This is a genomic window from Pseudomonadota bacterium (assembly GCA_027620075.1).
Taxonomy (GTDB): Bacteria; Pseudomonadota; Alphaproteobacteria; order Rickettsiales; family UBA6187; genus 1-14-0-20-39-49.
The window spans coordinates 1-42582 of record JAQCEY010000013.1 but is presented as its reverse complement, the minus strand read 5'-3'; the positions used below and the strand labels follow the sequence as shown (position 1 = coordinate 42582).

Genomic DNA, 42582 nt, shown 5'->3' with positions numbered 1-42582 from the left:
CAAAGGCAATTATAGGGTAATCTCATGAGATCGCCCTATAATTTGTTTCACAAATTCAGGCGATGACGTATTATGCAGAGGTATTTTTTATAACTTTCCTCTTTGCGATTTATAATCCGAAATTTATTATAGAACCCTCTGCAAAAGTCAAAAACTACTCTCCCCTTGCCGGAGAGTTAAAAACACGAAGTGTTTTTGTGAGGGGTGTGGGGTCGGTAAGTGCTTGTTATACCTATATGTTTTGTCCCTCTCTAGCCCTCCGCCATAAGCGGGAGAGGGGTGTGTTTTAACAGAAACAGTATCTTGCAATTACAGCATATTGTTGAAAAAATCCCTCACCCCAACCCTCTCCCTAAGGGAGAGGGAGCTTTACAGAGCTTCCTATAGCTGCTTGAGTTCGCACGTAAAATAAGTTTGAATTTAATTTACGCACCCTGTCATCCTATGAAAAAAATTTAGTAAAATTTTTTATCACGGGATCCAATTCGAAAAGTTTAGGAAAACTTTTCGATATTAAAAAAGTTTCCTAACTTTTTTAATAGTGGATTCCACTATAATTTGTTTTACTAAACAAATTCGTGGAATGACATATATGCGTAAATTAAATTCAAATTTACTATAAAAATAGGCGAATTATAAATTAAGAATTTTTTAAGCTTGTTTAAACTGCACGTCCCGATCTGTTTAAGCTTTCTATTTCGGCTAATCTTCTTGACGTAAAGCTATCGTCTTGTGGCTGTATGGAGTTTTTTCTATTAACCTGCTCTAAGGGCGATCTTGAAAGGTCATAATTTTGATTTACTACTAAAGCTTCTTCAACTGAAGCGATTCTGGTTTTGTTGATGCTCATATATTAACCTTTTGTGAGTTAAGTTTAAACATTTATAATATATTGAAAGTATTTTGCATTAGAAGGTTGTTATCTGTGGGATTTATGCCTTCTTTATTCGTATCAACATATAACTTACATTATATTTATAATTAACATTTTAATTTATGCAAATGGTTTTTAATGATTTTTATAATTTATATGTGTAAATGTTGCAAAACCTTACAAAACCGTGTTATAATAAGGGTGTTCTTTTGAACTATGGTAATAAACGTCGCTTGGAATAGGCGTAACGGACCCGGGGGCGGTACCCGGCGTCTCCACCAAAGTCCACCAAAGTCCACTAAATCTAGTGAATTTTGGCGGGGACGAAATAGGATCGACGTGCGTAATAAAGAAGTAAGATTTTGCCCGGCATGATATCACCGTGAAGAATCAAATAAAGTAAATGCTACTTTAACAACAATGAAAGCAGCTAACGATAACGCAAAACGTATCGTTGTTGCTAATGACAACTATGCTCCTGTAGCAATGGCAGCAGCTGCATAACAAGTCATTAAGCGGTTTGGGGGACACCGGGCAACAGAAGTCCCCTTTTTTCTTGCAAGTTTTTAGTGTAAACATTAGACTTTGAAGAATTAAAAAAACGAGGTATGTTTTTTATTTTTTAAGATAAGTTGGTAATTTTTTAATATGAGTGACGATTTTATAGATTACGGAAAATTAATTGATGATGCTATGCACGTTATCGTACGTAAGGCTTTGCAACGTGTTAGCAAAGAAGGTCTGCCGGGTAAACATCATTTTTTCATTTCGTTCCTTACAAATTATCCGGGAGTGGTTATTTCGGATAATTTGAAACAAAAATATCCCGATGAGATGACAATTGTGTTGCAGCATCAGTTTGAGGATCTTAAAGTTACCGACAAAAGATTCGATGTGGTCTTAAGCTTTGATAATGTTAAAGAAAATATAGGTGCTCCGTTCGATGCACTCTTGGCATTTGCCGATCCGAGCGTAAAATTCGGTCTGCAATTCCGTCAGATGGATGAAATCTATGAAGATGATATGACGGAGTTGGAGGAGATGACCGAGGCTATTGAAAAAGAGCTGATGGAAGACCTTGAAGCTGAAAAACAAGACTCCAAATCAAAGAAAAAAAGCAGCAAATCTAAGAAAGAATCAGCAAATGTTGTTGATATTGATGCATTTAGAAAAAAATAGTGAAATAAAATTGTTTCATTTATTGCAAAATGTGATACAATAAAAGAGCATTTGACGACTATAAATTATAGTCAGGCGTTTTTTCGTAGGTAACGGGAGGCTAATTTGACAGACTTAAATCAGGGTGCTAGCAGTGTACCGGCAGGGGGAAATCCCCCTAGGACACATGCCGGTATAAACCCGGATAGAATGAAAACGGAACCTAAAAATATCAGCACTAACATAGCTGCCGGTAACCCTAATCCTAAATTACAGCAAAAGCAAAATACATTAGGTCAAGTACCCGTATCCAAGGGATCGGGCGGAAATATTAGCGAAAATAAAGCCCAATCCTCAACTGTTCCTCCGGCTCCGATTTCTAGTGGTTCTAAAGTGCCGCCGATGCCGGTTGCCACTAAAGATAGTGAAGGTAAAGAAGGCGAGCCTGTTAAAAATGTACCGTTGGGTGAAAAGCTTCTAAATAAAGGTCTGATATCAAAAGACCAGTTGGAAACCGCTCTGACCGAGCAGAAGAACCAGCCTAAGGGCAAGAAGAAGATGCTCGGAGCCGTACTTATCGATATGGGCTTTATTACCGAAAGTACTTTAGGTGAGGTTCTGACCGAGTCGTCCGGCGTAAAAATATTCGATATTAAAAAAACGGTTCTGGATCCTAATTTAATCCAAAAAGTTCCTAAAGATGTCGCTATGCGTTCAAAAGCCGTTCCGGTTGCTATGGAAGACGGTGCCGTCCGTGTGGCTATTACGGATATTTACAACATTCTTGCCATTGACCAGATAAGGAAGTATTTCCCGAGGACATTAAAAATTGTTCCCGTATATGCTCCTGAGAGCGATCTGCTGGAAATAATCGACCAGTATTATGGTTATGAAACTTCAATAAGCGGTATTTTAAGAGAGATAGAGACGGGTATCTCCGATAAAGATAAGCAGATAAACGGTGAAATGGACGGTTATATTAATCCCACCGTGCGTCTGGTAGATGCTATTTTAGTAGATGCTATTAAACGGGGAGCTTCGGATATCCACCTTGAGCCTGAGGGAAACTTTGTAAGGCTGCGTTACCGTATTGACGGCAAGCTTATTCAGGTAAGAAGCTTCCATAAGGATTACTGGCCTGCGGTGGTGGTAAGGATAAAGATTATGTCCGGTATGAACATCGCCGAAACAAGAAATCCTCAAGACGGTCGAACAAGTTATTTCGTATTAGGACGTGACATTGACTTCCGTGTTGCTACGCATCCTACCGTATTTGGTGAAAATATCGTACTGCGTATATTGGATAAGCGTAAGTCATTAGTTCCGTTGGAACAATTAGGATTGTCTGAAAAAAATGAAATTTTGCTAAGAAAGCTACTGAAGCGACCTGAAGGAATTATAATTGTTACAGGACCTACGGGTAGCGGTAAAACAACCACTCTTTATTCTATATTGAACCTGATAAACGAGGTTGATGTCAATATTATGACATTGGAAAATCCGGTGGAGTATCAGTTGTCAATGATACGTCAGTCGGACATTAAAGAAGATAAGGGTATGGATTTTGTTGACGGTATTAAATCGTTAATGAGGCAGGATCCTGACATCATATTCGTGGGTGAGGTGCGTGACGAGGCAACCGCCAGTATGGCGATACGTGCTGCGATGACGGGTCACAAAGTATTTACTACATTACACACCAATGATGCCGTAGGTGCGATACCGAGGCTGGTAGATATAGGTATTCCGCCGCATCTTCTTGGAGGTTCGTTAATTTGTGTTATCGCTCAGAGATTGTTAAGAAAGTTGTGTTTAAATTGTAGACAGGCGGATCATATAACCGAAGAGGAATCAAAAATCTATAGGGTTGATCCTAGTCGGAAAATAAGAATATTCCGCAGGAAAGGGTGTGAAGAATGTATGCATACAGGATATAAGGGGCGTATTGCGGTGCATGAAATATTCCCTTGTGATAAAGGGCTTGATGAATTGATATCAACGGGGGCATCAAGGAGAACTATGGTTCAGTACGCAGCTGAAAAGGGGTTTGTTCCGATGGTAAATGACGGAATAAAAAAGGCACTTGCGGGCATAACCGATCTTGATGAATTAATAAGGACGGTAGATATGACCGAAAGGTTATAATAAAATTAACAAAGGTAAAGTGAAAAATGCCTATATATAATTATGTAGCATTAAATGAAAAAGGAAGGAAGATACGCGGCAATATTTCGGCGGTCAATGAAGTTGACCTTGCCGAGAGGCTGAACGGTATCGGGCTTGACCTTGTTGATGAAAAAGTTGCCAAAGAAAAAAAAGGCGGAATGTTCAATAAAGTATCGCTACAGGATAAGATTCTGTTTTGCGTGCATATTGAACAATTAGAAAGAGCCGGTGTGCCTATATTGGATTCAATAGCGGATATCAGAGATTCTGCCGATAGTCCTGCTATTAAAGATATGATGGCTGAAGTATTTGATGCGGTACATTCGGGTAAAATGCTTTCTAAAGCTCTGTCGGAACACCCCAAGATATTCGACTCGGTATTTATAGCACTTGTTGAAGCCGGTGAAAAATCAGGAAACCTACATGAAGTTTTCCACCATTTGGGACACCACTTAAAATGGGTGAATTATATCAGAAGCAAGATAAAGAAAGCGATATATTATCCTACGTTCCTACTGTTTTTGATGTTCGGAATCATATCGTTGATGATGCTTTTTGTTATACCGAAATTATCTTCGTTCCTGACTGCTCAGAACTTTGATTTGCCGATTTACACCACTGCTTTGATAAATACGTCAAACTTTTTTATAGATTACTGGTATTTGATATTTAGCGTACCGATATTATTAGTTATTATAATAAAGATGCTTATAAAATTTTCAGATGGTTTTGCTTATAATGTTGATGTGTTTAAATTAAAAATACCGGTTGTGGGTACTACTATAAGTAAGATTGAACTGGCAAGGTTCTGCCATTTCTTCGGAATTATGTATAAAAGCGGTATCGGTATATTAGATTGTCTTGATGTAGCGAATAATGTTGTAAAAAATAAAGTTATATCTGAGAATGCCAGTGTTATTAAAAAAAGTGTGTCGGAGGGTAACTCGTTAACCGAATCGCTGAAGGTTTCAAGCCGTTTTCCGAATCTGGTGATAAGAATGTTCAAGGTCGGGGAAGAAAGCGGTAACCTTGATGTAACCATTGAGAACATTAATTTCTTCTATGATAAGGAGGTTGAGGATTCGGTTAATAACATGGTCGGTGTAATACAACCGTTTTTAACTATTGTAATGGGTCTTATAATGATGTGGATATCGTTAGCGGTATTCGGGCCGTTATATAACAGCTTTAGTAAAATGAATTTTTAAAGGGGCTTTGTTCGTGGGATTAGGTAAAAATAAAAAATTTATATTGATGATAGGTGACGATGGTGCCGTATTAGTACTCGTTGATAATAATAAGGTAGAAAAAAGGCTTTTTACAAAATCAGCATCTTTGAGTGACAGAAGGGAGTTTAACGCTATTTTATCAATACATCCTAACGTTCCTGTTTGCCTGACAATCGATATAATGGAGCAATCATATACAAAGCAGGTACTCCCTGCGGTAAGTGCAATGGCTATCGGTAAACTTGTCAAGAAAAGGCTTGATAGAGATTTTGCCGCATCAGATCTTAAAGGGGCGATATTATTAGGTCGTGATAGCGAAGGCAGGAGGGACTGGATATATCTGTTTGCGTCTTCACCGCTGACTTCAACCGTGTCAGAGTGGATAGATTATATATTGTCAATGCCGAATAGGTTCGAAGGCATATATATGCTGCCTTTAGAGATGGAAAATCTTGTAAGGTCGATGAATAAAAAATTATTAAAGCCGAAAGAAGAGGCTCCTTTATGGCAGTTTTTGGTAACAAGCAATAAAACGGGCGGCTACAGACAGGTTGTAATATATAAAAACAGGGTTATATTCACACGTCTTATCAGAACCGGAAAAGATACTATAGTAGAAATAGTTGCCGGAAATATTGAGCAGGAAATACTTAATACTATTGATTATATCCGCAGGCTCGGTTTTAACGATGATAGCGAGATATCTATTTCGGCAGTATTGCCTAAAGACATCAAAAAAAGTATGCAGGACGTAAAGATTAACGGTCGCCCGATTAATATATACACTCCTCATGAATTGGCGGCTCTGATTGATTTGAAAGATGTTGCCAATGAGGACGATAAGTTCTCGGATATAGTTCTGGCAGCTAATTTTATAAGAATGAAGCCTATCCTTACTTTGGATAATCCTCAGATGAGGTCGTTAAACGGTCTTCTAACTCTGAGTAAAGTTATCACTACGATGACCGTATTAATAACTCCGGGATTAACTATTTTTGCCGGATATCTGATTTTTAATATATTTTCTACCGACAGTGACATAAAAAAATTAGAAAGCGAAAAGGTGAGTATTGAAAAAAAATGGAAAGATGCTCAAAAAACAGATGATTATAGCATTGATGAGGCAAATAAGATAACCAATGTTTATAATCTCCATACTATCCTTAAGAACGTTCCCAACCCTCTTAGCATTGTTGAGAAAATAGCAGTGCCGCATATGCGATATGCGATAGCGAAGTCTTTTTCATGGAATCATACGCAAACTAATGATCAAAGTAGCGGAAATACAAAAAGCGTGGAAACGGCAACGTTTGAGCTAAAATATGTTGATGTGGGTAATTCGATAGAAGACCTGCTCAGGAATTTTGATAATTTTAACAGAAGAATAAAAGATGCAAGCAAGGGTTATGATGTAACTATATCCGAGCTTCCTTCTACTATTACATTTGACGAAAACAGGGAGGCTATACCCGTGCAGTTAAAATTAACAACGTCAAGTGGGGAAAATAATAATGATTTTTAATTAGAGTAGATTAAAAAATGCAGAAGAAAGTTGTAAAGAAAAAGATTATACTAAGTTTTGTTATATTCCTTATAATTTTAGGAGTATTTTCAGCCGTTATTGTTTATCTGTATAGCTTACAGGGCAAGACAAAACAGAAGCATGACTGGTTAAAGAATGACATTTCGTCTAAAAGGCAAAAAATAAACAGCCTTAGCGATCAGGCTGTAAAATTTGCAGAGGCTATCAGCGTGTGGGAATCCTTTGATGAAGAAACAAAACAATTGCAGGGAATCAGGATTACTCCTGCAAAACTTGTTATTGACGGGCTGGAAGCTAAGTATAAATTATCTAATTTTAAAGTTGTATTTTCTAAACCCGAAGATGTAAATGTAAATAAATATCCTGAACTGAGTAATGAGGTGGTAACGGTTTCAAGCAGTAATGTTTCGATAGATTTCTCCGCAGTTACCGATGAAGTTGTTTTTAATTTTCTTGCCGAACTTATAGAATCATTTCCCGGATATATTAATATAGATACTTTTTTCGTTGAGCGTCATCAGGATATTGAAAAAGAACATTTGGAAATGATAGCAAGGGGTGAATCTCCTGCTTTAGTTAATGTAAAATTGAGATTTATTTGGAGAGATTTCAAATATACACCTCCTGTCGAGGGAACACCACCTGAAGGTACTGAGGAGGGGTAAGAAATGAAGTTGATATATTTTGTAATAATTATTATTTTTATTATGCCTGATAACGCTTTATCACAAGGTAGAAGCGGAAGGGCGGCTAGTAATGAAGTCAAATCTGAAGGTAATGCGTCTGAATTGCCGAAAGCAGAAGGTGCTAATAAAGCAGAAGGCGAGAAAAAAGAAGAAGATCAAATGTTATGGAAGCTAGGCTCCGTAATGTATAGTAGTGAGAAAATTGAATGGGTGAGGAAGGCGACTATAGCTCATAAAAAACGCGTACCTTTGTCAAAGATATTGCCGGAGCTGTTCTCCGAAGCACCGAGAATGGTCGATAATAGAACAAGAAGGGCAGCACCGACAACCACTAATAATGTTGAGCCGATTATTGAGGTTCCTCAAATTGAAAGACCCAAAGAAGCTCCGGCGTTTTATTTAAGTTCTATATTATATCTGGCACCCGATAACTGGTCGGTTTGGATAAACGGTCAAAAAGTATCATTCGGAGAAGACTATAACAATGTTGAGATAGTAAAAGTAACTGAAACCGAGGTGACGATGGTCTGGCGTGATTCTATGATAGATTATGTATCTCCGGGGTGGCAGGATAAATATAATTTAATGGCTGATGACAGATTCATGTCGAATGAAAGGAACATAGTTGTGGATCTTGAAAGCGGTGACATTTCCTTTATGCTCGGAGTTAATCAGTCGTTTGATTCAATGTCTATGGAAATTATAGAGGGTGTTGCATATACTAAGGATATAGTTGTTCCGGCAAATGAGGCAAAATTAGATTCTAATGGAGTCAATATCAATGACCCGACCGGTTTAGCGAGTGATGTTAACACTATGGTAGATAGTGCATCTGAAATAGTTAATAAGGTTTTGCCTAATGAAGTAAAAAATAATGATAATCCTGCTAGAAAAAAAATCGATCCTAGTTTACAATTCAATAAAGATTATATTAGGCAGCTTGATGCTCTTCAGTCAATGTTAGGTAAATAATTAATATAAAGGAATTATAAAGTGGCAAAAAGTAAGATAGCACCTCTTTCGGTTAGTTCGGTTTCTAAGGATTTCAAAGAAAAAAAAGTCCTGAAAAACGTATCACTCAGTGTTAGACCCGGAGAAATATACGGTCTTATAGGGGTTAACGGTGTCGGTAAAACAACATTGATTAAAATTATCCTTGACCTGTTAAATTCCGATAAGGGTGAGACTAAGTTCTTTGATCAGGACACTACCGACCCTGATAGCCGCAAAAATATTGCCTATCTGCCGGAGAAATTTTATCCGTCACCATTCTTAAAGGGAAGGGAGTTCCTGTCATTGTCTTTGTCATATCACGGCAAAAAACTGGATATAAAGGAAGCAAAGGCAAAAGCTAAAGTTCTTGACCTTGACCCTAAGGTGCTTGATCACCGTATCGGTAAATATTCAAAAGGTATGGGGCAAAAACTCGGGTTGTTATCAATGTTTCTTGCCGGTAGTCCGTTGCTATTGCTTGACGAGCCTATGAGCGGACTTGACCCTAATGCGAGGATTAAGCTTAAGGCTTTGTTAAAAGAGTATAAAGAACAGGGGAATACCGTCTTTTTTAGTTCACACATTCTTGCCGATATTGAAGAAATATGCGACAGAATGGCGGTTATGCATAACGGCAAGCTTATCTATGAAGGTGATTCCGCTACATTCTTGAAGAAATATAAGGAAAAAAACCTTGAGATGGCGTTCCTAAGAGCAATTGAGTCCGATAAATAGGTTTAACCGGTTTTATAGTATTTACAGAAGCCTCTGCAAAAGTGTGTAAAGTTTAAATCTTAGTTCCTTCTCCCTTTGGGAGAAGGTTAGGAATAGGGAGGGGCGTTTCAACAAAAACAGTATATTACAATTAAAGTATATGTTGAAAAAATCCCTCACCCCAACCTTCTCCCAAAGGGAGAGGGAGCTTTTACAACCTTTTGCAGAGCCTTCTATAAATTACTATAGGCTTGTTGCTTCTTTTAAAGATAAAGACAACTTCTTATTGATAATTTCAATTATCTTTTTGTGGATACTCTCTACCGAATCGTTAGCGTTAATTACAAAACAACGCTCCGGTTCTTTTTTAGCTATCTCAAGAAATCCCTTGCGGACATTTGAATGAAATTCTTTTCCCATTTTCTCATATCTGTTTTCGGTATTGCCGCGCTTTGCCGCCCTTGCTATGCCGTCCTCAATAGAAATATCCAGAATAAAGGTGAGGGCAGGGGAAAAGTCGCCCAATATTTGTTTTTGCAATGATTCTATTTTTTCAAGCCCCAGACCGTGTGCGTATCCCTGATAAGCAATTGTCGAATCGGAAAACCTGTCGCATATAACGAACTTTCCGGTTTCCAAAGATGGTTTTATCAGATTACTGACATGGTCTTGCCTTGCTGCAAGATGTAATAATGTTTCCGTGATAGAATCCCACTTATCTATATCACCGGTAACTAATAGCTCCCTTATTTGCTCGGCACCCTTGGTCCCTCCCGGTTCTCGTGTGAGTGCAACATCTATATTGTGGTTATTGAAGGCTTCCTTTAATAATTTGCATTGAGTTGATTTCCCGCCGCCTTCGCCACCTTCGAATGTAATAAATTTACCGATATTTTTCATAGCACCTTTGTAGATTTCCTATAATATATGAATTTACCGTTGATTTGTATAAAAAAACTTAATTATTATTTTATTATATAGCAAAAGTAATATAAAGTATCTACATCTTCGTAAATTGCTATAGTCAGATGACGCAGGAGTAAGGATGACAAAAAAACTTGAACAGTTATGTATTGAAAAAGGATTAAAGATAACCGAACAACGTCGTGTTATATTAAAGATAATATCCGAATCCAAAGATCATCCCGATGTTGAAAAAATATATGAAAGGGCAGTCAAGAAAGATGCAAAAATAAGTATAGCTACCGTTTACAGGACGGTTAGAATGTTTGAAGAAGGCGGAATAATCGAAAAGCATGATTTTGGTGACGGTAGGGCAAGGTATGAAGAATCATCAGATGAACACCACGACCATCTTATAGATATCAGGAGCGGGAAAGTAATTGAGTTCAAAAATGATGAAATCGAAAGATTGCAGGAACAAATTGCAAAAGAGCTTGGTTATGAACTGGTAGACCACAGGTTAGAGCTTTATGCCGTTCCAAAGAAAAAGCAGTAACTCTATAGAACCCTCTGAAAAAGTCAAAAAACTACTCTCCCCTTGCCGGAGAGTTAAAAACACGTAAGTCTTTTTGTGAGGGGTGAAAACTCGCAAGTGTTTGTTATACCTGCATGTATCGCCCTCACCCCAACCCTCTCCCACAGGGAGAGGGAGCGTTTGCCCGTTTTGCAAAGTCTTCTATAGGTGAGTAGAGTAAATTCAATTCAAATCTACTATAATACGGTTTTTTTAGTCAAGATCATTAGATTTACTGTTTGAGTAGCCTGACATAGACCTGTTATTTAAAGAGTTCATCATTTCTACCGTTGCAGCACCTGTCTGGTTTATACGAAGCTTTAACGCAGAAGGGTTGTCGGATTCATCAATAGCCGTTTCAAGGGAAATTTTATGAGATGTGAACAGGTCGTATAACGATTGATCGAAAGTCCTCATGCCCAGATTATAGAAACGTTCCTGAGAATCTTTGATATCGTTTATTTCTCCCTTGATGATATGGTTTTTTATCAATCCCTCGTTCAGCAATATATCGGCCGCCAGTTCACGTTCTTTTTTAAGTCCGTTTACAAGCCTTTGAGAGAAAATAGCTATAAGGTTTTGTGCCAAAGTTGAGAGTACATATGTTCTGGTATCATCGGGAAACAGGTTTATCATCCTGTCAATTGCCTGAGATGCGTTGTTTGAGTGAAGTGTCGCTATACATAAGTGACCTGTTTCCGCAAATCTTATAGCGTGTTCCATTGCGTGACGGTCACGTATCTCACCTATTGCTATTACGTCCGCCCTTTGACGCAATGCATTCTTCAGTGCGTTATTATAAGATACCGTATCAATGCCGACTTCTCTTTGTGTGATAATGCATTTTTGATGTTCGTGGACAAATTCAATAGGGTCTTCAATAGTTACCACGTGTCCGGACATATTTCTATTACGATGTCCTATCATTGCCGCCATTGAAGTTGATTTTCCCGACCCACCCGGACTTGCCAATATTATCAGCCCTCTTTTACGCATAATGGCTTTAGCATAAATTTCAGGAAGGCGAAGCTCTTCAATAGTAGGAATGTTACAGCTTATCCTGCGGATTACAATACCGTTTTGTTGTTGCTGACGAAAAAAGTTAAATCTGAAACGCTGCTTGGAACCTCTGGTAAAGGCAATGTTCAATTCCATTTTTTCTTTAAATTCGGCAATATTATCCTTGGTCATCAACTCCTGTATAAAGTGGTCTATATCAATAGGTCTCAAACCGTTTTTTGCAATAGGAACTATCTGATCGTCCTGCATACGTACAACAGGCGGATGACCGATAGTTAAATACATATCCGATCCGTTTTTCTTTACTAATTCATCAAGATATTTATCAACAAGAAGTTCGCTCATATATTAAAAAACTCCTTTTTCTCTTGTTGTACCGGCGGATTCTTTATCCGCTTCCCCTAAAGTTTGGTTTAACGCCTGTCTTGCGGTATCCCTTGTAATTAAGTCTTCTTCCAGTAGTCTGTAAACGCTGTCTTTCATAACCTGCATACCGTGTTTTGAACTAACCTGCATCATTGAGTATATCTGAGGTATTTGACTATCCCTTATAAGGTTTCTGACTGCCGGACTGGCTATTAGTATTTCGTTAACCGCCAATCGACCGCTGCCATCCGATACTTTTACAAGTAGCTGGGTTATTATCGCCTCTAAAGAGCCTGCCAGCATTGTTCTTGCCATAGGTTTGTCACCTTCGGAAAAAGCGTCAATTATCCTGTCTATAGTTTTAGATGCCGAGCTTGTATGTAATGTTCCGAAAACCAAGTGTCCTGTTTCAGCCGCAGTTAAGGCAAGGCTTATTGTTTCAAGGTCACGCATCTCGCCTACCAGTATGATATCGGGGTCTTCACGTAATGCACTTTTTAACGCTCTTTTAAATGAATTTGTCGAAGTTCCTACTTCCCTTTGATTTATAAGTGAATTTTTAGGTTTGTGGATAAACTCGACAGGGTCTTCAATAGTTAATATGTGCTTGTTACTATACTGATTTATATGGTCTATCATTGCCGCCAATGTTGTTGACTTACCGCTTCCCGTAGGACCGGTAACTAAAATAAGCCCTTTAGTGCGGTCAAGTAATGTTTCCAAAACCGGAGGAAGTTTTAACTGCTCTAATGTCATTATGTCTGACGGTATCGCCCTTAATGCCGCTGCCGCCCCGTTTACCGTATTAAACGCATTCACACGGAAACGACCTTCATTTGAAAGCTCTATCGCAAAGTCCAGCTCAAGTTCTTTTTCATATTCGACACGCTGCTTTTCACTCATTATAGAGTAAAGCATTTGAATGATGTCATCATTGGTTAAGGGATTCACCCTAAGTTGTATAATGTCACCGTTTATACGTAACATAGGAGGAGATGCGACCGTTAAGTGCAGATCCGATGCCTTGTTCTTCCTTGAAAATGCTAATAGCTCGTTTATGTCCATCTTATATATTTCTTATGAAATTTGATTACTATAAGTTAGATTATAGATGATAAATATTAAGAAATTCTAAACTTAATTTATAGAAGATAACTTTCCTTGTAAGTAATCCATGCGGCTTGCAATGGCGTTGACAGAACCCGGTATTACAGCACCGCCCTTAGCAGCTTCTAAAACCTGCTTGTACAGACTTATAGCTTGATAGTGTTTGTTAAGTTTGTCCGATGTTATGGCTAAGTTGTACTTGTAAGTAATATTATCAGGTGATAATACCACGGCTCTCCTTAAATAACGTTCGGCTGTTTCCGGCTGACCGAGTTTTAAATATATCATTGCTATCTGAGCCGGTATAGGACTGAAATTACTGTTTATCCTTTCGAGTTTTTGCAACTCCAATAAAGCACTTTCAGGTGATTCATCGGATACAAGAACAAGGAAATTATTAAGAACTTCTTTATTATTAGGCTCTATGCGTAATATCTTCGCATATGTGGCTCTTGCCTGCTCATACTGGTAATTTTTATGATAGGCGGTAGCCAGTCCGAATAAAGCGTCCATATTATCCCCGTCAAGTTCAAGAACCTGATTATATAGAACTACGGCAGCAGAAGTTTGACCCGCAAGTAAAGCATGATAGGCTTTTTCCATTTTTAGGATTTTTTCAGATTCAAGACCTGCATTTTTGGATAATGATATTTCCATTCCCGAATTGCTTCTTATTACATCTTCATCTTCATATGCATCGGTAGCACCCGAACTACGTGATATACTCACGTTCTTTGACAGGATTGGTACTTCTTTTTTCTCTTCTGCAATAGACGGGGCAACTTCCCTTATAGTCTCTATTACCGAATCAGGTAGTTGTTTATCTTTTGGCAATGCTTTGCGTTTTTCATCAAGCATTTCAAAATACGCTTTGTCCTCGGTGCTTAACTCAAGTTTTTTCGGTTGAGGGGAAACCGGTCTTTTAGCCTCCGTAGGTTCTTTAGCAACCGGCTTAGCGGCAGTTGCTATCTTTTTAGATGAACATTGTGTAGGGAATTCATTTTTAACGTCAAAATTTTCTTTACCGGCTGCGTCAAAATAATTTGTCGTTAATGTAGATAATATTGATGTATCACCCGAACTTAAAGTACAATCTATACCTTTATTGCCGGACATTGCGGTTTTGTAGCTACAGTTATCACCGCTTTTTACAATTGATACCTTTATAGCTTCATCACCACCGGCAGGATTAGGCATTTCACATTCGAATGACTCACAATTAGCTATTTTATCTGCCAGACCGTTACAGCTTCCTAAAATTATTTTTTGTTGTTCTTGACGTTTCTTTTCTTCTTGTTCTTTTTTTAACTTTTCTTCCTCTATGCGTTTTGCCTCAGCCAGTTTTTTTGCGTCCTCGGCGGCAGCTTTTTCTATATCCGATCCGTCTGTGTCGAAAAGCTCTTCAAAGTTCTCAAGCTCATCATCAATAGCACCAATGTCTTCGATATCTCCGTCAGGTGTATTTTCGTCCACTATACCGTTATCAATATTAGCGGTATCTTCTTCTTCGAACATTTGTGCCGGATTGAATGCTACTATCTCATCTTCAATACTTTCGGAACTATCATCGGTTCCATAAAAATCATTTTCTTCATCAATCAGGTTACCCGGATTATGTATGCCGGAAGCTTTTGATACGGAAGACTCATTTTCACCGGCAAAGCTTAATAGAAAATTATTCAGATGCCTTTTTAGCTTACTGTATTCGGATTGAACTTCATTTGAAATAGCGTTATTAACTTCAGCCTTAGGAGTGTCTTCATCAGAAACGTCATCAGAGGAAATTTCATTATAGCCTTCATCAGCTTCAAACTGCATTTCCATATCAGAGTCTTTACGATCGGAATCATCATTGCCGGAATCTTCATTGCCGTCAAAATCAGAGAACAAGCTATCAATTGAATTATTTTCATCAACGAAACTATTATCGTTGTCACTTTCATCTTCAGAAACGGCGTTAGAAACACCTTCAGAAGTGCCGTTAGTATCTTCGCCTTCTTCTCCCATAAGTAGCTTTTTAAACTCTTCTTCTTCAGGAATTTTTAAAGACTCTTCCTCGCGGCTGTTAAATACATAGTCTTCATCGTCTACCTTAATTTCCTTGTTTTCATTTTCGGTATTCTGTGCGGATACCTCTTCTTTATCGGTTTTTGTTTCTTTTTGCTCAGGTTTATTCGTGTTTGAAGACTGTTTTTCTATATCACCGGACTCGTCAACTGCGTCTACGAAAAGATCATCTTCAATGCCGAAATTCTCTTCAAAATCCTTTTCCGATAAAGACGATTCGGAATTTTTGGTAGATTTATCAGACTTATTGACTGAACCGCTCAATTCATCTAATTGATCGGTATCAACGTCAAATATGTCGAACTGTTCTTCCTGTGCTTTTAGGGTTTCACTATCGGCTGCAAATGCGGTTGAAGCCGATAAAAGGGCTGCATAGCTGATTGCTATACTAAGTTTTCTTAATTTTTTTAATCTATCTGACATAATTTCTATAAAAAGCTTTTTAACTAATTAAAAAAAGGTTAGTTCTTTTTATTGCTTAATATGCAAACGGTTCTTTTATATACCGTTTGCGGATTTACATAATCAACAATATGTTATTTTAACACAGTTGCTATATAAAACGCAAAAACTAAATATTATGTTATATCAATATAATTAAAATATTATTAATTTTGCGAATATTTTTTTAAGAAAAAAAGGTTTTTATGGATTATTATAAAATTTTACGTCCCCTGATATATTGTTTCCCCCCTGAAACTGCTCATAATATGGCTATTTCAGCATTGAAAAGTAATGTTTTTCCCAAGCAATCCATAAATTCTCCCGACATATTGAAATCGAATATACTTGGTTTACGGTTTGATAATCCTGTAGGTATGGCTGCCGGATTCGATAAGAACGGCGATGCTATAGAAGGGCTGTTCGGGCAGGGATTCGGCTTTGTTGAGGTTGGGACGGTTACCCCAAAGCCGCAAGACGGCAACGCAAAACCAAGGCTGTTCAGACTTGTTGAAGATGAAGCGGTAATAAACAGGTTCGGTTTCAACAATAAAGGTGCCGAACATTTTGTTAATAATCTTAAAAACGCGAAGAAAAGCGGTGTTTTGGGTGCAAATATAGGGAAGAATAAAACAAGCGAAAGTGCCGTTGATGACTATTTATTCATGATGGACAAGGTTTACGGGTTAAGTGATTACATAACTATTAATATCTCTTCCCCCAACACACCCGGTTTGCGTGACTTGCAGCACAAAGATGAGCTTGACGGATTTTTGTCCGCAATATTAAATGAAAAGCTGAGGTTGAAGGAAAAAACAGGAGCGGATATACCTATTTTACTAAAGTTGGCTCCCGATACCGACCCCAAGCAAAGGGAAGATATTGCACAGATAGTTATTAGGCAGGAAATAGACGGGCTTATTATAAGTAATACTACGATAGGCGGCAGGGATATTTTAAAATCGCTACATGCAAACGAAACCGGAGGCTTGAGCGGCAGACCGTTGTTTGATATGTCTACGCAAATGGTATCGCATATGTATAAACTGACGGAAGGAAAAATCCCTATAATAGGGGTGGGGGGGATATCATCGGCTGAAGATGCCTATAAAAAAATAAGGGCAGGGGCATCTTTAGTGCAGATATATTCGGCACTTGTTTTTAAAGGCTTTAAACTTGTTAGGGACATAAATACCGGTCTTGAGGAATTGTTAAAAAAAGACGGATTTTCAAATGTTTCGGACGCTGTAGGTAAAGATTGTAGTTAAAATCATAATTATACGCTTTATATATAAAGTTTTCCCTTGACCTTTGTAGGAAAAACCTATATAAATTCGCATCTTTTTTTATAATAAATAAGTGAAAAGCTAAATAATTTTAGGTGGTAGAAATATGGCAAAACGTTGTGAATTAACAGGTGTTGGAGTTCAGTCCGGTAACAATGTCTCTCACTCAAACAGAAAGACAAGACGTCGTTTTGTCCCTAATCTACACAGAGTTTCGATAAGCAGCCGTTTTTTAAATCAGATTTTCAGGCTTCGTATTACTGCGGCAACCTTGCGTTCAATCGATCATAACGGCGGTCTTGACGGTTTCTTGCTTAACACGAACAGTAACAAGCTTACTGAAACTGCGTTAAAAATAAAAAGAAAAATTAAAAAGTCTTTACCTGAAGAAGTTAAAGCTGCTGCAAAAGCAAATGCTAAAAAGCCTGCTGTTAAAAAAGATAAATCAAAAAAATCTGCTGCGGCATAAATTTATAAATAAGAATTTTAGAAAAAGCTCCTTGATAGGGGCTTTTTTTATGCGGCTTTTGAATGTTCGAATATTTCGGTTAGCTGTTCAAACATAGTGTTTTCAAGCTCATCTACATCTTTTATGGTTGCTGCGTGTGAGTAATAGCGGTTTACATCATGACCTATGCCTATAGCTATTAGTTCAATGTCGGATTTCTTCTCGACTGCATGGATAACTTCCCTTAAGTGATTATCAAGGTAGGATACGGAATTAGATGATATTGTGCTGTCGTCAACCGGTGCGCCGTCAGATATTACCATCAATATGCGGCGTTTTTCAGGACGCATCGACAGACGTTTGAACGCCCATAATATAGCCTCGCCGTCAATATTCTCTTTTAAGATGCCCTCCTTTAGCATTACTCCAAGATTTTTGCGTGCCTTACGCCACGAAGTGTCGGCAGACTTATATATTATATGGCGAAGGTCGTTAAGCCTGCCGGGGTTTTTGGGGCTGCCTTCATCTTGCCATTTTCTTCGTGACCTTCCCCCTTTCCATTCAACGGTGGTAAAGCCTAAAATCTCAACTTTTATACCGCATGCCTCCAGTGTTTTAGCCAGTATCTCGGCACTCATGGCAGCTACGGTGATAGGTCGCCCACGCATTGACCCGGAGTTATCCAAAAGCAGTGTAACTATAGTGTTCACGTTCTGGGATTCACGCTCTTGTTTACAGTATTCAAGGTAGTTTGGGTCTGCGATTAGGGCGGGAAGCTTGCGGCTGTCAAGTATCCCGTATTCAAGGTTAAAATCCCATGACTTGCTATGCTGTGAAAGAAGTTTCCGTAAAAAATTATTAGCCGCTTTACGGTTCATTCTTTTGAGTTTGGCAAGCTTTAAATCCAGTTGGTTCCTCAGATATACAAGCTCTTCATCATCGTATAGCTTTTCTGCCTCGACTATCCGGTCAAAGCTGTTTGTATAAATTTTATACGGTATATAATTCGCACTTTCTAAATTGTTATTGCGTAGTGTTACGCTTACCTCAGTGCCTTTATCGGACGGTTTTACACTAACCTCGGAATCGCTATCTTCGGATATCTGCGGCTCATCATCTGTGAAGCTATCCTCAAAAGAAGCTTCCTGTTTTGGCTGATTTTGCTGCTCATCTTTTACATCTGAAGAAGATGATTCCTCGGTTTTTTCATCATTTTGCGGTTCTTCATTCTCATCGCTATCGCTGCCCTGCTCGTGTAGCTTTAGATTTTTAATTAAATCAAGAATGCTTTTTGCAAATTCTTCCTGATTGTTGATATTGTTTTCCAGTCTATTTATATATTTTGAAGATTTTGCTTTTATAAGGTTGCCCCATTTTTCAAGTAAAGCATTAGTTATAGGGGGTAACTTTTGTTTTGTCAGGGCTTGTAATGTTAATAGATATACGGCCTGATCGACAGGCGGCGGCTTGCCTTCATGCAGCGTTTCATAGTCATTATGTAAAAAATCATATATAATTTTATTTTGTATATTCTTAGCAATTCCGTCCATTTGCAAAGAGCCGATAGCCTCAATACGGGCTTTTTCTGCGGCGTTGAATATGTCCTGCGAGCTGCTCTTGTCAGATGGGGCAAGTTTGCGGTGTATGTTCTTATCGTGGTATTTCATTTGCAATGCGGCACTGTCAACCATTCCCCTTATTGCCGCCATATGGCTTTCGGAAAGATTCGGCGAAATTTGCGGTATGTTCAGTGTATCACCCTGTAAGGTCGCATTAATGGAATTGCCCTGCCTGAAATTTACCGAGGCTTCCCCCCTGTTTGAAATAGCACGTAAAACAGAAGATTCCGCCTGTTCAAAAAGTTTGTTTTCCGTATCGTCCATTTTTAATAATTAAGCTAATTCTTCAATTTTCTTATTTGTCATATTGCCGGGTACTATCATCATAGGGATTGTCAGTTTACTACCGAGCGATGCGACAAGGGGAGGGAGTATCTTGCTTTTCGCCGATGATGCGGAAGCTGCCCCCACTATTAACATATTTATTGATTTATCGTTCTCGATAACCGAGATTATTTTTTCCTCAATTATCCCTTCTTCCGCCATAAGGATAGGTGTAAGCCCCGACCACTTGTTAACTTTATTTGATAATTCTTCCAGTAGTTTTGCCGTTGCATGTATTTGCTCCGAACGCATGGTTTCGGCAACACCGCCAAAACTTTGGTAGTCGGCAGGTTCGATAACATGTAGTATAGTAATAGTTCCGTTGTTATTTTGTGCCAGCTTTGCTGCAAAGTGAGCTGCAACTTCGGAATATTTCTCACCGTTTACACAGACAAGGTAGTTAACTTTCTTATCGGAACTGTTGTTTATAATAGACATAACTAAACCTTCCTAAATATTGCTCCGGCTATCCAACCGGCTGCTAAAGCTAAAAGTACAGCTATAATACCATAAAATAAAGGATATCTGTAAGCAAAATCGTATATAAATGCATCAAAACCTTTCTTTTTGACGATTAAAGGTGTGCTTTGCAAACCGCTTAACTGCCCGTCGCTGAATAAATATACTTCTGCCGTATAGATTCCGCGAGGTATATTTTCAGGGAATTTTATTATTGTCCTGAATAATGTGTCGCCTATAAACTCCACATCACCGATTATAGGGAAGTATAGATTTTCTTGTTCCTGTTTTTTCAAAAATGCTTTTTGAAAGCTTTCCGTATTAATTTCCTCATCTTCATCTGCTTTTATAGGTAAATCTATGTTTTGAAGTCCGATATTCAATGCTTTTAATAAACTATCGTTCTTTATTTCTTTTACAGGACGGCTAGATGCTGCATTATAATAACCGTGGATATTTTCAAATACCGCATGCTTGTTGTTTGCCCATATACCTGCCTTCATTTTTTCTTTTTTACGCATTATATATGATAATTTGGGGCCTCTGACTACAACAATCACATCGCCTGCATCGTTCCTTGCTCCAAACAGAAGTATTTCATCGCCCTTAAACCCTGAGTCAATAGCTATCTGGCGTAAGGAAAGGTCGGCAATAACGGGTCTTGCATGTGACTTTGAGAAAAGTAACATAGAACTAATCAGGATAAGTGCATATGAAAGCAGTCGTATATTTATTATCATTGTCCTATTATTGCTATTGTGTAGGGGTTATTAGGAGCTACGAACAGCCCTATCGCCAGCTTTATCACGACCGCCAATACCATCATTGCCAATATAGCCCTTAATTGCTCTGCGGGCATCTTTAATCCTACCCTTGTACCGAACTGTGCCCCTATAACGGAGCTTGTCAGCATTAGCATAGCTAATACCACATCTACCGTGTGAGTGGTAACGGATTGTAATATAGTTACATTAGCGGTTATGAATACTATTATGAATAATGATGTTCCTATTACAACCGAGGTCGGCATACCGAGAATATATATCATAGCAGGAATCATCACAAAGCCACCGCCGATACCCATTAACGACACCAGTATTCCGGTAAACATACCGATAAAGACAGGCAAGAGAATGCTTATTTTCAGGTCGGAACGCTTAAACTCCATTTTAAAAGGAAGGGGAAGACCGGTAAGCCAGTTCTGTCTTTTGCGTGGCATTACCATGTCACCACGTCTTTTTGCAAGTATTACGGTAATACTTTCTTTGGCCATCATAGTGCCGATAGTTCCTAAAAACAGGACGTAACAAAGTGATATTGCCAAGTCAATCTGACCGATATCCTGTAAAAAAGCAAACACCGATACACCGATAGAAGAACCGATAAAACCACCGATAATAATAACAATGCCCATTTTTATATCAACGTTGGCTCTACGCAAATGTGCCAGAAATCCTGAAAAAGATGCTGCAATAATCTGGTTGGCGGAACTCGATACGGCAACTGCCGGAGGGATACCTATAAGCATTAATAACGGGGTCATCAAAAAGCCGCCGCCAACACCGAACATGCCGGACAGAACGCCTGTTATGCCACCTAAAAATAGTATCAGAAAAATATTAACCGGCATTTCGGCTATGGGTAGGTATATATACATTATATTCCTATTAAGTATTTTTTACCCATTCTACAGGATATTTCTTTTTTTAAAAGTTCTTCTTTTAAATTCGCTTATTTCGGTAAAAGAATCATAAGAATCTGACGACCGTCCATTCTCGGCTCAAGTTCAACTTTGGCGATTTCGGAGCTATCCTCGATTATACGCTTCATTAAATCCATGCCAAGCTCATTATGCGTAATCTCACGACCACGGAAGCGCAAGGAAATCTTAACCTTATCACCGGCATTGATAAACTTCTTCAAACTACGCATCTTTACTTCGTAGTCATGAGTATCAATAGTAGGTCTGACTTTGATTTCCTTTAGTTGAACTTTCTTTTGCTTTTTCTTGCCATCGTTCTTTTTACGTTGTTGTTCGAACTTATAACGACCAAAATCAAGGAATTTGCATACGGGGGGTTCGGCATTAGGAGAAATTTCAACCAAGTCCAGACCTTTGTCTTTTGCTGTTTTGATCGCTTTGTCTATCGGCATTATGCCTAACATTTCACCGTTATCATCAATTACCCTAACTTCTTTAGCATCAATTTGCTCGTTTGCCTTCGGAAGTTTATTTGAAGAGTTGTAAGCTATGTATTTACTCCTAATTTAAATTAAAATATCTAATATATTATATTGCAAAAAATATTTCTAAAAAGTTAATTTTTCTATAAAAAATGCATTTTTCCGACTTATTTAGCATAATGCCCGTATAAATGACAAGTCATTATTCGGGGGGATTACGCAGGAGGCTCAGCCTCTTGTCGTATTGTATCGATTAATTCTTTAAAATCAAGAGTTTCTTGATTTTTGGAGCCTATTCTCCTTATTGATGCCGAGCGTGTCTCGACTTCCCTTTTGCCCACGGCTATTATTATAGGTGTTTTTTGAGTGGAGTACAGGCGTATTTTATAACTTATCTGTTCATTTGAAATATCTATCTTAGAGCGCACTCCTACCGCTTTTAATGCATCATGCAATTCATTTGCGTATTCATCGGCATCAGATGTTACGGTTACCACAACTGCCTGAACAGGTGCAAGCCATAAAGGGAACTTTCCTGCATATTGTTCTATCAGGATACCTATAAAACGTTCCAGCGAACCCAAAATAGCACGGTGTAGCATCACGGGGCGGTGCTTATTACCGTCCGCACCTATATAATTTGCGTCAAGCCTTTCAGGTAGCACAAAGTCCATCTGTAATGTACCGCACTGCCAACTACGACCGATAGTGTCTTTTAGGTGAAATTCAAGCTTAGGACCATAAAAGGCTCCTTCACCCGGAGCTATCTCATATTGTAGCCCGACTTCTTCAACTGCGTCTATCAAGGACTTTTCAGCCTTATTCCATGTTTCATCAGTACCGGCACGAACTTCAGGGCGGGTAGCTATTTTCACCGCAATCTCGTCAAATCCCAATTCTTTATAAACTTCTTTTAGAAGGTCGCAGAAGCTTTCGGTTTCATTTACTATCTGTTCTTCAGTGCAGAATATATGGGCATCGTCCTGTACCATCGCACGCACACGCATCAAACCGTGTAACGCACCTGAAGGCTCATTACGGTGGCATGAGCCGAACTCAGCCATACGTAAAGGCAGGTCACGGTAGCTTTTTAAGCCCTGATTGAATATTTGTACGTGGCACGGGCAGTTCATAGGTTTTATCGCAAGGGGTTTGTCTTCCGACTCCGAAATAAACATATTTTCACGGAACTTGTCCCAGTGACCTGATTTTTCCCATAAAGAGCGGTCAACAAGCATAGGGGTCTTAACCTCTATGTAATCGGCTTTTTGAATCTTGCGGCGAATGTAGTTTTCTAATTCACGGTATAAAGTCCACCCCTTATCATGCCAGAAAACCTGTCCCTGAGCTTCTTCTTGTATGTGGAACAGTTCCATTTCACGACCAAGTTTGCGGTGGTCACGTTTTTCAGCCTCTTCTAAGCGGTGTAGATATTGTTTAAGGTCTTTCTCGGTTGCCCATGCAGTACCATAGATGCGATGCAACATCTCATTGTTAGAATCACCACGCCAGTAAGCACCTGCTACTTTCATCAGCTTGAAGGCTTTGGGCTTGCCTGTAGACGGAGAGTGAGGTCCTCTGCAAAGGTCAATAAACTTTCCCTGCTGATAGAAGGTAACGTCTTCGCCTTGAGGTATTGCTTCAATCAGTTCAACTTTGTATTTTTCGCCTTTTTTCTTAAAGAATTCAACGGCTTCATCACGTTTCATAACCTTACGTATTATAGGCTCGTCACGTTTGACTATTTCCGCCATCTTCGCTTCTATTTTCTCAAGGTCATCGGTGGAGAAAGGCTTTTCCCTTGCAAAGTCATAATAAAAACCGTTCTCGATAGAAGGACCTATGGTCACTTGCGTTTCAGGGTATAACTCCTGCACTGCCTCAGCCATTATATGGGCTGTGTCGTGTCTTATAATTTCCAGTCCGTCTTCATCACGTCCGGTTATTATAGATATTTGAGCATCAGTTTCAATTTCACGTGTAAGGTCACGTAACTCACCGTTTATACTAATAGCAATAGCGGCTTTGGCTAGTCCCTCGCCGATTGACATTGCAACGTCCATTCCCGTTACACCAGAAGAGAATGATTTTTTAGCCCCGTCAGGTAATGTTACGGTTATATCTGATTTTTCCAATGCTTGTCCGACCATATAAAAAGATTCAGTAATTTATATTATAAAAAGGAGTAAAGTAGCGACAATAGCAAAACTGTCAATATATAGTTGTTGAAAATTGCAGGAAATCTTATTTATTTGGCTATTTTATTGTAAAAAGATTGCATAAAGCCGATTTTTCAAAGATGGTCTTTAGATGACCGTTAACGTTTTTCAAGACGATATTAGCTTCGTTAATTAAGGCTTTTTCCCTTAATATTAACAAGCTACCAAGACCGCTTGACTGAACTTTTGCGATTTTCTTAAAGTCTATTATAAGTTCTTTAACACCGTCTTTTTCAAAACAATCGATCAATACTTTAAGTTCATTTCTATCCTTGTATGAAATGTCCCCTTCCAGATAAACAACCCATTGATGGTTATTTTTCTCAATATCAATATACATAAAAAATCTATTACCTGTAAATTCCAATATAACAACTGATGTTATAATTATATTGCGACAAAAAGTATATAAATGCAACCGATAATAACATTTTTGAATCAGTCTTGTTGTTTCATATGGTGTTTTTTCCACATCTCACGAGCCTTTATCAGCCTTAAAACACGACCAAAAGTATATATTATACTTTCTATAAAGCCGTCTATTCCCATTAGGAAGTGTCTTTTCATGAAATAGCCCTTGAAAAAGCCGATGAAAGGTTCAAATATGATGCGTACCGAGCTTGGCTTTCTGCCTTTTTTATACATATGCTCTGCCTGCATTGTGGAATATCGGTTTATTTTAGCTATAGCGTGACCGTATGAGCGGAAAGTACGGTGGTGAATTATGTTTTTTAATTGTCCGAGAGGGCAGTGGATACCATCTTTGGGTACTACCGAGTCATGTACCGTACTGTCTTTAAACCCGGCAAAATCTTTGTGATATAACCTTAGTTGATTGTGATAAGGTGCAAAACGGTGAGGATTTTTGTCGAACGTACCTAAAACTTTAATCCGTACATGATATGCCTTACATTGTGGTTCCCCCGCTTTGAATAACTCGATTATTTCATCTCGTAATTCGGGGGTGATTTCCTCATCGGCATCAATATTCAGTAACCATTGGTTTTTGCACAAAGTTTCGCCATAAACTTTTTGAGGACCATATCCTTTCCATTCGTTAAAAACGGTTTTTGCACCCAGAGAGGCGGAAACTGCCATGGTCTTATCAGAACTGCCGCTATCTATAACTATAACTTCGTCCACCCAGCCAATAACGCTTTTTATGGGGCGGGGAATCCTGTCTTCTTCGTCCTTGGCGATAATAAATACTGATATGGGTAGTTTTTGCATAATGTCTTAGATTTGTTTGTGATTTTACCATATATTTAATATGGCATTTTACATGACATTACAAAGTATAATTTTAACAGCCGTATTAGTTATCTGCTTTGTTCTTTACCATAAGAGCCGAAAAGAATTTCAAATCGGTGTTTTTTATCAATCGGAACCAAATCTTTCGGGGTTTGTTTTTTATTATTTGCCATGTCTTTTTCTGCATTATTTTGCAGTAAAAATTCAGTAAAGGATAAATTCCCGTTACAGGTTGAGTAATGTAAAGCGGTACAGCCTTCATTATCCTGAAAGTTTATTATAGCACCTTCACTATAAGCTTTTTTTGCTTCCTCAATCTCATTGGACTGTGCAGCCTTTATCAAGGTGTGGCTTTCGCTATAGTGCGTAGCGGTATGACCATATTTGTTTGGTAATAGAATAACATTCCCTTTGTTCTGACTGAGTAGCTCATCAATAAAAAGTTCGGTATTCTCGTTCTTATCGTTGAATGTACTGAAATGTAAGGGCATATTTCCGTGACTGTTTTGAACACAAATGCTCTCTTTATCTTTTTCTAGGATTTTTTTCGTAACTTCGGGCTGGTCGTAACCAGCTATAAAATGCAAAGGAATATTGCCGTTTTCGTCTGTTACCCTCGTGTTAAAATTTTCCGAGTCTATAATTTTATTTGCAAGACCTACGTTAGATTCCTTTGTTGCCTTAAGTAATAATTGTACGAGTTTAAGTTCATCTTGAATCATGTTATTGTTTAACTGTTCCACTGTTTCTTCTGCGTCCGATATGTCCGATACCGGTAATATCGGTGAAACAGGTCTTTTTAAAAAATCTTCCTCGCCATCTGCAATTTCAATAGGAAAAAATTTTCCTATTTTCTCCTTCCTTGGATTTTTTGTGCGTTTTGAAGGTATTAGTCTTTTAGGAGCCATGTTTAACCAATTGATTCGATTCTTCTAATTTTATAGAGTTATACTTTGCTATTCTAAAAAATTCCAGTAAAAAGTTATTCCCGAATCAATAAAGTTTGTATTTTATCAGATGTATTAATATATTCTCTTATATGAAAGTGAACACATATTATTATGACATGGTTATTGTCGGTGCGGGCGGTGCAGGGCTTATGGCATCTTGTCATAGTATTCAAAAAGGCATGAAAACGGCTTGTATAACCAAGGTTGACCCTACACGCAGCCATACCGTTGCGGCTAAAGGCGGTATAAATGCCGCCCTTGGTAACATTACCGAGGATAACTGGCGGTGGCACATGTATGATACTATTAGGGGCGGAGATTGGATAGGCGATGCAGACGCAATAGAATATATGTGTAAAAATGCGGCTTCAAGTATTTTAGAGCTTGAAAAGATGGGCGTTCCTTTTTCAAGGCTTGATAACGGCAGACTTTATCAAAGGATATATGGCGGTCAGTCATCATATTACGGTAAGGGCAATCCTCCCCACAGAGCTTGTGCGGTTGCCGACAGGACGGGTCATGCTATATTGCACACATTATACCAACAGTCTTTGAAAAGTGGTGTACGGTTCTTTCAAGACCATTTTGCAATGGATCTTATTTTTGATTCGGGAAAATGCGTCGGTGTAGTTACGTGGGATATGGAAAACGGTGAAATTAACATTTTCCGCAGTCATATGATAATTCTTGCAACGGGCGGTTATGGACAGGCTTATGCGGTAAATACCTCGTCAAGCATCTGTACGGGTGATGGTAACGCACTGGTAATCAGGGCTGGGTTGCCTGTTCAGGATATGGAGTTTATACAGTTCCACCCGACAGGGCTGGCAGGTTCGGGGTTTTTAATTACGGAGGCGGCAAGAGGTGAGGGGGCTTATCTGATAAATTCCGAAGGCGAAAGATTTATGGAACGTTATGCTCCCAAATATAAAGACCTTGCCGCAAGGGACGTTATAGCCAGAGCTATGGCTAAGGAAATATTTGAAGGTCGTGGTACGGGCAAAAATAAGGACTGCCTGCATTTGTGCCTGCAACATTTAGGCGAAGATGTCATTAAAAAGAAACTTCCTACAGTATATGAAAATGCTAAGGTATTCGCCAAAGTAGATGCTACCAAAGAGCCTATACCTGTTGCTCCGTCCGTGCATTACACTATGGGAGGTATCCCGACTAATATGTACGGTCAGGTTATTGACCGAGGCGGTAAAATAGTTGAAGGTTTGATGGCGATAGGTGAAACGGCTTGTATGTCGGTTCACGGAGCAAACCGTTTGGGGTGCAACTCGCTGCTTGATATAATTGTTTTCGGTAAGCTGGCTGTTGAAAAAGCCCATGAGGTTATAGATAGGGAATCTCAACATAAAAATATCGAATCTTCACAAGAGCCAAGTGCAAGAAGGATTAGAAAATTATTAGGCGTAAGAAAAACGCAGGAATATCACGGTGAGATAATCACCAATGTAAGCTCGTTGCTAACAAAGCTGAAAAATACCATGACAGGTTTTGTAGGTGTTTTCAGGACGGGGGAACTGCTGGAAAATGCCTTAAAAGACATTGCTTATATAGAGGGGCTATATGAGCAGGTAATAATATATGATAAGTCAACAAAATGGAATTTATCACTGCTTGAGGCAATGGAGTTTGAGAATCTGTTATTGCAGTGCAAAGCTACTATAATCTCGGCATTAAAACGCACCGAAAGCAGAGGCAGCCATTTCAGAGAAGATTTCCCCGAAAGCGATAACGAAAAATGGTTAAACCATAGCATAGTATGGCTTGAAGGCGAAGAGTTCAGGCATGATAAGACAGATGTTAGAAAAATAACCGAAGATAAGGATCTGCCGGATTTTTTACCTGCGGAAAGGAAATATTAGAGGTTTAAATATTCCTTCGGGCAGCGGGGCTTGCTTTACTAACAATTAGGCTTTGGTAGGAATATACACATAAAGCTCAAACTCTTTGTTGCAAATATTTATAATAGGGTATTGATTTTATACCTTGGTTGCATTGTTATTGCTATAAATAAGGCATGTGTGCAGTTTTTTCTTTTATTATTGCATAAAAAGTGTAAATATAAGTTAGAAATGAGGGGTCGCTATGCTTATTGAATTTACAGTTAAGAATTTTAGATCTTTTCAAGAGGAGGCAATTTTTAGTATGTTGCCAGAAAAGAAAATAAAAGATTCTAAGAATTCTATTATCGAAACAGGGTTGGAACAAGTGCCAGAATTGCATAACGTTGCAGTAATTTATGGAGCTAATGCATCAGGTAAATCAACTTTGTTGGAATCCATACGCGTAATGAGACATATAGTACTTCATAGTGCGAAAGACACCATTAAAAACCAAAAACTTCCATACCGACCATTTAGATTGTCAGCGACTTCTTTAAAAGAGCCAACTCTCTTCTCCATACAGTTTATTGCTCAAGGAGTAAGATATCACTATGGGTTTGCATATAATGAGGAACGAATTATTGAGGAGTTTTTAGACGCTTATCCAAAAGGATATAAACAGGGTTGGTTTGAAAGAAAGTGGAAAGATACTAAGTATGAGTATAACTTTAGCCCATTGTTCTCAGGAAAAAAAGAAAGTATTCGACATGATACTAGAGAGAACACCCTTTTCTTATCTAAAGCAGTAGATAACGATAACAAAAACTTAGAGCCAGTCTGGGATTGGTTTCGGGAGCTTTCTGTTAACAATCGTGGTTCTAGAGAAAAAACATCTAAGTTATGTACGACGGATGAAGGAAAAGCAAAGGTATTGGAATTTTTGCTTGATGCAGATATACCTAGCATTAAAGCAATAACTGCCGGTTATAAAGAAATCAACTTAGATATTCAAAGCGATGATGACGAGCCTGCCGAATCAAGAGAGCTAAAAGGAGTTCTTAAGAGACTGATAGAAATTACAAATAATAATAAAGATATAAATCGTATTCCTGAAATTAAGTTCATGAGGAAAGCTAAAGATAGTGAAGATTTAATTCCTTTTGATTTAAATGATGATGAATCTGAAGGTACGAAGAAATTATTTGATCTTGTTGCTCTTTGGATAAATGCCTCAGAAAAACAAGTCCCTTTTCTATATGATGAGCTTGATACGAAGCTACATCCTAACTTGCAAAAGTTTCTGGTAAACAAGTTTGTCAGCACAAAAGGATCAAAAGCTCAGCTTATCTTTACATCACATAGTACAAACTTTATGAAAGATAGGACTTTAAGAAGAGATCAATTCTGGTTTACTGAATTTAAATTAGATAAAGGTACGGACTTATATCCTCTGACCGCAGTTAAAGAAAAAGCTTCTAGTCCAAGAAAGGGAGAAGCTTTAGAACGTGGCTATTTAGAGGGCAGGTATGGTGCTACACCTTATCTTCCTTTGGAGGACTAACGTGTCTGACCAGTTATTCAAAAAAAGGAAAGAACTTAGAAGGGTTCATGAAGAAAAAGAGCGTAATGAACGAGCAAAAGTATTGATAGTTTGTGAAGATAGCAAGTCTTCTGTTACGTATTTTAAAAATATTTGCAAAAAATATCGTATAATTGGGAAAGTTGAAGTTAGCGGTGATTGCGGTTCTGCCCCTCAGAGTGTTGTTGAGCATGCAATAAAAGTTTGTGAAGAAAAATCATCTGATTATGACGAAGCATTATGTGTTATTGACAGGGATAGGCATGAAAAATTTCATGAAGCAATAGATAAAGCAAGAAGCTGGAAGCCAAAAAAAGGAAAGAGAACCAAATTAAGAACAATAGAATCTTATCCATGTTTTGAGTTATGGCTTCTTATTCATTTTGGGTATACGACAAAATCATACCTTATTTATGATGACCTTCTTCCAGATCTAAATAAAAAACTAAAAGATAATAGATGTGAAGATTATAGTAAAAGCAACAAATCCAATTTTGAAGTTTTTTTTCCATTAACAGATAAAGCAGTTACAAACTCTAACAAGCTAGAACAAGATTCTAAAGAAACTGGTCAAAAAAATCCTTCAACACAAATTCATCATCTCATTGAATTATTGCAGAAAATTCGTGATCTTGAATACTAATATACTCCTTCCCGAAGGGGGAGTTACAATTTTCATTTATATTAAAACAAAAACAATTGCAATACACTACAACATTCTATAGTTTTCTGAATTGGAAGGCGTGTTGTCTTCCGGGGCGTTGCAACCTCTAAATTCAAGGCGGTGTCAAAGCAGCATCGTTAACAAAAAGCTATTTTCTCGACTATGTCGAGGGGATGGCGTTATACAACAGGCTTACGCTAAAAGCGTCATGGTCTTTCCTTGGATAGATTTTGCAAACCCCTCGGCACTCAAGAGCAATCTTAGTGCCGTTTTGTTTAATATGACAAATACAAGGGTAGTTATGACAAAACTTACACAAGAAGAACTAAACAAGGCTATTGCGAAATATAAAAAACAGCATCCAAGAGTTGTTGAGATGCGGTTAAACGGCGATAATAGCCCGCTAGAAAAGTTTGAGACCGAACAACTAGGGCTTGATATAATTGAGACTCTTGAACAAAAGGTAAAAGAACTGCAAAATTCAAAAAGGCTTTAATGAGTTTATATTTGTAGTACGGGTTCTCCGGCAAAGGTAGGGTACAAACCCTGCTAGCCGAGGTGCTATCTTGAAATATTTTGATTTTGTTCGGATTCCGTTCTTTTTTCTAAAACCGATTGGGCATGTGATGTATTAAAATCCGCACCGTCCTGTTGTGAATATTTATTGCTTAATTTCATTATCTGCATTCCCGCAAAGGCGGTCAGATAGCCGTGAAAAAAGCGTGGAGCCATTCCTCTGTAGAATGCCTTTACACCCTCTTCCCGCATTATTTTTGATGCGGTTGAGGCCATTGATACACCTTCATCGCTGCCTAATGACTGCTTGCGTGTCTTAATTACGTCCAGAGGGTTTGTAATAGATACTTTTATTACCGATGCCGCCGCCGCAGAAATCGGCGTTGTATTATTAGAAGAAGACGCACTTTCAGGGTTAAGTTTTTTGTTAATATCATTATCAATTTTGTGAACAACAAATAACGCACTATACCCTACGGCACTTTTCCAATATGACGGAACTGAACCTTTCATCAAAGTTGAACAAAAAGCTTTGGGCGTTCCTCCCTTTTCTTTGAAACTTTCATATATTTTTCCGTAAGTACCTCCGGTTTGTTTGGTTACTTTAGCTAACTCAAAACCGTTTGATAAGGTAACATCTACAGGACCGGTAACTAAAAATGATGCCGCTATATTAGCTTTTTGAGTAGGTTTACCGTTTTCGTCAGTCATTGAAAAAGTATCTGCAAATGCCTGCGGTGCAAGTGTGGTTAAAGGAACCCGCCATGTAGTATTTACTATCTGTCTTGTAATATTAGGGGTTAAGCCCTTATATAAATTCTGCATACCGTTATATGACGAGCCATGCCCGAAAACGTTCCTTGCGGCATGATAAAAATCCTGATTTTGTTTTTGGGCGTATGTTTTTACGGTATCAAGCGGATGACCCAAGGTTACGTTAAAAGCCGACATAGCAGCTCCGTCCATAGTCAGCCGCATAGTTCTTTTTAATAACTTTTCATTTTGTCGGGAATCATCTGTTTTTTTATCCAAGGATTTTTCCTTTAAGTTTAATCTGATATTGATATGATTATCACAATTTAACGGATAAATAAATCGGAACGTTAACTTTAATTTATTAGTTTTTTTATAAAATCAAAAAACTGCTAAAAAGATAAAACGTACAGGATAGGGGTGCTGATGAATATAAGGCTGTGTTTAGTAAATTTGTTCCTGATAGTGCTTATAATAGTTGCTGAGCCGGTATCCGCAGTTGAATTTCCTCAAAAACCTGAAAAAAACAGCTTTTATGTGGATGAAGCCGATATTATACAAAGTTCTCAGGCACAGGAGTTGAACAATATAGCCGCTACTTTGTTGAATGAGGAAAAAATCCCTATAATAGTAGTCACCATACCTTCATTGATAACATATAAAGCGTCTAATATGTCTATAGAGCAATATGCACGGGAGTTATTCGATGAATGGGGAGTAGGTTATAAAGACAGGAATTTCGGTATTTTATTACTGGTGTCTACGGGGGATAGAAAAGCAAGGATAGAGTTTGGAGCCGGCTGGAACAACCAATATAACAATGAAGCTGAAGAGATAATGCAGTCATTGATAATTCCTGAATTTAAAAGGGGGGATTATTCGCTCGGGATATTAAAAGGAGTTAAGGGTCTGGACTCCGTAGCACGAGGACTTGGTCTGCCTAAGCCGACTGTGGCTGATAAGGTTAGTGACATGGGGGGAATGAATATTTTGTTTATGATAATAGGCGGGTTGCTTGTTGTAGCTATTATTCATTCCATAATTAAAGACGGTCGTTCGGGATGGGGGTGGAAGGTACTTATTGCTATCGGTGCTATCATCGGTATTATGTTCTTATTATTGGCAATATTAGGTCGCAATAGTGGCGGCGGCGGTGGCGGCGGGTTCGGAGGTGGATTCGGCGGTGGAGGAGGAGCAACAGGTTCATGGTAAAAAAAACAAAAAATATAAGTAAATTTATAGATGAGGAAGGACAAAAAGCTGTCAAAGCGGCTGTAGCCGAGGCAGAAAAAGATACTTCCGGTGAAATAGTAATAGTAGTTGCGAAAGATTCAGGTCGCTATGATAGAGCTGAAGATATATTCGGTCTATTACTGATAGTGGTTTTTTTCGTGATAGGCTGGAAGTTCACACCGTTCTTTACTGAAAGTAGCCCTGCTTACGGGCTGTTAGCAAGTATTGCTATAGTTATCGCAGGTTTTGAGATAGGTTCGGCGATGGCGACTTATATTCCCGTTCTAAAATTACCTTTCTTGGGAAAAAAAGAAATATTTGAAGAGGTAAATCATAGAGCAAGTGAGTGTTTCTATGAATATGCTATCGGAAATACCAAAGGTGCTACGGGAGTACTTATTTATATTTCTCTTTTTGAACATGCGGTTGTGGTAAGACCGGACAGGTCTATTAATATCAGCCGGAAAAAATGGGATGATATATGTGCTTCTATAGTCAACGGGTTGAAAAATAAAGACGCTGCTAGAGGACTTGTTGAGGGTATCAATAAATGCGGAGAGCTTCTTAAAGAACATTGCCCCTTACAAGGCGATAACCCTAACGAACTTTCCGACAAGATACATTTTAAGTATTAAATAGCAATATTGTACCCCGTTATTGTAACTGTGCGTACCAATTGCAAATGGTAAATTGTCGGTATGAGTATGATTTAGGGATTCGAGCCGGTGTTAGCTAATTAGCGTTTTTTGTTGCTATCCGGGGAAGACTTGTTATAGTTATCTCTCCATGTAGTCGACTCTGTCGAGCTAACACTAAAGTCATCATCCGAATCTCGTTTTACTTCTTTTCGATAAGACTCTCTACCTCTGAATCCTTCTTTGCGGTAGTTAAATTCAACATTAGAAGGTGATTCGTAATTATTTTTTATCTCCGGTGCCTTTTCTTCCTCTTTTTCTTCCTCTTTTTCTTCTTCATTTGAACCTCTTAGACTAGCTACGGGAGGTGGCTTTTTTAAAATACTAATATTTACTTTTTGCGTACTATCTATAGAGGAGGTGCTTCTATTATCATCATCTATGTTCATCGGCATGCTTGCTATGGCTAAAGATGCGTCATAATCCTCAATTCTCTTAGACTCTTTTGCCGCAGGTTTTTTGTCTAATGATTCATTGTCAGGTGTCGGCATTACTTCTGCTTGTGGCGGTGTCTGTTTTCTTTGGGGGGACTCGTGCCGTCTTGCAAGTGCTGCTTTGACTTCTGCAATATTTTGTCTTTGACTAAAGCCTTGTGGTAAGCCGGCATGTGTTCTTGGAGAGCTTGCAAAAGCACCATGCTCACCTCTGATTTGTCTTATTCCTAATTCAACGTCTTCCGGTGAGTTGGAACTTGTTTCATGTTCACCGGTTGTTCTGTTCCCTGAAAATAATTCTGTGAATTGTTGCCAGCCTTCTCTCATTTGTTGGAAGTTTTGTTGCATATCTTGCCGGCTTTCTCTTATGCCTTGGGAAATACGGTTACGAATATGTTCATTAAAATCACCAAAATCAGAAACACATCTAGAGAGTATAAGGCTGGTCATAAGACCTAAAGCTCCGCCTATTTCTGCTCCAACAACGCCGTATTTTATTGAACTGTCGGCGAGATCATCTTCATATTCATCTGATTGATATTCACTTGGAGTTTTAATTATTTCTGCGGTCTCTACGCCAACTCCTATTACAGCACCGGCCAGTGCAGAAATTGTAGTTAACGCACCGGATATTATAGCCGTGTCAGCTATTCCTCTTGATTCCCTTCGTACATTCGCAGTTGCTAAATGTTGATTTGCAATAGGTGCAATCGGAATCCCGTCCTCACCTATAAAATCGTTTTCCGAGTCAATAATTCTTACATCCTGTGCTGTAACAACACTTGCATCATCAGGGATTTGTGGCTGTTCTTCAAGGATTTGTACTCCACCCTCGGGAACGGTTGGAATTAAAGATAAGTCAAAAGGCGGTTTCTTTCTAGGCATACACAATATGTAAATATAAGAAATAGTTAAAAACTTAATAAAGATTCATTATGCCATAAAAATGTGTCGATTTTATTACACACATTAGCTTTTAATATGTTAGTCAGAATTTAATAAAAGGGTTATCACGGCTTGCACTAACAAAGGAGAAATGAACTTGAGAACGAATGCGGTTTTTTTCAGTGTTGAAGGCTATTTGATTAATATTTTGTTCTTTAAAACGGAGAAGTGGACCTATAGCCCCAAGGCAAGAAGTTTTTCTACCCCCAAAAAACGATATTTAAGTCGCCGATATTTCTTTCCATTAGACATAACGTGCAGAAACATTCCACCGCCATCGCCTAATTTCAAGGGTGTATCAGATGTTGCGATGTTTTCGCAGTCTAGGTTTGTAAGATTCATAATTGAATATACCCCTAATATTTTAAATTTGGTTAAATATCATTGGATGTTGTTAGAGTTATGGACTAGTGTGGACGCTCATGGATGTCAACCCGCATTTAAAACTGACCCACTTTATGCGTCCAAATTTGACCCACCTGTAGCGTTGGTTTGGGGTGCTAAAGAAAAACCATCCAATCCCAAGAGTCGCTGAAAGTAACGATGCGGCAATAATTCCAAATTTAGCAAGTTCTATCAGTTCAGGGTTAGACGCAAATGAAAGGTCTGCAATAAATACGGACATAGTAAAACCTATGCCTGCTATCATACCAACGCCTATAACATCCTTAAAGGAAACGCCATCTGGCAGGCTACCAATTTTTAATTTCATACCTATATAACTGAACAGGATTATTCCTAGAGGTTTGCCTATTACTAACCCTGCTATAATTCCCCATGTTACAGAAGATTCAAATGCATTCATTACGGCAACTCCTGATAATTCTATTCCAGCATTAAAGAGTGCAAATAGAGGTAAAATAATAATTCCAATTGGATTGATAAATAATTGTTCCCAACGTTGAAGGGGGGTGGATGCAACTTTCATCGTAGAGTGCATTTCTTCGGCTAAATGATGCTGACTTTCAGAGGAAAGCATAGTATTGTTTTTATCATTGCTACATGCAAATTTACCAAGAATATGCCTACCTCTATCAATAAAATCTCTTTGGCTTAGGTAAGTTTTAGAAGGTATGGTCAGGGCAACCAGTAAGCCTGCAAGAGTGCCATGAATGCCAGACTCGTGTATAAAATACCATAATATTACTCCTAATATGACAAATACCCAGCCATTGGTTATTCCCATTCTGTTTGAGCATACCAGTAATGCAAACGGGATCAGACTTAGTAACAAAGGTGTGTAGTGTAGCTGCTGCGTATAAAATGTTGCGATAACCAGTATAGCACCTATATCATCAAATATGGCTAAAGCTGCAAGGAATATTGAAATACTTGCTGATATACGTTTGGCGAGTACAGCTAGCACCCCAACAGCAAAGGCCGTATCTGTAGCCATGGGAATAGCCCATCCTTGCGCATTATCACCGCCGGAGTTTATCATCAGATAAACGATGCTTGGAAAGACCATACCTCCAATAGCCGCTAAAATTATCAAAGTGACGTGGCGTAAATTATGTAGTTTCCCTGCAATGATGGAACGTTTGATTTCCAGCCCTATAAGAAAGAAGAAAAAGGCCATCAAGCCGCTATTGATCCACTCACCGATTGGCATTGTTAAGTGTCCGCCCTGAAATAGAAATCCCAATTCTATTTCAGAAATATAATCAATTGGATTAAACCATGGGAGGTTAGCAAAAATAAGTGCCACTACTGTTGCAATAGAAAGTAAAAGAGCGGCAGTTGTTTGCTTGTGGATAAAATGCTCAAGAGGAGATAGCATTCGTCCAACATTCTGTTCCAGAATAGTCTGCAAAAGAACGTCCCTTTGGTTTTTATGCTGATGTTCTGACATTTAATATGCTCCGGTAAACACGGCTAGCTTTTCTTCTTTTTTATAGCTTCTTTTCTGGCTATATTCTCATCAAATCGTAATTTGGCAGCATCCTCACCTTGGGCATAATGTGATGAAACATTTGCTATAAACTCTGATGTCTTGCCCCCCATACAGGAAGAAGATAATATTTCAAGTAACTCAGCCAGTGTTATATTCATCCTTATTGACTCAGAAAGCAACCCATGCAACCTGCTGTGTATTTCTTCAGGGTTAGCCCATTTTTCTACCGCATTAACATAATCCTTTATAATTTTATCAAACCGACTGCGTGTGTTATTTTTTGATTTTTGCGACATGATAACCTCCTATTCTAAATTTATACTTTTGTTAAGTAAGTGCTAAAATATTCTTCCAAAGCTTGTTTTAAACCAAGATGCTCTTTAAAACGTTTGCAGAGAATTGCATCATCCTTACAAGACACAGGGCTTTCATCATCCATCCTCTGGTCATCCTCAACGTTTTCATAAATTTCTGCTATAAGGTGATTAATAATCTTTTCACAATGTTTGGCTGAATTTGGCTCTGAAAGTGTGGTGTATTTTACAAGCGTATTAAAATCATGCTTCAATATAGGGTCACCCATCACCAATTTCTTATATTTGTTTTTGATGCTATACAAGGCAACCACCCTAAGTTCTGTTGACTCCTTATTTTGTACAGATTCTTTCATTTTCGTAACTCCTAATTGCATAACTTAATATTAAGTATATCTAATTAGCCTTAAATGTAGCTGAAGGCTACCTTCAGCTTGGTATAAGGTTAAGGGTTTATATTGCGGCACTTAAGAAATAAATTTGACCTATAGGAGCAAGAGGTGAAATTGAAAATAATACTAGCAGTGGGGGCGGTGGTAATAACAGAAGGGCTGTTCATTCTAACCCAACGCTCTGATCTGGCGGATATGGAAGGACCTATGAGTTTACTTCCTACTGAAAAGTCAGATGGTAATCCTGAAAATCAGAGTGACAATGATGACGGCTATATACCAGCTATTTAGATTATAAAATTTTAACTAAAGGTAATAAAAATGATGAACAAAATTAAAAATCTTGTAAAAAAACTTATCAGCAAATGCTATTGTAGAGATTCCAAGAAAGAAGATAAAAATACCAAGATGGTAGAAAATAAAAAGACAAATAAGAATTCTTAATTGGCGAAAGTAACTGTTACTTTCAGCCCTCCTGCTTTAGTTGCTTTGCCGAGTTTTAATTTTGCATGGTGCAAATCGCAAATTCTTTTAACTATAGAAAGCCCTAAACCACTACCTGATCTGGAATCGTTTCCAGTTTTTTGGAATCGTTTTAGTACTACTTCATACTTATCCTTTGGAATACCTGAGCCGTTATCTATTACACGTAGAAGAATCTCCTTATTTTTTGATTCCACTTTCACACGTATTTTACCACCATCCGGGGTATAGTTTATAGCATTGCGAATCAAGTTATGCAGTAATATAGAAATGTTTTCTGCGCTGGCTAAAATATAAGCATTATTCCATGACTCTATTATAAGCTTAATATTTTTTGCCTCTGCCACACTCAATAATTGGGCCACAACATGTCCGGCTAACTGACCGATATTCACCCTTTCCATAGACAATTCAACTCTATCACTAGTAAGTCTTGCCAGTGTGAGCAATTGCTCAATAAGACGTTCATTCTGATCTATTGCCAATAAAATATTCTGATGTGCTTTCTTTTGTATATCAGGGTCATCCGTGCTCATAGCAATTTCAGTTTGCAGGCGGATACCTGCTAGTGGTGTTCGTAATTCATGTGATGCATTGGCAGAAAAATCCTGCTCATGTTGTGAACGTTCTTCAAAATAGGAAACCAACCTATTAATAGCATTAATAAGCGGGCGAATTTCTTTGGGTGCGATTTTTTCATCAATAGGTGCGAGTGTTTCAAATATACGCTTCTCAATATCACGTGATAACTTTGCAATATTGCGTATGCGTCGTTTTTCCACCAGGTTATTAAAAAACCATTTTTTAATTGACTGCAAGGCGATACCCCACATATTTGATTGTTTCAATAATGTCTTTTCCGAGTTTTTTGCGCAGTTTGGAAACATGTACCTCTATGGTGTTACTCTCAATTTCCATGCCCCAGCCGTACATGCTGTCTTCAATTGCCTGTTTAGACAAAACCGCGTCAGGCTTCTCCATTAACAATTGTAAGATAGCAAATTCTTTCGGGCCTAAAGGAACATCATTACCGTCTTTTTTGACTCTCTTAGTAGCAGGATTAAGTTCAATATCACCCACATTTAACAAGGGACTCGCTATTCCTTCACGACGGCGGTGTAAAGCACGGATTCTGGCTTTTAGTTCATCTAGCTTAAAAGGTTTTATCAAATAATCATCAGCACCTGCATCTAGCCCCTGTACTTTATAGTTTACTTTATCATAGGCGGTGAGCATGAGAATGGGGATGCCGTTCTTATTAGCTCTGATTTCCGAAAGTAAATCCAATCCCGAACCATCAGGCAGACCTATATCCATTAATATCATGTCATATAATATCATGTCATATTCATTAGTCTTTAAAGCCAGCTTTGCCGATTCTTTATCTTCTGTCCAGTCTACTGCGTATCCCTCAAGTTGAAGCGCAGTTAGGAGGCCGTCACCAATGATTTTATCATCTTCTACTATAAGTATGCGCATATATTTTCCTTAAGTATAATGTCCAAATTATATTATCCATCATTTGTGTTAAGCCCAGCTGAAGCCTAGAGTTAAATAAGAAAAAAGCCAGCCATAAATGACCGACCTTTTTCTTATTTGCTACGTGCAAGAAATTCTAATCAATATTATTTCTTAGAACTTTGACCACCGGGATTATTGCCTTTATATTCAGGTTTTTTGTCTGAATTATCAGCTTTCTTTTCGTCCTTTGGTGCTTCTTTAGCTTTATCGTTAGATTGTGGTTGGTTTTTGTTTTCATTAGTTGACATGATACGTCTCCTTTAAAGGTTAAAATACAAAAAAGGAAAAGAGAGACTTTGCAACAATAAATGTATTAAAGTGATTGTGTTTGTTGAAAGTCAATTCCTCTTGCCCTCGTTATTAACCTTTATAGGCATCCAACCTGAAGCCCGGCTGAAGGGAAAGAAGGACTTTGTTTAAGAAGCCTTATGCTTGTAGTAGCTTTTTGCTACTATGACTGAGGATAAACTTTAGTTATTTAAAAAACTGAAGTAAAATATTAATATCAAAGTGACCTAAATTTGTAGCATAATTTAAATTGAGAAAGTGTATATATTCACCAGTGTTATATTTTAGTGACGTTGGCTGGGGAAATGTAGCCAGTTTCAAAACCTCTATATACCTCATTTTTATAAAATTTCAAAAGAGAAAATAAAACTCTCTGCTATCTAAGTCACATGACCTAACCTACTGACTTTCAGCAATATTGTGTGTGACCTTAGGTTCGAAGCCCTTCGCCATACCTGTAGCAGGATTCGAACCGAAAAAACATCAATTACAAAAAAGATAGAATCTAAATTTTTATACTCACAAGAGATCTTAGTTGACAACAACCTATCCCCCCCTATAGGTTATAGTAAATATTTTATAAAGCAATGAACTGGTTAAGATTATGGGACATACACACACAAGTCACCCAGATATTATTAAGCGTTTAAAGAGAGCTAACGGACATCTGGCTAAGATTATTACCATGATTGAAGAAGGTAAGCCGTGCGTTGAAGTGGCTCAACAGATGCAGGCGGTATTTTCTGCTGTTGGCAATGCAAAGACAGCTTTTGTGCAAGACCATATTGAAGGCTGCATTGAGCATTCCGACCATGAGTCACCTGCGGAAGTTAAAAAGAAAATGAAAGAACTAAAAGAAATTACCAAATATTTATAGGAGTCATAATGAAGGCACTGTTTTTTACAATTTGTATCTTCCTGTTAACCAATCAGGCTTTTGCACATGGTATGTCTGAAGCCGATAAGCAGAAAATCCTAGATGCCGGATACTGGGAATATCTTGAACTTGGTGCAAGCCACATGCTTACTGGCTATGACCATTTATTATTCCTATTTGGAGTAATCTTCTTCCTAACCAAGTTTAAAGATATTGTTAAGTTCATTACCGCTTTTACTATCGGTCACTCTATCACGCTTATATTTGCAACACTTTATGGCATTCAGGCTAATTACTTCCTTGTGGACGCTGTAATCGCGCTTACTGTTTGTTACAAGGGATTTGATAACCTCGATGGCTTCAAGAAGTATTTTCAAGTTAAAGCTCCAAGCCTTGTAGGAATGGTTTTTGCATTTGGTCTTATCCATGGTTTTGGACTTTCAACTCGCTTACAGCAACTTCCATTAGGTGACGAAGGTATCGTATTACGTATCTTGGCCTTTAACGTCGGTGTTGAGGTTGGTCAGATTGTTGCTCTTAGTGTTATGTTGTTTATCCTTTCAGGTTGGAGGAAAACAGAATCATTCAAGCATTTCAGTAATGCATCTAACGTCGGTCTGATTATCGTTGGTTTCCTGCTTCTTCTTATGCAGTTACACGGCTACGAGCACACAAAATATCCAGATGATTATCCGCTAAACAAAGATGATCACTACCATGTGCACAAGGAAATGGATGCGGCAAATGCGCCTAAACCTTCTGCGCTGGAAGGATATGAGAAGAAAATTCAACTTGCACCTACCGCTCACGACCATGGTGACGGTAATGTTCACACCCATTAATAAAGGAGTTATTTATGGATAATGAAACTAAATCAAACATTAAAATTGCCGTTATCGCTATTGTGATTATGGGCTTGGTATTCTTTGGATTAAAGATGCATAACGCTAACGACACTCACTCACATGGCGGTGGACAAGTACATAAAAACCATTAATTAGAGAAATATTATGAAAAAAATCCTTTCACTTTTTGCCGTTATGGCAATGACATCACAGCTTGCCTTCGCTCATGGTGGTGGATTACACGTGATGAACATGACAAAAAGTCGTATGAGATAAAGCAAAGGCAACAACAGATAAACAAACAACTTACTAACTTTGACGGTGCAGACGAAGAGTTCGCAAAAAGCCTTACACTGTTGCTAGACCTTATTCAGAACGCCGGCTTGTTATTTAGAAGTTCTAACCTTGAGCAAAAGCGCAAGCTTATCAACCTAGTGTTCCAGAACTTATCTTTGAAGGACGGAAAGGCGCAGTATACCTTGAAAAAACCGTATGAATTGTTCCTTGATGAAGCAAAGTGCTCTAAATGGCTGCAGATATGGGATTCGAACCAAGGGCTTAAACCTAGCCGTAGCCAATGTAGACTTTTTTTGAGCAAAATAATTTTATACTACAATTCATGCTACAAAAAATCGTGGTTGTAGGCGATTATTGGCGAATAATTACGGACTAAAACGGAATATGGGTTTGCTTAAGCCTTTGCTATAAAAGGCTTTAACGAACTTATGCGAAC

The 42582-nt window shown here is 38.3% G+C and carries 41 protein-coding genes and 1 pseudogene; 20 read left to right on the top strand and 22 right to left on the bottom strand.

The features are described from left to right. Window positions 1–661: 661 nt before the first annotated feature. Entirely contained in the window at window positions 662–850 is a 189-nt protein-coding gene (locus O2942_11545) for a hypothetical protein (GenBank protein ID MDA0782880.1), read from the bottom strand. Window positions 851–1522: 672 nt separating this feature from the next. Here O2942_11545 and O2942_11540 point away from each other — a divergent pair. From O2942_11540 to O2942_11510, 7 genes are all read left to right on the top strand, one after another. Then, entirely contained in the window at window positions 1523–2053 is a 531-nt protein-coding gene (locus O2942_11540; protein ID MDA0782879.1) for a ClpXP protease specificity-enhancing factor SspB, read from the top strand. A 381-nt stretch (window positions 2054–2434) separates the two neighbouring features. Then, entirely contained in the window at window positions 2435–4177 is a 1743-nt protein-coding gene (locus tag O2942_11535; GenBank protein MDA0782878.1) for an ATPase, T2SS/T4P/T4SS family, read from the top strand. A gap of 26 nt (window positions 4178–4203) precedes the next feature. Then, window positions 4204–5406 carry a type II secretion system F family protein gene (locus tag O2942_11530; GenBank protein MDA0782877.1) on the top strand — a complete coding sequence of 401 codons (1203 nt, stop codon included), beginning with the start codon at window positions 4204–4206 and terminating at the stop codon, window positions 5404–5406. A 13-nt stretch (window positions 5407–5419) separates the two neighbouring features. Beyond that, window positions 5420–6949 (top strand): hypothetical protein, encoded by a 1530-nt coding sequence (locus O2942_11525; protein MDA0782876.1) that lies wholly within the window; start codon window positions 5420–5422, stop codon window positions 6947–6949. 17 nt (window positions 6950–6966) lie between these two features. Next, complete coding sequence (locus tag O2942_11520) at window positions 6967–7635, top strand: hypothetical protein (protein MDA0782875.1); 669 nt, start codon at window positions 6967–6969, stop codon at window positions 7633–7635. Window positions 7636–7638: 3 nt separating this feature from the next. After that, the gene (locus O2942_11515) at window positions 7639–8628 is read left to right on the top strand and encodes a hypothetical protein (GenBank protein ID MDA0782874.1); all 990 of its coding nucleotides are present in this window, start codon (window positions 7639–7641) and stop codon (window positions 8626–8628) included. 21 nt (window positions 8629–8649) lie between these two features. Further along, window positions 8650–9384, top strand: a complete 735-nt coding sequence (locus tag O2942_11510) for an ABC transporter ATP-binding protein (protein ID MDA0782873.1) — start codon at window positions 8650–8652, stop codon at window positions 9382–9384. A 222-nt stretch (window positions 9385–9606) separates the two neighbouring features. Here the strand turns inward: O2942_11510 and tmk are convergent, their stop codons facing one another. Beyond that, entirely contained in the window at window positions 9607–10263 is a 657-nt protein-coding gene (gene tmk / locus O2942_11505; GenBank protein MDA0782872.1) for a dTMP kinase, read from the bottom strand. A 145-nt stretch (window positions 10264–10408) separates the two neighbouring features. Between tmk and O2942_11500 the strand changes: the two genes are divergently transcribed. After that, a complete protein-coding gene (locus O2942_11500) occupies window positions 10409–10822 on the top strand; it encodes a Fur family transcriptional regulator (protein MDA0782871.1) in 414 nt (137 codons plus the stop codon). A gap of 231 nt (window positions 10823–11053) precedes the next feature. Here the strand turns inward: O2942_11500 and O2942_11495 are convergent, their stop codons facing one another. From O2942_11495 to O2942_11485, 3 genes are all read right to left on the bottom strand, one after another. After that, on the bottom strand, window positions 11054–12205 hold the full coding sequence (locus O2942_11495; protein MDA0782870.1) for a PilT/PilU family type 4a pilus ATPase: 1152 nt from the start codon (window positions 12203–12205) through the stop codon (window positions 11054–11056). Window positions 12206–12208: 3 nt separating this feature from the next. After that, window positions 12209–13291, bottom strand: a complete 1083-nt coding sequence (locus O2942_11490) for a type IV pilus twitching motility protein PilT (GenBank protein ID MDA0782869.1) — start codon at window positions 13289–13291, stop codon at window positions 12209–12211. Between the two features lie 72 nt (window positions 13292–13363). Beyond that, the gene (locus O2942_11485; protein ID MDA0782868.1) at window positions 13364–15823 is read right to left on the bottom strand and encodes a tetratricopeptide repeat protein; all 2460 of its coding nucleotides are present in this window, start codon (window positions 15821–15823) and stop codon (window positions 13364–13366) included. A gap of 224 nt (window positions 15824–16047) precedes the next feature. On the opposite strand from O2942_11485, the gene O2942_11480 reads away from it, so the two are divergent. Further along, window positions 16048–17109 carry a quinone-dependent dihydroorotate dehydrogenase gene (locus tag O2942_11480; protein MDA0782867.1) on the top strand — a complete coding sequence of 354 codons (1062 nt, stop codon included), beginning with the start codon at window positions 16048–16050 and terminating at the stop codon, window positions 17107–17109. A 124-nt stretch (window positions 17110–17233) separates the two neighbouring features. Beyond that, window positions 17234–17506: pseudogene (gene rpmB, locus O2942_11475) on the top strand (50S ribosomal protein L28). 137 nt (window positions 17507–17643) lie between these two features. On the opposite strand, the gene O2942_11470 reads toward rpmB, so the two are convergent. From O2942_11470 to O2942_11430, 9 genes are all read right to left on the bottom strand, one after another. After that, window positions 17644–19458 carry a cobaltochelatase subunit CobT gene (locus O2942_11470; protein ID MDA0782866.1) on the bottom strand — a complete coding sequence of 605 codons (1815 nt, stop codon included), beginning with the start codon at window positions 19456–19458 and terminating at the stop codon, window positions 17644–17646. 9 nt (window positions 19459–19467) lie between these two features. Next, a complete protein-coding gene (locus tag O2942_11465; protein MDA0782865.1) occupies window positions 19468–19956 on the bottom strand; it encodes a universal stress protein in 489 nt (162 codons plus the stop codon). A gap of 2 nt (window positions 19957–19958) precedes the next feature. Beyond that, on the bottom strand, window positions 19959–20717 hold the full coding sequence (locus O2942_11460) for a TIGR02186 family protein (protein ID MDA0782864.1): 759 nt from the start codon (window positions 20715–20717) through the stop codon (window positions 19959–19961). Continuing rightward, window positions 20714–21634 carry a sulfite exporter TauE/SafE family protein gene (locus O2942_11455; GenBank protein MDA0782863.1) on the bottom strand — a complete coding sequence of 307 codons (921 nt, stop codon included), beginning with the start codon at window positions 21632–21634 and terminating at the stop codon, window positions 20714–20716. Before O2942_11455 ends, O2942_11460 begins: the two co-directional genes overlap by 4 nt. A gap of 74 nt (window positions 21635–21708) precedes the next feature. Continuing rightward, window positions 21709–22230 carry a translation initiation factor IF-3 gene (gene infC, locus O2942_11450; GenBank protein MDA0782862.1) on the bottom strand — a complete coding sequence of 174 codons (522 nt, stop codon included), beginning with the start codon at window positions 22228–22230 and terminating at the stop codon, window positions 21709–21711. A gap of 146 nt (window positions 22231–22376) precedes the next feature. Continuing rightward, window positions 22377–24281 carry a threonine--tRNA ligase gene (thrS, locus tag O2942_11445; protein MDA0782861.1) on the bottom strand — a complete coding sequence of 635 codons (1905 nt, stop codon included), beginning with the start codon at window positions 24279–24281 and terminating at the stop codon, window positions 22377–22379. Window positions 24282–24417: 136 nt separating this feature from the next. Beyond that, the gene (locus O2942_11440) at window positions 24418–24720 is read right to left on the bottom strand and encodes an STAS domain-containing protein (protein MDA0782860.1); all 303 of its coding nucleotides are present in this window, start codon (window positions 24718–24720) and stop codon (window positions 24418–24420) included. Between the two features lie 98 nt (window positions 24721–24818). Further along, window positions 24819–25610: a glycosyltransferase family 2 protein gene (locus O2942_11435; protein ID MDA0782859.1), complete on the bottom strand. Its 792-nt coding sequence runs from the start codon at window positions 25608–25610 to the stop codon at window positions 24819–24821. 89 nt (window positions 25611–25699) lie between these two features. Then, entirely contained in the window at window positions 25700–26539 is an 840-nt protein-coding gene (locus O2942_11430) for a hypothetical protein (GenBank protein ID MDA0782858.1), read from the bottom strand. Window positions 26540–26670: 131 nt separating this feature from the next. On the opposite strand from O2942_11430, the gene sdhA reads away from it, so the two are divergent. From sdhA to O2942_11410, 4 genes are all read left to right on the top strand, one after another. After that, on the top strand, window positions 26671–28455 hold the full coding sequence (gene sdhA / locus O2942_11425) for a succinate dehydrogenase flavoprotein subunit (protein ID MDA0782857.1): 1785 nt from the start codon (window positions 26671–26673) through the stop codon (window positions 28453–28455). A gap of 223 nt (window positions 28456–28678) precedes the next feature. After that, window positions 28679–29977, top strand: a complete 1299-nt coding sequence (locus tag O2942_11420) for an ATP-binding protein (GenBank protein MDA0782856.1) — start codon at window positions 28679–28681, stop codon at window positions 29975–29977. 1 nt (window position 29978) lies between these two features. Then, window positions 29979–30638 carry an RloB family protein gene (locus tag O2942_11415; protein MDA0782855.1) on the top strand — a complete coding sequence of 220 codons (660 nt, stop codon included), beginning with the start codon at window positions 29979–29981 and terminating at the stop codon, window positions 30636–30638. A gap of 322 nt (window positions 30639–30960) precedes the next feature. Beyond that, on the top strand, window positions 30961–31155 hold the full coding sequence (locus tag O2942_11410) for a hypothetical protein (GenBank protein ID MDA0782854.1): 195 nt from the start codon (window positions 30961–30963) through the stop codon (window positions 31153–31155). Window positions 31156–31220: 65 nt separating this feature from the next. On the opposite strand, the gene O2942_11405 is transcribed toward O2942_11410, so the two are convergent. Next, window positions 31221–32207: a hypothetical protein gene (locus O2942_11405; GenBank protein MDA0782853.1), complete on the bottom strand. Its 987-nt coding sequence runs from the start codon at window positions 32205–32207 to the stop codon at window positions 31221–31223. 147 nt (window positions 32208–32354) lie between these two features. On the opposite strand from O2942_11405, the gene O2942_11400 reads away from it, so the two are divergent. Further along, the gene (locus O2942_11400; protein ID MDA0782852.1) at window positions 32355–33140 is read left to right on the top strand and encodes a TPM domain-containing protein; all 786 of its coding nucleotides are present in this window, start codon (window positions 32355–32357) and stop codon (window positions 33138–33140) included. Next, window positions 33134–33796, top strand: coding sequence for a hypothetical protein (locus O2942_11395; protein MDA0782851.1), 663 nt, complete (start codon window positions 33134–33136; stop codon window positions 33794–33796). The genes O2942_11400 and O2942_11395 overlap by 7 nt, the downstream gene beginning before the upstream one ends. Before the next feature lie 101 nt (window positions 33797–33897). On the opposite strand, the gene O2942_11390 is transcribed toward O2942_11395, so the two are convergent. The 4 genes from O2942_11390 to O2942_11375 form a co-directional block, all read right to left on the bottom strand. Further along, the gene (locus O2942_11390; protein ID MDA0782850.1) at window positions 33898–35175 is read right to left on the bottom strand and encodes a hypothetical protein; all 1278 of its coding nucleotides are present in this window, start codon (window positions 35173–35175) and stop codon (window positions 33898–33900) included. Window positions 35176–35635: 460 nt separating this feature from the next. Continuing rightward, a complete protein-coding gene (gene nhaA, locus O2942_11385; GenBank protein ID MDA0782849.1) occupies window positions 35636–37087 on the bottom strand; it encodes a Na+/H+ antiporter NhaA in 1452 nt (483 codons plus the stop codon). A gap of 23 nt (window positions 37088–37110) precedes the next feature. Then, window positions 37111–37425 carry a hypothetical protein gene (locus O2942_11380; protein ID MDA0782848.1) on the bottom strand — a complete coding sequence of 105 codons (315 nt, stop codon included), beginning with the start codon at window positions 37423–37425 and terminating at the stop codon, window positions 37111–37113. A 20-nt stretch (window positions 37426–37445) separates the two neighbouring features. Further along, a complete protein-coding gene (locus tag O2942_11375; protein MDA0782847.1) occupies window positions 37446–37799 on the bottom strand; it encodes a hypothetical protein in 354 nt (117 codons plus the stop codon). 150 nt (window positions 37800–37949) lie between these two features. Here O2942_11375 and O2942_11370 point away from each other — a divergent pair, with 150 nt between their 5' ends. Further along, window positions 37950–38126 (top strand): hypothetical protein, encoded by a 177-nt coding sequence (locus O2942_11370; GenBank protein MDA0782846.1) that lies wholly within the window; start codon window positions 37950–37952, stop codon window positions 38124–38126. Window positions 38127–38275: 149 nt separating this feature from the next. Here the strand turns inward: O2942_11370 and O2942_11365 are convergent, their stop codons facing one another. The 3 genes from O2942_11365 to O2942_11355 form a co-directional block, all read right to left on the bottom strand. Then, window positions 38276–39166, bottom strand: a complete 891-nt coding sequence (locus O2942_11365; protein ID MDA0782845.1) for an ATP-binding protein — start codon at window positions 39164–39166, stop codon at window positions 38276–38278. Next, on the bottom strand, window positions 39123–39797 hold the full coding sequence (locus O2942_11360; GenBank protein ID MDA0782844.1) for a response regulator: 675 nt from the start codon (window positions 39795–39797) through the stop codon (window positions 39123–39125). Before O2942_11360 ends, O2942_11365 begins: the two co-directional genes overlap by 44 nt. A gap of 146 nt (window positions 39798–39943) precedes the next feature. Further along, window positions 39944–40087, bottom strand: coding sequence for a hypothetical protein (locus tag O2942_11355; protein ID MDA0782843.1), 144 nt, complete (start codon window positions 40085–40087; stop codon window positions 39944–39946). Window positions 40088–40731: 644 nt separating this feature from the next. On the opposite strand from O2942_11355, the gene O2942_11350 reads away from it, so the two are divergent. Genes O2942_11350 through O2942_11340 form a run of 3 tightly spaced genes read left to right on the top strand, consistent with a single transcriptional unit; the run spans window position 40732 to window position 42001 of the window. Continuing rightward, complete coding sequence (locus O2942_11350; protein ID MDA0782842.1) at window positions 40732–41004, top strand: metal-sensing transcriptional repressor; 273 nt, start codon at window positions 40732–40734, stop codon at window positions 41002–41004. Window positions 41005–41012: 8 nt separating this feature from the next. Beyond that, window positions 41013–41846 carry a HupE/UreJ family protein gene (locus O2942_11345; protein ID MDA0782841.1) on the top strand — a complete coding sequence of 278 codons (834 nt, stop codon included), beginning with the start codon at window positions 41013–41015 and terminating at the stop codon, window positions 41844–41846. 14 nt (window positions 41847–41860) lie between these two features. Next, window positions 41861–42001 (top strand): hypothetical protein, encoded by a 141-nt coding sequence (locus tag O2942_11340; protein MDA0782840.1) that lies wholly within the window; start codon window positions 41861–41863, stop codon window positions 41999–42001. The last annotated feature ends 581 nt before the right edge of the window (window positions 42002–42582 follow it).

Coding starts and splice junctions, on each gene's coding strand:
- O2942_11540 (MDA0782879.1), top strand. CDS start 1,523: ATGAGTGACGATTTTATAGATTACGGAAAATTAATTGATGATGCTATG.
- sdhA (MDA0782857.1), top strand. CDS start 26,671: ATGAAAGTGAACACATATTATTATGACATGGTTATTGTCGGTGCGGGC.
- O2942_11470 (MDA0782866.1), bottom strand. CDS start 19,458: ATGGACGATACGGAAAACAAACTTTTTGAACAGGCGGAATCTTCTGTT.
- O2942_11530 (MDA0782877.1), top strand. CDS start 4,204: ATGCCTATATATAATTATGTAGCATTAAATGAAAAAGGAAGGAAGATA.
- O2942_11420 (MDA0782856.1), top strand. CDS start 28,679: ATGCTTATTGAATTTACAGTTAAGAATTTTAGATCTTTTCAAGAGGAG.
- O2942_11515 (MDA0782874.1), top strand. CDS start 7,639: ATGAAGTTGATATATTTTGTAATAATTATTATTTTTATTATGCCTGAT.
- O2942_11410 (MDA0782854.1), top strand. CDS start 30,961: ATGACAAAACTTACACAAGAAGAACTAAACAAGGCTATTGCGAAATAT.
- O2942_11520 (MDA0782875.1), top strand. CDS start 6,967: ATGCAGAAGAAAGTTGTAAAGAAAAAGATTATACTAAGTTTTGTTATA.
- O2942_11490 (MDA0782869.1), bottom strand. CDS start 13,291: ATGGACATAAACGAGCTATTAGCATTTTCAAGGAAGAACAAGGCATCG.
- O2942_11465 (MDA0782865.1), bottom strand. CDS start 19,956: ATGTCTATTATAAACAACAGTTCCGATAAGAAAGTTAACTACCTTGTC.
- O2942_11430 (MDA0782858.1), bottom strand. CDS start 26,539: ATGGCTCCTAAAAGACTAATACCTTCAAAACGCACAAAAAATCCAAGG.
- O2942_11460 (MDA0782864.1), bottom strand. CDS start 20,717: ATGATAATAAATATACGACTGCTTTCATATGCACTTATCCTGATTAGT.
- tmk (MDA0782872.1), bottom strand. CDS start 10,263: ATGAAAAATATCGGTAAATTTATTACATTCGAAGGTGGCGAAGGCGGC.
- O2942_11390 (MDA0782850.1), bottom strand. CDS start 35,175: ATGCCTAGAAAGAAACCGCCTTTTGACTTATCTTTAATTCCAACCGTT.
- O2942_11345 (MDA0782841.1), top strand. CDS start 41,013: ATGAAGGCACTGTTTTTTACAATTTGTATCTTCCTGTTAACCAATCAG.
- nhaA (MDA0782849.1), bottom strand. CDS start 37,087: ATGTCAGAACATCAGCATAAAAACCAAAGGGACGTTCTTTTGCAGACT.
- O2942_11360 (MDA0782844.1), bottom strand. CDS start 39,797: ATGCGCATACTTATAGTAGAAGATGATAAAATCATTGGTGACGGCCTC.
- O2942_11455 (MDA0782863.1), bottom strand. CDS start 21,634: ATGTATATATACCTACCCATAGCCGAAATGCCGGTTAATATTTTTCTG.
- O2942_11435 (MDA0782859.1), bottom strand. CDS start 25,610: ATGCAAAAACTACCCATATCAGTATTTATTATCGCCAAGGACGAAGAA.
- O2942_11400 (MDA0782852.1), top strand. CDS start 32,355: ATGAATATAAGGCTGTGTTTAGTAAATTTGTTCCTGATAGTGCTTATA.
- O2942_11375 (MDA0782847.1), bottom strand. CDS start 37,799: ATGAAAGAATCTGTACAAAATAAGGAGTCAACAGAACTTAGGGTGGTT.
- O2942_11485 (MDA0782868.1), bottom strand. CDS start 15,823: ATGTCAGATAGATTAAAAAAATTAAGAAAACTTAGTATAGCAATCAGC.
- O2942_11440 (MDA0782860.1), bottom strand. CDS start 24,720: ATGTATATTGATATTGAGAAAAATAACCATCAATGGGTTGTTTATCTG.
- O2942_11340 (MDA0782840.1), top strand. CDS start 41,861: ATGGATAATGAAACTAAATCAAACATTAAAATTGCCGTTATCGCTATT.
- O2942_11350 (MDA0782842.1), top strand. CDS start 40,732: ATGGGACATACACACACAAGTCACCCAGATATTATTAAGCGTTTAAAG.
- O2942_11500 (MDA0782871.1), top strand. CDS start 10,409: ATGACAAAAAAACTTGAACAGTTATGTATTGAAAAAGGATTAAAGATA.
- O2942_11395 (MDA0782851.1), top strand. CDS start 33,134: ATGGTAAAAAAAACAAAAAATATAAGTAAATTTATAGATGAGGAAGGA.
- O2942_11535 (MDA0782878.1), top strand. CDS start 2,435: ATGCCGGTTGCCACTAAAGATAGTGAAGGTAAAGAAGGCGAGCCTGTT.
- O2942_11355 (MDA0782843.1), bottom strand. CDS start 40,087: ATGTCAACTAATGAAAACAAAAACCAACCACAATCTAACGATAAAGCT.
- O2942_11380 (MDA0782848.1), bottom strand. CDS start 37,425: ATGTCGCAAAAATCAAAAAATAACACACGCAGTCGGTTTGATAAAATT.
- O2942_11495 (MDA0782870.1), bottom strand. CDS start 12,205: ATGAGCGAACTTCTTGTTGATAAATATCTTGATGAATTAGTAAAGAAA.
- O2942_11545 (MDA0782880.1), bottom strand. CDS start 850: ATGAGCATCAACAAAACCAGAATCGCTTCAGTTGAAGAAGCTTTAGTA.
- O2942_11480 (MDA0782867.1), top strand. CDS start 16,048: ATGGATTATTATAAAATTTTACGTCCCCTGATATATTGTTTCCCCCCT.